The following is a 54,891-nucleotide window of genomic DNA, read 5'->3' on the forward strand; positions in this document are numbered from 1 at the left end:
CTCGCTGGTCGCGCAGGCCGCCACCTCGCGCCTGCTGTTCGCGATGGCCAGGGACCGGCAGCTACCGCGCTTCCTGGCGGCCGTGGACCCCAGGCACCGGGTGCCGGTCAACGCCACCTTCGCGGTCGCCGCCGTCTCGCTGGTCCTCGGCATCTACATGAGCACCAGGGACAACGGCATCGGCGAGCTGGCCTCGCTGGTCAACTTCGGCGCCATGAGCGCCTTCCTGCTGCTGCACATCGCCGTGGTCGTGCACTACCTGATCAGGCAGCGCAGCCGTAACTACTGGGCGCACCTGATCGCGCCCGTGATCGGCTTCGCCGTCCTGGTGGCCGTCGTGATCAACCAGAACGTCGCTGCCCAGTGGGTGGGCGGCATCTGGCTGGCCGTCGGCCTGGTCGTCCTCGGCGGCTCGTACCTGCTGGGCCGCAGGCCCGAACTACCTTCGGAGGTCAAGTGAACGTCATCTCCTACCGTCCCGAGCCGGAGGAGCTGAGCTACACCTTCGGCGGCCGGCCGGCCGTCGGCAAGGTACGCCCCGGCACGATCCTGGAGCTCTACACCGAGGACTGCTTCGGCGGGCGCGTCCAGACCGTGGACGACCTGCCGTCGCGGGTGTGCGAGTTCCCGTACCTGAACCCGGTGACCGGCCCCTTCCACGTCGAGGGGGCCGAGCCGGGCGACACGCTGGCCCTGCACTTCGTCAAGATCACCCCGGCCAGGGACTGGGCGGTCTCCACGACGTTCCCCCACTTCGGCGCGCTGACCGGCACGCACACCACGGCCACGCTGCAGCCGCCGCTGGAGGAGCGGGTCTGGCGCTACGACATCGACCTCGCCAGGAACGTCGCCGTCTACCACGCCCGCAACAGCGACTTCAGCGTCGCCCTGCCCCTCGACCCCATGCACGGCACGGTCGGCGTGGCCCCCGGCGCGAACGAGGCCCGCATGACGATCACGCCCGACGCGCACGGCGGCAACATGGACACCCCCGAGCTGCGCGCCGGCGTCACCGTCTACCTGGGCGTCAACGTCGAGGGCGGGATGTTCTCCATCGGCGACGGCCACGGGCTGCAGGGCCACGGCGAGGTGTGCGGGACGGCGGTGGAGTCGGCCATGAACACCGTGGTCGCGGTCGAGCTGATCAAGGGGGTGGCCACGCCGTGGCCGCGCCTGGAGGACGACCTGCACCTGATGTCCACCGGGTCGGCCAGGCCGCTGGAGGACGCGTACCGGATCAGCCAGCACGACCTGGTCACCTGGACCTCCGAGCTGACCGGGCTGGACACGCTGGACGCCTACCAGCTCGTCAGCCAGGCCGGCCAGGCGCCCGTCGGGAACGTGTGCGACACCAACTACACGATGGTCGCCAAGCTGCCCAAGGCGTACCTCGGCGAGGCGGCGGGTGTCTACGAGTCGGCGCACGCCCGGCTACGGGCGCTCGGTTCCCAGTACACATCTTAGTAAACCCTCATGTCGCAGGTCAGAGGGCTGATCATCTTCGGCCTACAGTGGCAGGGTGCTCAGGTTGGCTCTGTCTCTCGTCCTGCTCGATCCAGCCGCCGTCGCCGAGGTGTCCCAACGTAACGTCCCCGTTCCCCGCGTGCTCACCCCTGACGGCGACCGCCTGGGCTACGCGCCGGTCCCGCGCCCCTACACGGGGGCGCGGCGGCTGACCGGGGTGCTGCTCGGCCGCGATCCGGTCGCGAAGACGGACGTGCTCTGCGGCGGCACGGTGATCGGCTCGCGCAGCCGCAGCCTGGTGCTGACGGCGGCGCACTGCCTGTATCACAACGGGCGGCTGCTCAAGCACCTGGCCTTCCTGCCCGGGTTCGACCGGGGCCGGCCGCCGCTGGGCGTCTGGCCGGTCGTGCGGGCGTGGGTGCCGGCCAGGTGGCGCAGCAGGCCGTACTCGCCGGAGCTGCTGCCGTACGACGTGGGGCTGGTCGGCGTGGCCGGCGGCAAGCAACCGCTGGAGTCGGTCACCGGGCGGGGGTTGTCGCCGATGCGCACGTCCAGGGGCACGCAGCTGCGCGGCCTCGAACTGCTCGGCTATCCGGCGGGCCGGGGGTATCCGGGCACGAAGATGTACCGCTGCGTGGGCGACGCGGTCGAGGGGGGCTCCGAGGGGCCGGGGCTGATGGTCACGCGCAACTGCCACGCCGCGGCGGGCGGCAGCGGCGGCCCGGCCCTGTACGGCGGGGCGGTGGCGGGCGTCGTGTCGTCGTCCAGCCCGCTGAACGACGCGAAGGGTTACACCGTGCTGACCCGGCTGGGGGGAAGGCCTTTCGAGCGGATGTTCGCCAGGGCCGACCGGGAGATGCGGCTCAGGCCGGCCGGGTGACGGTGCCGGGCCTCGGCCGCCCGGCTGACGCCATCCGGTCTCAGCCCGGCTGCCCGGCCCCGGTCGCGTGGCGGACGATCTCCTCGCAGAGGGCGTGGGTGGCCAGCGCGTCGGCGGCGTCGAGGCGGCGCCCGTCGCGCACCGCCGCCAGGAACTCCAGGCAGATCTGCTCGATCCCGCGCTGACTCGCGACCGGCACCCAGTCGGGCCGCCGGGCGAGGGTCTCGCCGCCCTGGTAGTCGATGACGTCGCCGAGGTTGACCACCCGGCGCTTGACGCCGTCGCCCATGACCGCGCAGCTCTCCTCGGCGGCGCCGCTCATCCGGTTCATGATGCCGATGGCGGTGAAACCGTCGCCCGACAGCTCCAGGACGATGTGCTCCACGAGGCCGTCCCTGACGCGGGTCCTGATCGTGGTGCCGGTGACCGGGCCGGGCGCGAGGAACCTGAGCGTGTCGGCCACGTGGATGAAGTCGTCGAAGATCGCCCGGCGCGGGAAGTCGGGCAGGTTGTGCCGGTGCTTCTCCATGAGGACGAGGTGCCGGGGCAGGGCGGCCAGCTCGGCGTACCCGGGGGCGTGGCGGCGGTTGAAGCCGACCATCAGGGACCTGCCCTCCGTCTCCGCGAGGCGGACGAGCTGCTCGGACTCGGCCAGGGTGTAGGCGATCGGCTTGTCGACGTAGACGTGGATCCCGGCGCTGAGCAGCGGCTCGACGATCTCGGGGTGGGCGTCGGTCGCCGCGTGCACGAACGCCGCGTCCACCCCTGCCTTGATCACCTCGTCCACGCTCGTGGACCGGGTGGCGATGCGGTAGGTGTCGCCGAGCCGGTGCAGCCGGGCCTCGTTGCGGGTGCAGAGGTGCAGGTCGAGAGCGGGCTGGGCGGCCAGCACGGGAAGGTAGGCCTTCTCCGCGATGTCGCCCAGACCGATCATGGCTATCTTCATCCGTCGAGCGTAGCCTTGAGCGCGACGTCGACCGGGGTAGGCGCGGCGCCGAACGTACGCTGGAAGGCCGAGGAGTCGAGCACGTACGGCGCGGTGAACTGGTGGCGGACGTGCCGCAGCTCGCCGAGCATGGGCGAGAACAGCCCGGCCACCCGCACCAGCGGCCACGGCATCGACCGCAGCCGGGGCGCGGGGGCGCCCACGACGGCCGCCATGCGCCGCGCCATCTGGCGGAAGGTCAGCGGCTCCGCGGTGGGCACGTGCCACGGCCTGCCCCAGGCCCGCTCGTCCGCGCCCGCCGTGATCATCGTGTCGGCCACGTCCGGCAGGTACGTCCAGCTGTGCGGCATGTCGATCGGCCAGGGCGACATGATCGGCTTGCCCGCCTTGAGCGGCACGGTGAAGCGGTCGCCCAGGTAGGACTGGTCGCTGGCGCCGGGGCCGTAGTAGTCGGAGCCGCGGATCTCGGTGACCCTGATCCGGCCGGCCTCGTGCGCGGCCAGCGCGTCGGCCCACATCCGGGCGCGGACCCGGAACTTGGGGTTCGGGGAGGAGAGCGGCAGGTCCTCGGTCATGGGGGCCGTGACGGGCCCGTACGGGTAGAGGTTGCCGAGCATCACGTACACGGCGCCGCTCGCCTCGGCGGCGGCCAGGAACGACGCGGCCATCGGCGGCCAGTCGGTGAGCCAGCGGTGGTACTGCGGGTTGACGCAGTTGTAGAGGACGTCGGCGCCCCGGGCGACCTCGATCAGCCGGGCCTGGTCGGCGACGTCGGCGGCCACCTTGACCGCGCCTGCCGGGCCGCCGCCCGACCGGGTCACGACGACGACCTCGTGCCCCTGGGTGAGGAGCTTGCCGGCCAGATGCGCGCCGACCTGACCCGAACCCACCACGACGTGCTTACCCATGATCAGACCTCGTTCCAGACGATACGGAGAACCGCGTTGACGATGAAGAGCGCGGAGAAGACGACGGCGGAGGTGATCAGCCCGGAGGCGTGGAGCGCCAGGGCGCCGCCGCCGAACCAGAGGATCTCCAGCGCGGCGCGGGCCAGGCCGGTGAGCGGGTACGTGGCGTTCGCGCCGCCGCCCGCTCCGAACAGGGCCCACGCCGTGATGAACAGCGCCGGGCCGCCGAGCCCCGCCAGCAGCTTGACGCCCCAGTTGGGGCTGACGGTGAAGCCCCAGTAGGCGACGGAGGCCAGCACGCCGAGCTCCAGGAGGAACATCAGCAGCGCGTTGGCGTTCTTGGCGAGGGCGAGCATCGGGGCCTCCGGGTTGGGGTGTTCCGCTTACGAGAGCAATGCTCTCTCAAGAGAGCACCAGTCGTCAAGAGCAGTGCTCTCGTTTGTTGGCACCGCTCTGATAATCTGCTGCCCATGACAGCCAGCCGCACTGCCAGAGAACGCGTCAGGGCCGAGCTCACCAAAGAGATCACCGACATCGCGCGACGCCAGCTCGCCACCGAGGGGGCCGGCGGCCTGTCGCTGCGGGCGGTGGCACGGGAGATGGGCATGGTCTCCTCGGCCATCTACCGCTACTTCCCGAGCCGCGACGACCTGCTCACCGCACTGATCATCGACGGCTACAACGCGCTCGGCGAGGCCGTCGAACGCACCGAGACGGAGGTCCCCCGCGAGGACCACCTCGGGCGATGGCTGGCCGTCTGCCACGCCGTGCGCGAGTGGGGGGTGGCCCACCCCCACGAGTACGCGCTGATCTACGGCTCCCCGGTCCCCGGCTACCAGGCGCCGCAGGACACGGTCGAGGCCCGCATCCGCGACGTGGCCGTGCTGGGCCGCCTCATGTCCGACGCCTGGCAGGCGGGCGCGGTGCGCGCCCCGGAGGAGGAGGCGCCGCGGGAGCTCGGTCCGGACGTGACCGGGTTCCACGACCTCATGCCCGGGGTGCCCGACAACGTGATCTGGCGCGCGCTCACGGCGTGGACAACCCTGTACGGATGGGTCAGCTTCGAGGTGTTCGGCCAGTTCGACAACACCATCGAGGACCGGCGCGGCGCCTTCGAGCACAGCATGCGGGTGACGGCGGGCACGATCGGACTTGCTCAGTGAGACTTACTAAGTTTTACTGAATACATGGCTCGCAAGTATCAGGAGCTCGGCCGCTTCACGGACGTGGCGCTGCTGGTGCTCATCAGCCTCGCAGAGGGGCAAAAACACGGATATCGAATGATCAGCGACATCGAGGAGTTCTCGGGCACGTCGCTGGAGCCGGGCACGCTCTACGGGGCGCTGATGCGGCTGGAACAGCGCGGCTGGATCGAACCGGTCGAGTCGTCGGAGCGGCGCAAGCCGTACCGGATCACCGGGAGCGGGCGTGACGCGCTGCGCGAGCAGCTCGCCACGCTGCGCCGGGTGGAGCAGGCGGGGGTTCGGCGAGTGGCGTGGGGGCAGGCATGATGCGAGCCGTGGCGGGGGCCGTGCTGAGCCTCTACCCGAAGGCGTGGCGGGACCGGTACGGCGAGGAGGTCGCCGACCTGATCGCCTCACGTCCGGTACGGCTGCGCACGGTGACCGACCTGGCCGCCGGGGCGGCCGACGCGTGGCTGCACCACCGCCGCATCCCCGGCGCCCGGCCACTGCGCCTGCCGCTCGCGGCGGTCCTGGTCGCCGGCGTCTACGCCCTGTGGCTGCTGTGGGGCCCGGCCGTGCGTGACGCGTCCGGCCTCCGGTTCACGTGGGAGCAGGCCGCGGAGGCCGGCTGGTTGTTCAGGACGGCCACGTCGTGCTTCGTCGCGGCGGGCGCGATGACGCTGCTGTCACCGTGGCAGCTCGGCATCGCCGCACGCGCCGCCGGCAAGCAGGCGCCCTACGGGGTGGCGGCGCGGGCGACAGGGCGGCGGGTGCTGCTGACGGCGCTCGCCGTGGCCTTCCCGATCGGCCTCGTCCTGCTGACGTACGCCGGCCTCGCGCTGGGCTGGGGGCATCCCGTTGCCGCGCTCGGCGGCGCCATGACCGGCGGCTTCTTCGTACCGGCCCTCATGGCGCTGGTCCTGCCGCTGCCGCTGGCCGCGATGGCGTCCCCGCTGATGGCGGGCGCGGCACGGGCCGCCGGCAGGTCGCTGGCGGTAGCGGCCGTGCTCAACGCGATCGCCTGGCTGGCCGTGGCGGGGCTGCTGGCGCTGGGAATGCGGGACGGGTCGCCGTGGTACGTGGCGGCGGTGGCCGCCGGCGCGCTGACCAGCATCGGCGTGGCGGCGCTGGTCGCGCGGACCGCGCTCGGGCGCTCCCCGCACGCCCCGGCGGTCCTGCCCGAGCACCCGCCGCTCGGCCCGACCCGCATCTGAGCACCCCGCGAAGGCGCGGCGCGGTCAGCCGGTGGCGTGCGGTTTGAGCAGGGGCACGAGTACCTCGTCCACGATCTCGACCACCAGCCGCTCCGGGATCGGCGGCCCCTCGAAGAGGAAGTGGTGGCGCAGCAGCGCGTGCCCCGAGTCGAGGCGCCGCGGGGTGACGTCCGCCGGATCCACCTCGCCGCGCTCGACCGCCCGGCGCACGACCTCCTCCATCAGCTTCCTGGCCGTGCCCTGGGAGTTGCGCCGCATGGTGCTCAGCGGCGACTCCCCCCGCAGCGCCTCGCCCAGCAGCCCGCGCATCGCCTCACCGGCCGGGCCGGACAGGGCCTGCGCCGTGCGGGTGAGCATGGCGAGCAGGTCACCACGCAGGCTGCCGGTGTCGGGCGAGCTCTCCGGGTTGGGCAGCGACTGGTAGACCGCCTCCATCACCAGCTCGATGCGGGTGGGCCAGCGCCGGTAGAGCGAGGCCTTGCTGGCCTTGGCACGCTCGGCGACGCGTTCCATGGTCAGCCCGGCGTAGCCGACCTCGGCCAGCTCGTCGAGGGTGGCCTGGTAGATCGCGGCGCTGAGCGCCTCGCCCCGGCGTCGTGGCAGCTTGCGGTGGTCGGTGACCATGGCATGCATTCTAGGAAGCGCCGGCGCCTGTGCCTGTGCCTGTGCCTGTGCCTGTGACAGCCCCGGAGCCGGTGACAGCGCCCGTGGCAGCGCCTGTGCCAGCGTCGTGGACGGTGCCGGTGTCGCCGTTGACCGTGACGAGCTGCCCGTCCGCCAGCACCGAGGTGCCCGTGCCGGTGCCCATGACAGCAGGGATGCCGTACTCCCTGGCCACGATCGCCGCGTGCGAGGCCGCGCCGCCGGTGTCCACCACCACGGCCGCCGCGTGCTGGAACAGCGGCGTCCACGACGGGTTCGTGTACGGGCAGACGAGCACGTCACCGGCGGCGAGCCGACCGAAGTCGGCAGGCTTCACGATCACCTTCACCGGCCCGGTCGCGGTGCCGCCGCCGGCCGGGGCGCCGGTGAGCAGCGCGCCGCCGGTGCCGGCGGGCGGGAAGACCGCGGCCGGGTCGATGAGCCGCACGCCCGAGAGCTCCTCCCGCTTGAGCGCCCGCCGGCCGACGATCTCGCGCAGCCGCTCGGCGTCCGCCCCGCGCAGGGTGGCCACGTCCTCGATCTCCTCCAGCTCCGCCATCCGAAGGTGGAAGACGTCCTCCGGCGCGGCCAGCACGCCCGCGTCGCGCAGGCGGCGGCCCAGCTCCAGCAGCGACCTGCGCAGGACGGGCTGCGGCAGCGTGAAGTAGAAGTGGCTGTCCTCCCTGAACGCGACCCCCGCCCGCGCCGCCTGCACCCAGCGCGTGATCAGGGCGCGACGGCGCTTCGAGCGTCGCAGCAGGGGGTGGGCGAGCAGGCGCTCAAGCGCGCCCTCCGGCTCCTTCCGCGCAGGCGACCCCGCGGCCAGCACCTTTACCAAGTCAAGCACCACCTCGGGGGCGTCCGCCCAGGTGGGCGGGGTGACGAGGATGGGGCTGGCGGTCTCGCGGTGGCCGTACTCGTCCAGGAACGCCGCCAGCGCGTCCGCGAACTCGGCGGGCGGCGGGCCCGGCTCCAGCGCTCCCGTGCGCCGGGCCACCTCGGCCAGGCGTTCCAGAGCGCGGTTGGTGTCCGTGGTCCGGGTACGCGCCCCGTGCAACAGGTCGGCGAACAGCTCCCGGCGCCCCAGCAGCCGGACCGCCACCAGCAACCGCAGCAACGCCAGCCCGGTGCCCGGCAGGTAGTCGACGCGCAGGTCGGCCACGGGCGAGACCAGGGCGAGCGCCTGCCGGGGCACGCGCAGCAGCTCCGCCCACGGCATCGCCCGCAGGTCGCGGGCACGCAGCGCCTCGATCGCCGCCAGGTAGTCGCGGAAGCGCCGGTCCTGCGTCCACCGCGCGGGGTCGTACCGCATGGCCTTGGCCAGCACCAGGAACGGAGCCGCGAGCACCTTCGGGGCCGGCCTCGGCGCCGGGGGCAGCAACCGGTGGACGACCTCGTCCTCCTCCTGCAGGAAGCCGTCGAACGCGCGCCGCACGCCGAAGCTGCCCAGGACGTTGCGCATCAGCCCAGCCGGCCCGTACGGGACCCAGGTGGACATGTCGATCGGGTACGGCCGTACGGGCAGGTACTCCAGCAGGACCGTGGCCAGGCGGCGCTGCACCGGGTTGAGCCGGCCCACCGGGGGCGGCGGCAGCGCGGTCATCGGGCGCGCCTGCAGCAGGTGGAGCCGCCCGCCCGCGTACGCCCACTCGATGTCCTGCGGCCGCCCGAAATGCGCGGCCACGTCGCGGCCCAGCCGCCCCAGCTCCGCCACCACCGCATCCGGCAACCGCCCGGCCCACTCTCCCGCCCCGCCATCCGCAAGCCGCCCGGTCCGCTCCCCCGCCCCGCTGTCCGCCTGCCGCTTCCCCGCGTCGTGGTCGGCCTGCCGCCGGGCTCGTGACTGCTCCCCGCTCTCGCGGATGACCCCGCCGCCGGCCGCGCTGCGGATGACCACCTCCCGGCGTCCGGGTGTGAAGTCGATGCGCCCGCGCGCGTCCAGCACGTAGTGGTCCGGCGTGACGAGCCCGGAGACGACGGCCTCGCCGAGCCCGCTGCTGGCGTCGATGACGAGCTGCGCGCGGTCGCCGGTGACCGGGTCCGCGGTGAACATGACGCCCGCCACCTCGGCCTCCACCATGCTCTGCACGACCACCGCGATCCGCACGCCGGCGTCGTCGATGCCCAGCCTGGCGCGGTAGGCGACGGCGCGCTCGGTCCAGAGCGAGCCCCAGCAGCGGCGTACGGCGTCGAGCAGGGCCTGTTCGCCGACGACGTTGAGGTAGGTGTCCTGCTGGCCGGCGAACGCGGCGCCCGGCAGGTCCTCGGCCGTGGCGCTCGACCGCACGGCCACCGGCCCGCCGCCGAGCCGGGCGTACGCGCCGGTGATCGCCTGCCGCACGTCCTCGGGCAGCTCGACCTGCTCGGAGCTGACCCGCGGGTCCCCGCCCCGGGTGGCCAGCTCGTACGCGTGCGTGGTGACGACGAACCCGTCGGGCACCGGAAAGGCGTTCCTGACCAGCTCGCCCAGGTTGGCGCCCTTCCCACCGGCGATGGCCAGGTCGGCGCGGCCGAAGGCGTTCAGGGGTGCGACGAGTTTCACGGATTCTCCTCGACATGAGCGGTGGTACGGAGCGGGCGCGCGGGCAGCGCCAGGGCCAGCAAGAAGGCCACGACCAGCAGCGGCGCCATGGCCGCGAAGACCGGGGGCGCGGCGGCGGCGAACGCCTCACGCACCCCTTCCGGCAGGCTCGACGGCGAGGTGCTGGACAGTCCCGATCGCAGCGTGATCAGCGCCCCCACCAGCGCGACCCCGGCCGACGCCCCGACCTGGCGCAGGAACGTCACCGACGAGGTGGCGGCGCCGAGGTCGGCGTGGTCCACGGCGTTCTGCGCGGCCAGCACCATGACCTGCATGACCAGCCCGACCCCGAGCCCGGTCAGCAGCAGGGCGAGGACGAGCACGACCGGCCCGGCCCCGGCCAGGCCCATCAGCCCGAGCCCGGCCGCCGCCAGGGCCGTGCCCGCGACGGGGTACGGCTTGTACGTGCCTGTCCTGGTGATGAGCCGGCCGGAGACGACGGTGGTGAGCAGCACGCCGCCCATGAGCGCGGTCACCAGCAGCCCGGCCTGCGTGGCGCCGGTGTGCAGGGCGATCTGCGCGTACGCCGGCAGGTACGTGATCGTCCCGAACAGCGCGAACCCGATGAGCAGGCTGATCGCCACGGGCACGGCGAACGCCCGGTCGCGGAACAGCCGCAGCGGCAGGATCGGATCCCGCGCGAACCGCGCGCTGACCAGCCACGCCACCACGCCCGCGGCGGCCAGGGCCAGGTAGGCGGGGTTCCCGCTCTCCCCCACCATGACCACCCCGACCACGGCGACGGCCAGCGTGGCGGCCCCGGCCACGTCGAGCGGCGCCCTCGTACGGGGCCGCGGCAGCTTCAGCGCCACGCTCAGCAGCACCAGCGCCAGCAGCCCCAGCGGCGGGTGGACGGCGAAGATCCACCGCCACCCCGGCCCGTCGACGAAGAACCCGCCGACCAGCGGCCCGCCCACGGCGGCCACGATGTACGCGGCGCCGAACAGGCCGAGGTAACGCCCCCGCTCCCGCGGGCTCACGATCTCGCCGATGATCGCCTGAGCCCCGATCATGAGGCCGCCGCCGCCCAGCCCCTGGATCGCGCGGAAGGCGATGAACTGCGGCATCGACGTGGCCAGCCCGCACAGCACGGCTCCGGTCACGAAGATCACGATCGCGGCCTGCATGGTGGGCTTGCGGCCGTACCGGTCGCCGAGCTTGCCGTAGACGGGCATGACGACGGTGGCCGCGACGAGGTAGGCGGTGACGACGGCGGGCATCCGGTCGAGCCCGCCCAGCGCGCCGGCGACGGCGGGCAGCGCGGGCGCCATGATCGTCTGATCCAGCGCGCCGAGCAACATCGCCAGCATCAACCCGGCCAGCACGAGCCCCACGGCACCGCCTCCTTAGTAAACGGAGCGTTCTCTAAGCAGCATAGGATTCAACTCATAGAAACGCAACGTTCACTATGCGGCGGCGGCGCGGCGGGAATTGACATCGCCCCCCTCCATCCAACACCCTTTCACTACTTAAATAGTGAAAGGGTGCTTCGGTTGATCGAATTCAGCCTGGACCGCGGCTCGGGGGTCTCGACGTACCTCCAGCTCGTTCACCAGGTCAAACAGGCTCTCCGACTCGGCACGCTCCGGCCCGGTGACCAGTTGCCGACCGCCCGCGAGGTGGTGGAAAGCCTGGCCATCAACCCCAACACCGTGCTCAAGGCGTATCGGGAGCTGGAGCGCGAAGGGCTGGTCGAGGGCCGGCCGGGGATGGGGACGTTCGTCCGCCAGGGCATCGCAGGTGCGACGCTCGCCGAGCACACGCGGCTGCGGCGCGGCCTGGAGGCGTGGATGCGCGACGCGCTCGCGGCCGGGCTCGATCAGGAGGACGTGCGGACGCTGTTCGCCGTGGTCCTGGCCGACGCCGCGAAGAAGGGGGTGGCATGAGTCCCGCGCTGGAGGCGACCGGGCTGGGAGTCCGCTATCGCCGTACCTGGGCCCTGCGCGACTGCTCGCTGTCCGTGCCCGCCGGACGCGTGGCGGCGCTCGTCGGCCCCAACGGCGCAGGCAAGACCACGCTCATGCACGCGGCCGTCGGCCTGCTGCGGCCTGCGCTGGGAAACATCCGGGTGGACGGCGCGGCGGCGTTCGTGGCGCAGGACAAGCCACTGTACGAGAGCTTCACCGTCGCCGAGATGCTGGCCTTCGGCCGCCGCATGAACACCCGCTGGGACGGCACCGCCGCCGCCGGCCGGCTCGCCGGGCTGGACATCCCGCCGAACCGGAAGGTGAGCGGGCTGTCGGGCGGGCAGCAGGCGCAGGTGGCGGTCACGCTGGCGCTGGCCTCCAGGCCCGACCTGCTCGTGCTGGACGAGCCGCTGGCCAACCTCGACCCCCTGGCCCGCCACGACGTGATGCGCACGATCATGGCGGAGGTCGCCGAGCGGGAGCTGACCGTTCTGCTGTCCTCGCACGTCGTCTCCGATCTGGCGGAGACCTGCGACTGGCTGATCGTGCTGAACGGAGGGCGGCTGCAGGTCAGCGGCGACATCGAGGAGTTGCTCGACGGGCATCACCTGCTCACCGGGCCGGAGGGAGCCTCGGCGGCGGGAACGCGGGTGGTGGGCGCGAGCCGTACCGGCAGGCAGGTCAGCATGCTGGTCAGGGGAGCGCTCCCGGCCGACCCGCGCTGGCAGGCGCGGCGTCCGGGGCTGGAGGAGCTGGTCATGGGTTACCTGCGCAGCCCCGAGTCGTCCGCGCTGCCGGGGCTGACAGGGGTGGACGCGTGATCTGGGTGACGTGGCGCCAGCACCGGGCACAGATCCTGGTGACGGCGGGTTTCCTGGCGGTGCTGGGGGCCCTGCTGCTGGGCTCGGCGGTGGAGGCGAGCCGGTACGTGGCCGAGCACGCCCCGCCGGGCTGCCCGGGACCCGCCGTGGCGTGCGGCGACCTGGCGGTGGCACTCGGGCAGCGCTACGACGCGGTCTACTCGTTGTTCGGCTGGATGCCGCTGGTGGCGCCGGCGCTGATCGGGGCGTTCTGGGGGGCGCCGCTGCTCGGGCGCGAGTACGAGCGCGGCACCCACCGGCTGGCCTGGACCCAGGCGGTGCCCGTGTGGCGGTGGCTGGCGGTCAAGCTGTCGGTCCTGGGCGCGGCCGTGGTGGCGGGCGGGCTGCTGCTCTCGCTCATGGTGAGCCTGTGGCGGCCGGTGTTCAGGACGGGGCTGGACTCCACGTTCGGCAACATCGGCGTGTTCAACATGGTCGGGCTGGCGCCGGCCGCGTGGTGGCTGTACGCCTTCGCGCTGGGCACGGCGGCCGGCACCCTGTTCCGGCGCACGCTGCCCGCGATGGCGCTGGCCGTGGCGGGGGTGGCGGTGACGATGTTCACGCTGTTCCAGGTGAGCGACCACTATGCCGAGCCCGCGCGCGTCGAGCTGTCCGGCACCGTGCTGCTGGACGATCCCGACGCCCGGCTGGTGAGCGCCACCTGGGTGGAACCGTCCGGGAAGGAGGTCGCCGAGCCGTCGGACAGCGGCTGCCCGCGCCGCGTGGACACGGGGCAGAGCAGCAGGCACGCCGAGGCGTGGCAGGCCTGCCTGTTCGGCAAGGGCTACCGTTACGCGGTGTACTTCCACCCGCCGTCGAGGTTCTGGCGCTTCCAGTGGACCGAGGCGGCAATCCTGGCGTTCGCGTCCGCGGCCCTGGGCGGCCTGGCCGTACGCCGGACCCTGCGCCGCCCCGGGTGACACGTTCCCTCGCCTCCGGCACGTCAGGGGTACGGGACGCTCGCCGTACCCCTGACAGAGCAGGAGGCCTCAGCGGGCAGCGCGGTTGACCGCGGAGATGATGGCCTTCAGCGAGGCGGTCGTGGTGTTGGCGTCGATGCCCACACCCCACAGCACCTTCCCGTTGACCTCGCACTCCAGGTAGGAGGCGGCCTTGGCGTCGGTGCCCGCGCTCATCGCGTGCTCCACGTAGTCGAGGACCCGCACCTGCATGCCGACCCGCGCGATCGCGTCGATGAACGCCGAGATCGGGCCGTTGCCCTTGCCCTCGATCTCGCGGATCTCCCCGTCGAGGCGCACGTCGGCGCTGATGAGGTCCTTGTCGTCGACCGTGGACTCGTGACGGTGCGCCATGAGGCTCAGGCGGCCCCAGCGGTTGGCCGGGTTGGGCAGGTACTCGTCGCGGAAGATCTCGAACATCGCGGCCGGGCTGATCTCGCCGCCCTCGCTGTCGGTGCGCGCCTGCACCACCTTGGAGAACTCGATCTGCAGCCGGCGCGGCAGGTCGAGCTGGTGGTCGGCCTTCATGATGTACGCGACGCCGCCCTTGCCCGACTGGCTGTTGACCCGGATGACGGCCTCGTAGCTGCGCCCGATGTCCTTCGGGTCGATCGGCAGGTACGGCACCGCCCAGGCGAACTCGTCCACCGGCACCCCGGCCGCGGCCGCGTCGCGCTCCAGGTGCTCGAAGCCCTTCTTGATGGCGTCCTGGTGGGAGCCGGAGAAGGCGGTGTAGACCAGCTCGCCGCCCCACGGGTGGCGCGGGTGCACGGGCAGCTGGTTGCAGTACTCGGTGACCCGGCGGATCTCGTCGATGTCACTGAAGTCGATCTCGGGGTCGACGCCCTGGGAGAACAGGTTCATGCCCAGGGTGACCAGGCAGACGTTGCCGGTGCGCTCGCCGTTGCCGAACAGGCAGCCCTCGATGCGGTCGGCGCCCGCCATGTAGCCCAGCTCGGCGGCGGCCACGGCGCTGCCGCGGTCGTTGTGCGGGTGCAGCGACAGGACGATCGAGTCGCGGCGCTTGAGGTTGCGGTGCATCCACTCGATCTGGTCGGCGTAGACGTTGGGGGTGGCCATCTCGACCGTGGCGGGCAGGTTGATGATCACCTTGCGGTCGGGCGTGGGCTGCCACACCTCGTTGACCGCGTCGCACACCTCGACGGCGTACTCCAGCTCGGTGCCGGTGAACGACTCCGGGGAGTACTGGAAGAAGACGTCCACGTCGGTGGCGTCGGCGAGCTTCTTGACCAGCTTGGCGCCCTCGACCGCGATGGCGGTGATGCCGTCCCTGTCCTGGCCGAAGACGACGCGGCGCTGCAGGGTGGAGGTCGAGTTGTACAGGTGCACGATGGCCTGCTTGGCGCCCTCGATGGACTCGAAGGTCCGCTCGATCAGCTCGGGACGGGCCTGCGTCAGCACCTGGATGACCACGTCGTCGGGGATGCGGCCCTCTTCGATGATCTGCCGGATGAAGTCGAAGTCGGTCTGCGAGGCGGCGGGGAAGCCTACCTCGATCTCCTTGTACCCCATGCGTACCAGCAGCTCGAACATCTGGAGCTTGCGGTGCGAGTCCATCGGGTCGATCAGGGCCTGGTTGCCGTCGCGCAGGTCCACGGCGCACCATCGCGGCGCCTTGGTGATCACCTTGTCGGGCCAGGTGCGGTCGGTCAGCCGGATGGGCTCGAACGGCTGGTAACGATGGACGGGCATGCGGCTGGGCTGCTGAGCGGTCATGATCGGATGCTCCTCGTCGGTCTCAGGAAGAAAGCGGCCGACGCGCATGACTCGCTCCGCGGCGAGGGAGCCGGCCTTACAGGCCCCCGCCGCGGCAGCTAAGAAGGAGCCCGCGCAGCATGCCATGCACGCTACCAGACGTCTCGGGATGCACCGCCCAGCATCTCAGGATCTGAGAACAGTCAGTCGCCCACGAGCACGCTCAAGCAGGTGACACAACCTTCAAGCTTCTCGTATTCCGAGATATCTACCATCGTCACGAAATATCCGCGTTTTTCGAGCATGACGGCGGTCTTCGGGGCCGACGCGGCCAGCAGCACCCGGTCCTCGCCCAGCACCACCACGTGCGCGCCCGCCTCCTCCTCCGGCGCGAGCACCCCGGGCAGGTCCACACAGGCCGGATCCCCGATGAGCGTCCCGTCGGGCAGCGCGGTCACCGCCGACTTCAGGTGCAGCACGCCGCGCAGCTCCACGGGCACGACCCGGCGCTCGGGCAGCAGGGCCGCCAGCTGGGCGATGCCCTCGTCGTTGGACCTGGCCGACCTGCCCACGTACACGGTGGGGCCCACCTGCAGCACGTCGCCGCCGTCGAGCGTGCCGGGCGGCACGATCCTGACCGACTTCATGCCCAGCTCGTGCACGGCGCGCGCCACCGACTCCACCTCCGGCCGCCGCTGCGGCGCCCCCGGCCTGGTCAGCACGGCCAGCCGGCCCGACACCACCATGGTGTCCTCCACGAAGGGCGCGTCGGGCAGGTCGTCGGCCGGCGGTACGTACACCGGCCGCCAGCCCGCCTGGGCCAGCGCCTCGACGTAGGCACCGTGCTGGGCGGCGGCCCGCTCGTGATCCACCGGCTCGCGCTCGATGTGCGTGACGATGCCCTCGGAGATCCGCGGGCCGGGCTTCCTTACCAGCGCCATACCAGCCATAGGGCGTGTTCTATCACGCGGTCGTTAGAGTCTTGGGCATGCGGGACGACGAGATTCTCACCACGATCAGCGCGCTGGTCACCGAGGAGCACGAGCTGCGCGGCAGGATGTCCGCCGGCGAGGTGACCTCCGACCAGGAGCACGCGCGCATCAAGGAGCTGGAGACGGCCCTCGACCAGTGCTGGGACCTGCTCAGGCAGCGCCGGGCCAGGCGCACCGCGGGCGAGGACCCGGACGGCGCCAGCGCCCGCCCGGCCGGCGAGGTGGAGAACTACCGCCAGTAGAAAACCGTTCGCCCCGGCCGGTGGGTGTGCGCTTGGCTGATGACATGCGGATCCAGCCCATCGACATACCCGACCAGCCGGGCGCCCCCTCCGACGACGACCTCGTCGCGGGCCTGCACGCCGCGTACGTGGCCGGCTATCACGAGGACGCCGGCCCGGTGATCCCGCTTGCCCGCTTCCGCCGCGACATGTGCGCGCACTCGCCGGCCGCGCGGGCGGAGGCGTGGGCCCTGATCGAGGACGACCGGGTCATCGGCGGCTACTCGCTGGCGTTCCCCCAGCTCGACAACCGCCACATGGGCTGGATCTTCCCGCTCGTGGTGCACCCCGCGCACCGCGGCCACGGCCTCGGCTCGGCCCTCTGGCGGCACGCCCTCGACCGCATGCGGGCGCACGGCCGTACCCTGCTGCTCACCGAGACCCTCGCCGACGGCAGCGGCGCCCGCTTCGCCCGGGCGCACGGCATGAACGTGACGCTGTCGGAGGCGCGCCGCACCCTCGACCTGCGCAAGGCCGACTGGCCCGCGCTGGAGCGCATGGTCCCCGAGGTCGAGGGCTACAGCCTCGAACGCTGGATCGGCCCCACCGCCCCCGAGCTGCTGCCCGACCTCGCCACCCTCCAGGCCGGCATGAACGACGCCCCGCGCGACAGCGACCTGGAGGACCAGACCTTCAGCCTCGAACGCCTGCGCGTGCGCGAGGAGAGCATGCCGGAGTCAGGCCAGACCTGCTACACCATGATCGCCCGCCGCGACTCCGACGGCGCCCCCGCCGGCTTCACGCGCGTCTTCCTCAACACCGACCGCTCCGACGGCTGGGGCCATCAGGACGACACGGCGGTGCTGCGCGCCCACCGCGGCCACCGGCTCGGCCTGCTGCTCAAGCTCGCCAACCTGTTCTGGCTGCGCGAGCGCGAGCCGCACCTCGAACGGATCATCACCTGGAACGCCACCAGCAACAGCCACATGCTCGCCATCAACGAGGCCATGGGTTTCGAGCTCTTCGACGAGTGGAGCGAGTGGCGCCTGACCCTGTAGAGCGGATGGATCATCCGGGCTAACCTGAGCGTCTATGACCTTGGAGGTGCTGCGCGACGGGGACCCCGGACAGGTGGGCCCGTACACCCTCCTCGGCCGGCTGGGCGAGGGCGGCATGGGCGTCGTCTACCTCGCCCGCGACCCCGTCGGCACGCGGGTGGCCGTCAAGCTCCTGCACGCCAGGATGGACGCGCACCCCGACTTCAGGCGCCGCTTCGCCCGGGAGGTGGCCGCCGCCCAGCGCGTCGCCCGCTTCTGCACCGCGCCCGTCCTCGACGCCGACGTGGAGGGGCGGCTCGCGTACCTGGTCACGGAGTACGTCGAGGGCCCCAGCCTCAAGCAGGCCGTCGACACCTCGGGACCGTTGCGCGGCTCCGCCCTCGACGGCCTGGCGGCCTCGATGGCGATGGCCCTGCGGGCCATCCACGGGGCCGGGGTGGTGCATCGCGACCTGAAGCCCTCCAACGTGCTGCTCTCCCAGGTAGGCCCCAAGGTCATCGACTTCGGCATCGCCTGGCTCGCCGACTCCGACGCGAGCAGCACGGTCCTGGGGACGCCCGCGTACATGTCGCCCGAGCAGGTGTCGGGCGGTGCCGCCGGCCCGGCCTCCGACATCTTCTCCTGGGGCTGCACGGTCGCCTTCGCCGCCGGCGGCGCCCCGCCGTTCGGCTCCGGCTCCATCCCGTCCCTCCTCCTGCGCATCGTCCACGACCCCCCGACCCTGAACGGCCTCACGGGCCCACTCCGCGACCTGGTCCTGGCCTCCCTCTCCAAGGACCCGTCGGCCCGCCCCACGGCCCAGGCCCTCATGGACCGCCTCAGCACCGGCACCCCAAGCGGCACGGGCAGCCACGGCGGGCCGGGCACAGGCACAGGCACAGGCACAGGCACAGGCACAGGCACAGGCACAGGCACAGGCACAGGCACAGGCACAGGCACAGGCACAGGCACAGGCACAGGCGGCAAGGATCGTATGGCGGCGGTGGCCGGACAGCGCAAGGTCCTGGCCGCCGCAGCCGCCGTGGTGGTCGCGGTGGGCGGGGTCTCGGCTGCCCTGGCCATGCGCGAGGAGCCCACCACCGCCACCAGCACACCCGCGACCTCACCGGCCACCACCACCCCCGGCACAGCACCGGCCGACGGCAAACCCTCAGCCACCGGCAACCCGCCGGCCGCCTCCCGGAACCCGCTCAGATCGACAGAACCGATCACCTTCTACGCCCCGGAGGAGCCGGGCGCCGGCCGCCAGGCGGCCCTGTGGAAGGACGACCGCCCAGCGGACGCCGAGCTCATGCGCAAGCTGGCCCAGGTCCCCCACGCCATCCGCCTCAACCAGCCAGAGGTCAGGTCGAAGGTGGACGCGACGGTCACCGCGGCGGAGCAGGCAGGCGGCGTCCCCGTGTTCCTGATCAGCTACATGCCGGGCAACGAGTGCCTCCCCGCGAGCGCCTCGGCCATGCCCGCCTACCAGGAGTGGCTCGCCGGCGTCGCCCGCCAGATAGGAGCCGCCAAGGCGGTGGTCATCCTGGAGCCGGGCAGTCTGGTCAGGGTCCCGGGCACGGAGCAGTGCCCCACGCGGCAGGGCTCGCCGGAGCAGCGTTACCAGGACCTGCGCCAGGCCGTACAGACCCTCAAGGCGAACCCCGGCACGGCCGTCTACCTGGACGGCAGCCAGGACCACTGGCCGGGCACCGAGATCATGGCCGAGCGCCTGATCGGCGCCGGCATCGACAAGGCGGACGGGTTCTTCGTCAACACGGCCGGCTACCAGAGCACGGCCAAGAGCGTCGAGTACGGCAAGGCGCTGTCCGCCTGCATCAGCGTACGGCTGAAGTCGGGCGGGAAGACCTGCCCGCAGGACGCCGGCCTGGACCCGGCGGCCATGCCGCACTTCGTGGTGGACACCAGCCGGAACGGCCAGGGCGCCTGGACTCCCAAGAAGCGCTACGAGGACCCGCAGACCTGGTGCAACCCGCCGGGCAGGGGCGCCGGCGACCGGCCCACCACCGAGACGGGCGAGGAGCTGGTGGACGCGTACCTGTGGATCGCCCGCGCGGGCACCTCCAGCGGCCGGTGCAGGCGCGGCACGGACGGCGAGCAGGATCCCGAGCGCGGCGTGGTCTCCCCGCCGAGCGGCGAGTGGTGGGCGGACCTGGCGCTGGAACGGGCGAAGAACGCCAACCCGCCCTTGAGCTGACCCCACCGCCACCTGCTACCGCCACCGCGCTACCTCCGCGCCGCCGCCCCTGCCACCCCGCTGTTGCGACGGCGTTAATGCCGCGTAAGAAGTCATGTTAAGCGGACGTTAGATATCACCCCTCCTCCCTTGTCCGAACAACCTTCTGCCATAAGGCTCTGACCAGCAGGTACTCCCCCCAGGAGGTTGTTCGTGAGCAAGGCACGCGTGCCGTGGAAGGCCGTCATCGGCGGCTCCATCGGCAATATGGTCGAGTGGTACGACTGGTTCGTCTACAGCAGTTTCGCCATCTATTTCGCCGCCTCCTTCTTCCCTGAGGGCAATGACACGGCGAAGCTGCTCAACACCGCGGCCATCTTCGCCGTCGGTTTCTTCATGCGCCCGCTCGGCGGCTGGCTGCTCGGCCGCTATGCCGACAGGAAGGGCCGCAAGGCGGCGCTCACGCTCACGGTCACGCTCATGTCGGCCAGCGCCCTGCTGATCGCCATCGCCCCGACGTACGAGGCGGTCGGCTACTTCGGCGCCCTGGTCCTGGTGGTGGCGCGTCTGCTGCAGGGCCTGTCGGTGGGCGGCGAGTACGCGGCCAGCGCCACGTACCTGACCGAGGCCACCCCGCGCGGCCGCCGCGGCTTCGCCTCCAGCTTCCAGTACGTCTCCATGACCGCCGGCCAGCTCATCGGCCTCGGCCTGCAGATCATCCTGCAGAACACGATGTCCCAGGAGGCCCTGAGCTCGTACGGCTGGCGCATCCCGTTCGTCGTCGGCGCGGCCGCCGCCGCGGTCGTGTTCTACCTGCGCCGCAACCTCCTGGAGACGGAGGCGTACGACGAGGAGGAGCGCGAGAGCGGGAAGAGCGAGGGCCGCGGCACGATCAGGGCGCTGCTGAACCACAAGAAGGAGGCGCTGCTGGTCATCGCGCTGACGATGGGCGGCACGGTCGCGTACTACACCTACACGACGTACCTCACCAAGTACCTGTCGAACACCGCGGGCCTGGCCAAGGAGACGGCCACGCTGGTGAGCTTCTGCGCGCTGTTCATCTTCATGTGCCTGCAGCCGCTGGCGGGCGGCCTGTCGGACCGGATCGGGCGCAGGCCGTTGCTGATCACGTTCGGGATCGGGTCGATGCTGGGCACGGTGCCGCTGATGACGGCGCTCGGCGGCGTGCAGGGCTTCGGCGGCGGGCTGGTGCTGTCGCTGATCGGCCTGGTGATCGTGACGGGTTACACCTCGATCAACGCGGTGGTGAAGGCCGAGCTGTTCCCGACGAACGTGCGCGCCCTCGGCGTGGCGCTCCCGTACGCCATCGCGAACGCCCTGTTCGGCGGCACCGCCGAGTACGTGGCGCTGTGGTTCAAGGACAGCGGCATCGAGTCCGGCTTCTTCTGGTACGTCTCGGGTTGCGCGGCCGTGTCCCTCGTCGTGTATCTCACCATGCGTGAGACCAGGGACGTCGCGCTGTCCCGTACCGAGCAGGTCACGCAGGAATCGGTCCCCTCGCGCGTCTAACCTGGCGTTATGCGAGTTCTGCTGGTCGAGGACGACGATCGGCTCGCCGCCGCCCTCACCAAGGCCCTGGCCCGGCACGGCCATCAGGTCATCCGGGCGGGCCTGGCCGTGGACGCCCTCCGCCTCGCGGGGGGCGTCGACTTCGTCCTGCTCGACCTGGGGCTGCCCGACATGGACGGGCTGGACGCGCTGCGCCGCCTGCGCCGGGTGTCGGTGGTGCCGCTGATCGTGGTCACCGCCCGCACCGAGGAACGGGAGGTGCTGCGCGGCCTGCGTTCGGGCGCGGACGACTACCTGGTCAAGCCGTTCCGCACGGTGGAGCTGATGGCCCGCATGGAGGCGGTGGTGCGGCGCGGCACGCGCCCGCGCCCGCAGCGCGACGACGTGGTGAACGTCGGCGACGTGCGCATCGACCTCGAGTCGCGGCAGGTCACGGTGGCCGGGGAGCCGGTGACGCTGACGCGGCGGGAGTTCGACCTGCTGGCGATGCTGGCGCGCGAGCCCGGCGTGGTGCGCGGCAGGGAGGAGATCCTGGACGAGGTCTGGGGTGACCCGCTGCTGTCGGCCTCGCGCTCGCTGGACGTGCACGTGGCGAACCTGCGCTCGAAGACCGGCCGCCCGGGGCTGGTGGAGACGCTGCGCGGGACCGGTTACCGGCTGGGCTCGACGGCGTGAACTCGCGGCTCGTGGTCACGTTCACGACGCTGATCGTGTTCCTGGTCGCGGCGCTGGCGGTGCCGCTGGGCCTGTCCTACGCCTCCCACCGCACCAACCGGCTGCTGCTCGACCGCCGCGCCGACGCGACCCGCTTCGCGGAGCTGGCCGACCAGGCGACCCGCGACGACGACCACACGGGGCTGATCGCCGAGATCAACCGCTACGCCGACCTGTACGGCGCCGCCGTCCGCGTACGAGACCGCGACGGCTCCCTGCGCCTGTCCGCCGGCCGGTTCGAGGCCGACGACCGGGACGCGCTGCGCCTGGCCCTGTCGGGCCGGACGACCGAGGACCTGCCGCTGATCACCCCGTTCGGCCCGGCCACGGTGCTGCTGGCGGAGCCGGCGGGACGGGACGCGGCGATCTCGGGCGTGGTGCTGCTGCAGGCGCCCACCGACCAGGCCCGGCTGGACGTGTCGCTGGTGTGGGGCGCGCTGGCGCTGGGCGCGCTGGTCGCGCTGGGGTACTCGGCGCTGGTGGCCAGGCGGCTGGCCCGCTGGATCCTGCGCCCTGTCACGGAGCTCGACCGCACCACGCGGGCCATCGCGCAGGGGCGGCTGGACGCGCGGGCGCATCCCGGTGTCGGCCCGTCGGAGCTGCGGCGGCTGGAGGAGCGGTTCAACGCGATGGCGGACGCGGTCGCGGGGGCGATGGAGCGGCAGCGGGCGTTCGTGGCCGACGCCTCGCACGAGCTGCGTACCCCGCTCACGGTGCTCGGGCTGCGGCTGGAGAACCTGGAGCCGCACCTGCGCGGCGAGGGGACGGCCGAGTTCGAGGAGGCGATGGCGGAGCTGGACCGGCTGGCGCTGCTGGTGGAGGACCTGCTGGCGCTGGCGAAGGTGGAGGCGGGCGCGGGCGTCGAGGGCAAGGAGGTCGAGCTGGCGGCGCGGCTGGCGGTCTGGCGGGAGGTGTACGCGGCGAAGGACGTGCGCCTGCTGACCGGCATCTCCGGGAAGGCCGGGGTTCCGGAGGCCGCGGCCAGGATCGCGGACATCGCCCTCGACAACGCCCAGAAGTTCGTCCCCGCTGGCGGCACGGTCACCGTCACCCTGGAGGACGGCGTGCTGCGCGTGGCCGACGACGGCCCAGGGCTCAGCGAGGAGGAGCGGACGGAGGCGATGGGCCGCTTCTGGCGCTCCGGCGCGCACGCGAACGTGCCGGGCAGCGGCCTGGGCCTGGCCATCGCCGCCGAGCTGGCCAGGGCGTGCGGGGCCACGCTGCGGCTGCTGCCCGCCGAGCCGCACGGGCTGGTGGTGGAGCTCCGGCTGCCGCGTCAGCCGTAGGCACTGCTCGGGCCGTAGGTACTGCTCGGCCGTAAGCGCAGGTCAAGCGTAGACGGAGCGGTAGTAGCGGGCGGCGCCGGGATGCAGCGGCACGACGCCGGTCCCGATCGCGTACCGCTCGTCCAGCCGCCCCCCGGGAGCCGACGGCGCCTGGAGGCGGTCGCGGGAGCTGAACAGCGTCTCGGTGATCGTGTACGCCAGGTCGGCGGACAGCGAGCTGCGGCACATCAGGTAGCTGGGCGTGCCCACCGTCCGGACGGACCTGGTGCCGCCGTAGGTGCCCGCGGGCACGGACGCGTCCTCGTACACGGGCCCGTACCGCCGCCGCAACACCGGCACCAGCGCCTCCAGCGACACCAGCCGCACGTCGTCCCGCGAGGCCAGCGCGGGCGTGGGCACCCCGCCGGACCAGAAGAACGCCTCGATCTTCCCGCCGAGCAGCGCCTCGATGGAGGCGTCCAGATCGAGCCTGGCCATCTCGGGCGGCTCTCCCAGCCCGGCGGCGGCCAGCACGCGGGTGGCGGTCACCGCGGTCCCCGACCCCTCGACGCCGATGGACACGGCCTTGCCCGCGAGCTGCCGCACCGTGGTGACCGCCGAGTTCTTCAGGACGACCAGATGCGCGTAGTTCATGTACATCCTGGCCAGGGCGGCGACCGGCTGGTGACGCACGCGTACCGCGTCGTCGGCGCTGTCGGCCAGCGCGAACCCCGCGTCGGCCCGCCCGTCGGCCATCATCGTGAGGTTCTGCACGCTCGCGGCGGTCGGCATCACCTTCACCCGCATCCCGCCGCTCCGCAGCTCCTCCGCGAGCCGGTCCCCGAGCGGCCGGTACGGCCCGCCCGCCAGCCCTGTCGCCAGCCGCAGCTCGAACGACCCGCCCTCCGGCCCCGAGCACCCGGCCGCCGCGAGCACGGCGAGCCCCAGGAAGGTGCGGCGGGATATGGACATGAATTCACGTTAGCCGGTGGAACAGAATGGACGGTGTGACGACCGCACGCCTGCGCATCTCCCCGGACCTGAGGATGTTCCTGCCCGCGAGCCGCCGCCACGAGTGGCAGGAGGTGACCCCCGACACCGCCTCCACGCTCGGCCACCACGTCGAGTCGATCGGCGTCCCGCTGACCGAGGTGGGCCCCATGCTGCTCGACGGCCGGGGCGTGCCGCCCTCGTACCAGCTCGCGGCGGGCGACGTGGTGGACGTGCACCCGGTCCCCCGCCCCCAGCAGCTCCCCGAGGAGCCCCGCTTCCTGCTGGACGTGCACCTGGGCACGCTGGCGCGGCGGCTGCGGCTGCTCGGCATCGACGCCGCCTACCACAACGACATGGACGACCCCGCCCTGGTGGTGCAGGCCAACGAGGAGCGGCGGGTGCTGCTCACCCAGGACCGCGGCCTGCTGCGCCGCCGCGCGCTGTGGCTCGGCGCGTACGTCCGCGGCTCCGCCCCCGCCGACCAGCTCCGCGACCTGCTCGAACGCTTCGCCCCGCCGCTGCGCCCGTGGACGCGCTGCACGGCGTGCAACGGCGTGCTGGTGGCCGTGACGAAGGACGAGGTCGAGCCCGTGCTGGAGGCAGGCACGCGGCGCAGCTACGACGCCTACGGCCGCTGCGCGTCCTGCGGCCAGGTCTACTGGCACGGCGCGCACAGCGGCCACCTGGAGGAGATCGTCAGGACCGCCCGGGCCTGGGCGGGTTAGCCGGCCGGCAACCGCTGCACGTCCTCCCGCCTGGGCGGGTCAGACGGCCAGCAGCCGCTGCACGTCCTCCCGGTGCAGCTCCTCGGCGGCCCCGGTCCGTACGACGTGCCCGCCGTCCAGGATGACGAACGTGTCGGCCAGCCGCAGCGCGATGTCCAGGTACTGCTCGACCAGCAGCACGGCCAGCCCCGCCGCGTGCAGCCGCTCGATGGCCGCCTCGATCTCCAGGATGATCGACGGCTGGATGCCCTCGGTCGGCTCGTCGAGGATGAGCATCCGGGGCCGGGTCACCAGGGCGCGTGCCATGGCGAGCTGCTGCTGCTGGCCGCCCGACAGGTGCCCGGCGCTCCGCTTGAGCAGCGGCTTGAGCGCCGGGAAGAGGTCGAGCGCCTCGTCGATGGCCTGCCTGGGCTGCTTGGCGGCCTCCACGGTCACCAGCAGGTTGCCCAGGACGGACAGCTGCGGGAAGCACTGGTGGCCCTGGGGGACGTACCCCATGCCGAGCCGCACCCGTTCGTGCGGTTTCAGCCGGGTGACGTCCCGGCCGTCGAACGTCACGGTGCCCGCCGTGGCGGGCAGCACCCCCATGACGGTGTTGAGCAGCGTGGTCTTGCCGACCCCGTTGCGTCCCATGACGCACACGAGCTGCCCGGGCCCGACCTCCAGCGAGACCCCGAACAGCACCCGCGCCCGCCCGTACCCTGACTCAAGGCCGGTTACCGACAGCATCCTCGGCCTTCCTCCTCCCCAGGTAGACCTCTTGCACGCGGGGGTCGGCGCTGACCTGGTCGACCGATCCCTCCACGAGCACCTTGCCCTCGTGCAGCACGGTCACCGTCGAGGCGTGCCGCCGCAGGAACTCCATGTCGTGCTCCACCACGATCACCGTGTGGTCGTCGGCGATCTGGGTGAGCAGCTCGCCCGTGCGCTCGCGTTCGTCCTTGGACATGCCCGCCACCGGCTCGTCCAGGAGCAGCAGCCGGGGCCGCTGCGCCAGCAGCATGCCGATCTCGAGCCACTGGCGCTGGCCGTGCGAGAGAACGCCCGCTGAACGCTCGGCGAGCTCTTCGAGCCCGGTCCTGGCCAGCGCCTCCTCCACGGCCTCCGAGACGCCCCTGCGCCGCCTGGCCAGCGACCACAGGGGCTTGCGGAAGCTGGCGGCCAGGTCGAGGTTCTCGATCACGGTGAGCTCCTCGAACACCACCGACGTCTGGAACGTGCGTCCGACGCCCAGCCGGACGATCTGGTGCTCCTTCCTGCCGGCCAGGTCGAGGCCGCCGAAGCGCACGCTGCCCGCCGCCGGCTTGGTCAACCCGGTGATCACGTCGATGAGGGTGGTCTTGCCCGCGCCGTTCGGCCCGATGAGGAAGCGCAGCTCGCCCTCGGGCACGGTCAGGTCCACGCCGTCGAGGGCGCGGAAGCCGTCGAACACCACCTGTACGTCACGCAGTTCGAGCACGGCGCAACCTCCCCACGATCCCCACGATCCCCTTCGGGGCCAGCGTCATGACCAGGATGAACAGGGCTCCTTGCAGGTAGAGCCAGCCGTCGGCGAACTGCTCGCTGAACGCCGTCTTGGCGTACCCCATGACGACCGCGCCGAGCACGGCCCCCGCCAGCGCGTGCCGCCCGCCGACGGCCACCGCGACGACGAGCTCCAGCGAGGGCACGACGCCGAGCAGCGCGGGCGAGATGATGCCGACGACCGGCACGAACAGCGCCCCCGCCAGCCCGGCCATGCCCGCCGAGGCGGCGAAGGTGACGGTCTTGACCAGGGCCGGGTCGTAGCCGAGGAAGCGCACCCGGTCCTCGCCGTCCCGGACGGCGACGAGCAGGCGGCCGTACCGGCTGTTGACGAGCTGGCGGGTGGCCAGGTACAGGATCCCGAGCACGGACGCCACGACGAGGTAGAGCCCGCGCTGCGTGGAGTCGTCGGCGAGGTCCTGGCCGAACAGCTCGAAGAAGTTCGTCATGCCGTTGGTGCCGCCGGTCAGCCCCTGCTGCCCGACCAGCAGGATGACCATCGCGGCGGCCAGCGCCTGGGTGAGGATCGCGAAGTACGCCCCGCGCACGCGCTGCCGGAACACCAGCGTGCCGAGGACCACCGCGAGCAGCACCGGCCCGAGCACCGCCATGCTGACCGCGAAGACGGGATTGGCGAACGGCACCCACAGGGCGGGCAGATCCTCCACCCCGCTCCACACCATGAAGTCGGGCAGCCCGCCCGCCCCGGCCTCGTTGAGCTTGAGGTACATGGCCATGGAGTAGCCGCCGAGCCCGAAGAAGACGCCCTGGCCGAGGGTGAGCATGCCGCCCTTCCCCCAGACCAGCCCGATCCCGAGCGCGACGATCGCGTAGCAGAGGTACTTGGCGAGCAGTCCCAGCCGGAACGGCTCCAGCAGCAGCGGCGCCGCGACCAGCGCGATCACCGCCACGGTCGCGAAGGGCAGATTCCGTTTGATCACGTCAGCACCCTCGACCTCAGCACGAACATCCCCTGCGGCCTGACTTGCAGGAACGCGATGACGACGGCGAAGACGATCACCTTGGCCAGCGAGGCGTCCGACCAGAACTCGGCGTAGGAGTTGAGCAGCCCGAGCCCGATGGCGGCGAGCACCGCGCCACGCAGCTGCCCGAGCCCGCCGGCCACGACGACGAGGAAGGCGTCCACGATGTAGTACGTGCCGAGCGCCGGCCCGACGGGCCCGATGAGCGTCAGCGCCACCCCGGCCACGCCCGCCAGCCCCGAGCCGATGAAGAACGTCAGCATGTCCACCCGCCCGGTGTCGATCCCGCTGGTGGCCGCGAGCTGCCGGTTCTGCACCACCGCCTGCGTCCTGCGCCCCAGCCCGGTCCGCGCGAGGTACGTCCAGACCGCCACCACGCCCGCCACCGCGAGCCCCATGATGAACAGCCGGTTGTAGGGCAGGATGCCCACGCCGCCCGACAGCCAGGACGGCGCGGGCACCTGCACGTTGGGCGCGCCGAACAGGTCGCGGGCGAGCTGCTGCAGCACCAGGCTGACGCCCCAGGTGAGCAGCAGCGTGTCCAGCGGCCGGCCGTAGAAGTGCCGGATCGCGGCGCGCTCCAGGATCAAGCCCATCACCCCGGCGACCAGGAACGCCACCGGCAACGCCAGCACCAGGTCCTGCAGCAGGAACGCGGTGTACGCGCCGGCCATGATGAACTCGCCGTGCGCCATGTTGATCACGCCCATCTGCCCGAACGTGAACGTCAGCCCGAGCGCGATCAGCAGCAGCACCGCCCCGATCGACAGGCCGATGGGGAGCTGGTTGACGAAGGCCGACATCACTGGCCCGCCGCCAGGCCGGCCGCCCACGGGTACCCCTTGAGGTACGGGTCCGGCTTGATCGGCTGCCCCGAGTCCCACACCTGCTTGATCAGGCCGTCCGGCTGGATGATGCCGATGCGGGCGGTCTTGTACATGTGCTGGTTCTCGCCGTCGATGGTGACCAGGCCCTCGGGGCGTTCGAGCGCGATGCCGGGCGCGGCCTTCCTGACCGCCTCGACCTCGGTCGTGCCGGCCTTCCTGACGGCCTCGGCCCACAGGTAGACGGCGTTGTAGCCGGCCTCCATGGGGTCGGAGGTGACCTTGGCCGCGCCGTACCTGGCCTTGTACGCCTTGACGAACGCCTCGTTGGCCGGGGTCTCGGTGGTCTGGTAGTAGTTCCAGGCGACCGGGTGGCCGGCGATGTTGTCCACGCCGATGCCGGTGACCTCCTCCTCGGCGACGCTCACCGACAGCACCGGCATGGCCTCGGCCGTGGCTCCGGCGCTCTTGAGCTGCTTGAAGAAGGCCACGTTGCTGTCGCCGTTGAGGGTGTTGAAGACCGCGTCCGGCTTGGCCTGCACGACCTTGTTGACCAGCGTGGAGTACTCGGTGTGGCCCAGCGGGGTGTACTCCTCGCCGAGGATCTCCATGCCGTTCGCCGCCGCGTACGCCTTGATGATCTTGTTCGCGGTACGCGGGAAGACGTAGTCGCTGCCCACCAGGAACAGCCGCTTCTTGCCCTGCTCCTTGAGGTAGTCGAGCCCGGGGATGATCTGCTGGTTGGTGGTGGCGCCGGTGTAGAAGATGTACGGCGAGCTCTCCAGCCCCTCGTACTGCACCGGATACCACAACAGCGACTTGTACCGTTCGAAGACCGGCAGCATCGCCTTCCTGCTGGCCGAGGTCCAGCCGCCGAAGACGGTGGCGACCTTGTCCTGCCTGATCAGCTTCGTGGCCTTCTCGGCGAACGTGGGCCAGTCGGAGGCCCCGTCCTCCACGACCGGCACGAGCTTCTTGCCGAGCACACCCCCGGCCTTGTTGATCTCGTCGATGGCGAGCAACTCCGCGTCGCGCACGGTGACCTCGCTGATCGCCATCGTGCCGCTGAGTGAGTGCAGGAGGCCGACCTTGATCTCGTTCGAGGAGGCGGCGGGTTCGGCATCGGATCCGCAGGCCGCCAGGGCCAGGACGAGCATCGCGGAAACGAGCGGGCGGGAGATGCGCACAGGAGTTCCTTCCTGCCGACCGGTTCTGCGAGAAAGGTGACTCCGGGACATTTCACTTGAAGATCCCGTTTGTTAATTGGCGATTGCCGAACGTTCACCGGAACACGGGGAATTCATCCGCGCGGCGCGAAACCAACACGACATCCGCCCGCAACAGCGTGGAAACGGCCGGTTCCTATGGTCCGGCCATGCGGCTTACCTCACACGAGCAGGAGCGGCTGCTCATCCACGTCGCCGCCGGTGTGGCGCGCGAGCGGCAGGCCAGAGGCCTGCGGCTCAACCACCCCGAGGCTACCGCCATCATCGCCTCGTTCCTCATGGAGGGGGCCAGGGACGGGCGCAGCGTCTCCGACCTGATGGAGGCGGGACGCTCGGTGCTCGGCAGGGCCGACGTCATGGAGGGCGTGCCGGAGATGCTGGAGAGCGTGCAGATCGAGGCCACGTTCCCCGACGGCACGAAACTGGTCACCGTCCACAGGCCCATCCCGTGATCCCCGGCGAGTACGCGCACCCCGAGGGCACGATCGCGCTCAACCCCGGGCGCGAGCGGGTCACGGTGCGCGTGGTCAACACGGCCGACCGGCCGGTGCAGGTGGGCTCGCACTACCACTTCGCCGCGGCCAATCCGGGGCTGGAGTTCGACAGGAAGGCGGCCTGGGGGATGCGGCTGGACGTGCCCGCGGGGACCGCGATCAGGTTCGAGCCCGGGGTCGAGCGCGACGTGACGCTGGTGCCGCTGGCCGGCCTCCGCGTGGTGCCCGGCCTGCGGCCGGAGTGGGCGGGGCCGCTGGATGGCTGACATCACGCGCGCCCGATACGCGGCCCTGTACGGGCCCACGACCGGCGACCGGATCCGCCTGGCCGACACCGACCTGTTCGTGGAGGTCACCGAGGACCTGTCGACGGGCCCGGCGGGCCCCGGCGACGAGGCCGTCTTCGGCGGCGGCAAGGTCATCCGCGAGTCCATGGGGCAGGCCAGGACCACCCGCGCGGAAGGGGCCGCCGACCTGGTCATCACCGGCGCCGTGATCCTCGACCACTGGGGCGTGGTCAAGGCCGACGTCGGCATCCGCGACGGCCGCATCTCGGCCATCGGGAAGGCGGGCAACCCCGACACGATGGACGGCGTGGACATCGTCATCGGCCCGTCCACCGAGGTGCTCGCCGGCAACGGCAAGATCCTGACCGCCGGGGCCGTCGACTCGCACGTCCACCTGATCTGCCCGCAACTCCTCGACGAGGCCATCGGGTCCGGTGTCACCACGGTGGTCGGGGGCGGCACCGGGCCCGTCGAGGGCACCAAGGCCACCACCGTCACCGGCACCTGGTACCTCGGCCGGATGCTGGAGTCGCTCGACGCGTACCCGCTCAACTTCGCCCTGCTCGGCAAGGGCAACACGGTCAGCACCGACGGGCTCCTGGAGCAGCTGCGCGCCGGGGCCTCCGGCTTCAAGCTGCACGAGGACTGGGGCACCACCCCGGCCGCCATCGACGCCTGCCTCAGCGTGGCCGACGCCTCCGGCGTGCAGGTCACGATCCACACCGACACCCTGAACGAGGCCGGCTTCGTCGAGTCGACGCTCAAGGCCATCGGCGACCGGATGATCCACGCGTACCACACGGAGGGGGCGGGCGGCGGGCACGCGCCCGACATCATCCGCGTGGCCGCCTACCCCAACGTCCTGCCCTCCTCCACCAACCCGACCAGGCCGCACACCGTCAACACCCTCGACGAGCACCTCGACATGCTGATGGTCTGCCACCACCTCAACCCGTCGATCCCCGAGGACCTGGCCTTCGCCGAGTCGCGCATCCGGCCGACCACCATGGCGGCCGAGGACGTGCTGCACGACATGGGCGCGATCTCGATGATCGGCTCCGACTCGCAGGCCATGGGGAGGATCGGGGAGACGATCATCCGTACGTGGCAGACGGCGCACGTCATGAAGGCGCGCCGCGGCGAGCTGGGCTCCGGCCCCGCGGACAACCTCCGCGCCCGCCGCTACGTCGCGAAATATACGATATGTCCTGCTATCGCCCACGGTCTGGACGCCGAGGTCGGCTCCGTCGAACGCGGCAAGCTCGCCGACCTCGTCCTGTGGGACCCGGCCTTCTTCGGGGTCAAACCCGACCTGGTGCTCAAGGGCGGCGTGGTCGCCTGGGCGCAGATGGGCGACGCCAACGCCTCCATCCCGACCCCGCAGCCGGTGCTGCCCCGCCCCATGTTCGGCGCCTCCCCGGTCACGGCGGCGGCCACCTCGCTGCACTTCGTCTCGCCGCTCGCCCTGGAGTCGGGGCTCGCCGACCGGCTGTCCGTACGCCGCCGGCTCGCGCCCGTGGCCGACGTGCGGCGTCGCGGGAAGTCGTCGATGCCGCTCAACGACGCGCTGCCGCGGATCGAGGTGGCGCCGGACACCTTCGAGGTCCGCATCGACGGCGACCTCGTCGAGCCCGCCCCCGCCACCACCCTCCCCCTCGCCCAGCGCTACTTCCTCTTCTGATGCACCCGTCCCTGCTCCTCCTCACGGACTCCCGCCTCCCGGCCGGCGGCCACGCCCACTCGGGCGGCATCGAGCGCGCCGTCGCGTCGGGCGCGGTGCACGACGTGCCCTCCCTGGCCTCCTTCCTGCGCGGCCGACTCCACACGACCGGCACCCTGACAGCGGCCCTCACGGCGGCGGCCTGCACGCAGGCGACCGTCTTCGCCTCCCGGACCGCCGCCGCCGAGGCGGCGGACACACCCGCGTGCGCCCCAGCGGCGGCGCACACCTCCACACCCCTCAGCGCACCCCTCAGCGCGCCGCGTCGGCGAGACCTCCGGCGGGAGAACCCGGCGCACCTGGACGGCGCCCAACCGGCCGACACGCCGCCCGGCACTCCGGCGGTGCCACATCCGTGGGTAGTACTGGACGCCGAGGTGGACGCCAGGACCGCCTCGCCCGCCCAGCGCCACGCCTCCAGGACGCAGGGGCGGCTGCTCCTCCGGGTCACCCGCCGCGTGTGGCCGTCCCCCGTGCTGGACGACCTCGCCGGCATCACCCCGAACCCCCACCACCCCATCGCCCTCGGCGCGGCGGCACACGCGGCCGGCGCCACGCCCGAGCAGGCGGCGCTGGCGGCGGCGTACCACGCGATCACCGGCCCGGCCACGGCGGCGGTCAGGCTCCTCGGCCTCGACCCGGTGGCCGTGCACGCCCTGCTCGCCGGCCTCACCCCCGACCTCACCGCCGTGGCCGCGCAAGCCTGCCTCGCCACTACCGCCCCCGGCTGGGAGGGGCTGCCCGCGCACTCGTCACCGGCCCTCGACCTCCTGGCCGAGCAGCACGCACAAGCCGAGGTCCGGCTGTTCATCTCGTAGAAGGAAGGACCCCTGACATGGGAGCCAATCACGACGACCACCACCACGCCCCCGACGGCCGCGGCCGGGCGCTGCGCCTGGGCGTGGGCGGCCCGGTGGGCAGCGGCAAGACGGCCCTGGTGGCCGCCCTGTGCCGCACGCTGGGCCCGTCGTTGTCCCTGGGCGTGGTGACGAACGACATCTACACCACCGAGGACGCCGACTTCCTGCGCCGCGCGGGCGTGCTCGACCAGGAGCGCATCCTGGCCGTCGAGACCGGCTGCTGCCCCCACACCGCCATCCGCGACGACATCGCCGCGAACCTCGACGCCGTGGAGACCCTGGAGCACCGGTTCGGCCCGCTGGACCTGGTGATCGTGGAGAGCGGCGGCGACAACCTGACGGCGACGTTCAGCCGGGGGCTGGCGGACCGGCAGATCTTCGTGCTCGACGTGTCGGGCGGTGACAAGGTGCCGCGCAAGGGCGGCCCCGGCGTCACCACGGCCGACCTGCTGGTGATCAACAAGACCGATCTGGCCCCGATGGTGGGCGCCGACCTCGACGTGATGGCGCGCGACGCGGCGGCCGTACGCGGCGAGCGCCCGGTCCTGTTCACCTCGATCCGCCAGGACCCCACGGCCGCCACGGTCGCGACCTGGGTCTCCGAGCAGGTGCACGCCTGGTCCCACTCCCACGCGGCCCCCGTCTCGTAATGCCCGCCCGAGCGACCGGCCCCGGCACCGGAGCGCCGGACGGCGCCGGCGGCGCGATGCCCGCGGATCGCCACGCCAGGCCGCCCGCGAACGGCCGCCGGGCCATGCGGGCCCGCGCCGCCGTGGCGACCGTCCTCGCCGCCGGCGGCCGTACCGTGGTCAGCCGCCTGGCCTCGGCGCCCCCGCTGACGCTGCGGCAGACGGGCCCGGGCACTGTCCACCTCGTCTCCACCGCGGCCAGCCCGCTCGGCGGCGACCGCCTGGCCCTCGACCTGGACATCGCCCCGCGTACCACGCTGGAGCTGGGCTCGGTGGCCGCCACGCTGGTCCTGCCCGGCGAGGGCGTGTCGGAGCTGCTGGTCACCGCCCGCGTCGGCGCGGGCGCCACGCTGCGCTTCGCGCCGGAGCCCACGGTGCTGGCCACCGGCTGCGACCACCGCCTCCTGGTACGCCTCGCGCTGGAGGCGGACGCGAACGTGTTCTGGCGCGAGGAGATCGTCTTCGGCCGCCACGGCGAGGCCCCGGGCCGCTGCCACGCCCGCTTCGACGCCACCCGCGACGGCCTGCCGCTGCTCAGGCAGGAGTTCACGGTGGGCGACCCGGAGCTCGACGCCTCCCCCGCCGTGTACGGCCCTGCTCGCTGCGTCGGCACCACGTTCCTGACGGCGGCGGCGAAGGAGGCGGCGGTGGCCGAGGGGGTCGCGGTGCTCCCGCTGGCCGCCCCCGGCACGCTGGTGTCGGCGCTGGCCGCCGACGCCGTCCAGCTCCGCGCCCGCCTGGAGTGGGGTGAGCGTACCGCCATGGCCGCACTCCGCCTTGGTGACGACTCCGTTGCGTACGGTGGTGAGTCGCCCGTCCCCGGCATACAGTGATCGTGTGGCCGACGACCTCATGCCCACGCCCGCCCGCCCGAGAGTCCGCCGCGGTTACCCGCTGGCCGTCGCCGCCGCCGGCGCCCTGCTCGTGTTCTGCGCCGTCCTGCCGTGGAGCGGCTGGCAGGCCACGAGCAGCCTCATCGACGCCGGGGTGGCCAGCGACCTGCGCGGCATCGACCACACCTCCGGCATCTACACGCTGCTGGCGGGGCTGGTGGCGCTGGGGTGCGGCCTTGCCGGGTTGCTGTCGTCCCATCCCAGGCTCGCCGCCCTGGGCGTCCTGCCCGGCGGGTCGGCGGTGGTGCTGGTGCTGAGATACCCGCCGGGCGGCGGTGGCCTGCGCGACCTGTTCGCGTTCGAGCTCGGCGACGTGCTCTCGATCGCGCCGGTGTTCAGGTTCGGCTGGTTCGCCGCGCTGGGCTGCGCGCTGGCGCTGGTCGTGCTGTCGGTCCTGGCGCTGTTGCGCAGGTCGTGACGGCGATCAGCCGAGCTTGGCCGCCTGCATGGCGCTCAGCCGCCGTACGTACCAGGCCGTGACGATCGCCACCGGCACGGCCAGGACGTGCACGGCCAGGATGGCCCAGACCTCCGGCATGTACTCGTACCCCCGGTAGGTCTCCTCGCCGATCTCCTGGCTCTCCGTGATGAGGTACTCCGTCCAGTCGAGCCAGAACAGCGGCCAGGTCAGGAGGGTGACCAGCCACAGGGCCCACCACGTGTGCAGCAGACCGGCCGGGGCCATCGCGCCGGCGCGTCCGGGCGGGCTGGAGGCGTGCCAGACGTCGTCGGCGATCTGTTTCGGCAGCCAGAAGTTGGCGATCGGGATGAACCAGCCGAGCACGGCCATGGCGGGGCGGTAACGCAGCCGCCCGGGTGCGAGCCGTTCGGCGACGGCTCGCACCCGGTGGAACCAGAGCAGCCAGCACACCACCAGCCCCACGCCGGAGACGATCTGGGCCACCAGCATGATGAGGCTGAGCTCCTCATGGAAGTTGTCGACGTCCGAGAAGGTGTCCTCCGGTCGCATCCGCCCCACATCGTCGAAGGCCGCGAGCTGGTGGGCCACGATGCTCGCGGAGATCAGGCCGAAGAGGGCGAGCATCACGTGGACGGCGATCTGGTAGGCGGCGGCCGGGTGCAGCGGGCCGGCGCCGCGCATGCGGCGGCGTTCGTCGGCCAGCAAGGGCTGCGGCGCCCGGAGTCGTGACGGCGCCGTCGTTCGCGGGCCGCCGCCGTCCGTGCCTGCCGCCGGCGGTTCGAGGGCGGTCAGCGCCAGGGTGCGGCGCTGGGCGATGACGTGGGTGAGCGCCTCGGGCAGCCACGGCCCCTGGCCGAGTCCGCCGCCGGGCGAGGCGAGCGCGGTGAGATGGCCCAGCACCTGCTCCAGGCCGGGCCGCGCGGCGGGGTCCTTGGCCAGGCAGGCCGCCACCAGGCCGGCCAGCGGGGCCGGCAGGCCGCTCAGGTCGGGCTCGGCGTGCACGACGCGGAAGACGACCGCGTGGACGGGCCCCTCGCCGAAGGGGCTGCGGCCGGTCGCGGCGAAGGCCAGCACGCAGCCGAGCGAGAACACGTCCGAGGCCGGGCCGACCCGCTGCCCCGCGGCCTGTTCCGGCGACATGTAGGCGGCGGTGCCGAGCACGGCGGAGGTCTGGGTGTGGCTGGTGGCGTCCAGGGCGCGGGCGATGCCGAAGTCGATCAGGCGGGGGCCGTCCTCGGCGAGGACGACGTTGGCGGGCTTGAGGTCGCGGTGCACGACCTCGCAGGCGTGCACGGCGGCGAGCCCTTCGGCCAGCCCGGCCCCCAGCACCGCGACCGAGTCCGGCGGAAGCGGCCCGTGGTCGTGGACGGCCTGGTGCAGGGAGGGGCCGGGAATGTAGGCACTGGCCAGCCACGGCGGGGTGGCGTCGGTGTCGGCGTCCACGACCTGCGCGGTGTAGAAGCCGCCGACCTTGCGAGCGGCGTCCACCTCGGCGGCGAAGCGGCGCCGGAAGTGCGCGTCGTCGGCGAGCTGGGGGCGCACCACCTTCACCGCGACCAGGCGCCCGCCCGGGGAGCGGCCCAGGAACACCTGTCCCATGCCGCCCTCGCCCAGCCGGGCGTGCAGCCGGTAGGGGCCGAGCTGGGTGGGGTCGCCGTCGCGTAGGGGGTTGGTCATGGCACCGCTTCCGCCTGGGGGGTCTTCGCCGGTCGGTGTCGATGATCTCAAAAAGGAGCGCGCGTCAGTCGTAGAACCCGAGCCGCCGCAGCTGCTTGGGGTCGCGCTGCCAGTCCTTGGCCACGCTGATCCGCAGGTCGAGGTAGACCCGCGTGCCCATCAGCGCCTCGATCTGCTTGCGGGCCTTGGTGCCCACCTCGCGCAGCCGCTCCCCCTTGTGCCCGATGACGATCGCCTTCTGCGACGGCCGCTCCACGAACATGTGCGCGTAGATGTCGAGCAGGTCGTCGCGGCCCTCGCGGGGCAGCATCTCGTCGACGACCACGGCGATGGAGTGCGGCAGCTCGTCGCGTACGCCCTCCAGCGCCGCCTCCCTGATCAGCTCGCCCACCAGCACCTGCTCGGGCTCGTCGGTGAGCTGCCCGCCCTCGTAGAGCGGCGGCGACTCGGGCAGGTGCTCGATCAGCACGTCGGCCAGCACGTCGAGCTGCTCGCCCGCCTGCGCCGACACCGGCACGATCGCGGCGAACTCCGCCACCTGCGACACCGCCAGCAACTGCTCGGCGACCTGCTCCTTGCTCGCCAGGTCGCACTTGGTCACCACGGCGATGACGGGCGTCTTCTTCACCGCCGCCAGCTTGTCGGCGATGAACCGGTCGCCCTTGCCGATGGGCTCGTTGGCCGGCACGCAGAAGCCGATCACGTCGACCTCGGTCAGCGTGGACAGCACGAGGCTGTCGAGCCGCTCGCCCAGCAGCGTGCGCGGGCGGTGCAGGCCGGGCGTGTCGACGATGATGAGCTGGGCGTCGGGGCGGTGCACGATGCCTCTGATGACGCGCCTGGTCGTCTGCGGTTTGGACGAGGTGATCGCCACCTTCGTGCCGACCAGGGCGTTCATCAGCGTGGACTTGCCGACGTTCGGCCTCCCCACGAAGCAGGCGAATCCGGCGCGATGGTTGTCTGGCGAAGTCACATGTGCATTGTGTCCCATCATCGAGCGTGTTCCCGCCACCACGCGAAGGCCTGGGGCGCCACGCCGGGCGTCCAGGGGGTCGTGTCCAGCTCGGCCAGCTCCGCCTCGGACACCCAGCGGAAGTCGTTGATCTCCACCCCGTCGGGCCGGGGCAGGCCCGAGCCGGGCGCGAGGGCGCAGCAGTAGGCGGCGATGACGTAACCGACCTCGTGCCCGTTGGGGTAGCGGGTGCGGAACTCGGGCCCGCCGTAGACGCCGAGCAGGCCGCGCACCTCGATGTCGACGCCGAGCTCCTCCTGCAGCTCCCTGACCACGGCGTCCTCGGGCCGCTCGTCAGGGTCCACGCCGCCGCCGGGGGCCGCCCAGAGCCCCACGTCACCGTGCCGGGCCAGCAGCAGCCGGCCCTCGTCGTCGAACACGAACGCCGACACGGAAGGCAGCATGATCAGGTCGCCGCCGATCTTCTCCCGCAACCTCGCCAGAAACGGCGACATCGGCATGGTCAGCCTCGCAGGGTGCCGTCGGGGCCGGCCACGAGCAGCTTGCCGGCGCCCAGCTCGGCCGCCACGGCCTCGTCGGCGGGGCTCGGGTCGCCCTCGCTCACCAGCGCCACGGCCTCCAGGGACTGCGCGCCGCTGGAGATCGCCATGGCCACGGCCACCTGCACGGCCGACAGGGTCAGCGCGGACAGGCTCACGTTCGTCGCGGAGTAGGTGCGGCCGGTCTCGTCGCGCACGGCAGCCCCCTCGGCGGAGCCGTTGCGCGCCCTGGCGGCGCGGGCCAGGGTAATGATCTTGCTGTCTTCAGGATTCACCCAACCAGGTTAGGCGCTGACCATGGAGATCGCCGCCTCGACCACCTTCCTGGTACGGGCGGGGTCCACGTCGTTCATGCCGGTGTGCACCACGGACACCAGCGTGTCCCCGACGCGGGACAGCACGACGTCCATCGCGTAGGGGTAGCCGTTGAGCCGCCCGCGCAGCGTCGCGCCCACGGACTCGTCCCCGGCGTCCCGTACGGGCAGCTCCTGCAGCCGCAGGTCGGTGCCGCTGGAGGTGCGTACGGAGCGGCACGCCCCCATCGCCTCCGCCAGGGCGTCGAGGTGCCCCTCGGCCTCCTCGTTGGCGTACCGGGCCAGGCCCACCCCGGCCTGCTCCCCGAGCCCGTCGCCGTGGTAGCTGACGGCGGCCTGCGCGGTCAGCGCCTGCCCGGGCGCCCGCCCGCCGGCCGGCTCCAGCACGGCCCTGCAGTTCCTGTCCGCCTGCCCGAACGGCATCCGCCACGCCTGCTCCGGCCTGACCGTGAAGCCGTCGGGCAGGGGCGGCTCCTTGCTGAGCGCTTCGCGCAACTGCGCCATGGCCTGCGCGTCGATGAAGCTCTCGGCTCCCTCTCCGCCGCATCCCGCCAGGAGGCCCGTCGCGAGTACGGAAGCGATGATCCATGGTTTTCGTTTCATGATCCCCCCTTGGATCGCAGCCTCCCCAACCGACGAATGCGGCAATCCACCGGAGTGACCACCAACACGCAAAAAGGGTGTTCCCATCCGGTTTTCCGGACGAGAACACCCTTTACGCCGACCAGCGTCACGACCGGCTAACAGGCCGAGACGCTGTCGTCCCCCCAGGAACGCCATCCTCAGGCCGCGAACCCCACCCGGCCTTCGGACGCCTCCCCTTGTGACACCCACCGCACTGGATGTCGTGGTTAGACAGTGCCGGACGGGGCTTGCAGAAGACTTGTAGAACGCTTGCGACTTCCGACCGGATTCGTCCCCGAGGTGGAATCAGTCGCGTTCCGCGGCGGCCGGGACCACCTCGTCCTCGGGAGGCGTGACCCGCCGCACCACCACCGTGCTGATGCGGTTGCGCCGCCCCGCCAGCGTCTCCGCCGTCAGCGACAGCCCGGCCACCTCCGCCTGCGATCCGGCGATCGGCACCCGCCCGAGCGCGTGGGCCAGCAACCCGCCCACGGTCTCGACGTCGTCCACCTCGATCTCGGTGTCGAACAGCTCGCCCAGCTCGTCCACCGGCATGCGGGCCGTCACCCGCAGCCCGCCGTCGGGCACCGGCTCCACGCGGGGCGCCTCCTGGTCGTACTCGTCGGTGATCTCGCCGACGATCTCCTCCAGCACGTCCTCGATCGTGACCAGGCCGGCGGTGCCGCCGTACTCGTCGATGACGATGGCCATGTGGATCTGGCGGGCCTGCATCTCCCGCATGAGCTGGTCGATGGGCTTGCTCTCCGGCACGTACGCGGCCGTCCGCATGATCGACTCGACCGTCTCCTTGCCCCCGCCCTCGCCCGACTCGTGGATCTTGCGGGCGATGTCCTTGAGGTAGGCGATGCCGATGACGTCGTCCTCGTTCTCCCCCACGACCGGGATGCGGGAGAAACCGCTGCGCAGCGCGAGCGACAGCGCCTGGCTGATCGTCTTGCCACGCTCGATGTGGACCATGTCGGTACGCGGCACCATGACCTCGCGCACCAGCGTGTCACCCAGCTCGAACACCGAGTGGATCATCTCGCGCTCGTCCGGCTCGATCACCCGGCGCTCCTCGGCCAGGTCCACCAGGTCACGCAGCTCGGCCTCGGAGGTGAACGGGCCGTCGCGGAAGCCCTTGCCCGGCGTGAGCGCGTTGCCGAGCAGGATGAGCAGCTTGGGCAGGGGGCCGAAGATGCGCGTCAGGCCGTAGACGATGGGGGCGCTGGCCAGGGCCACCGGCTCGGCGTGCTGGCGGCCCAGCGTACGCGGCATGACCCCGACCACCACGTAACTGATCACGATCATCACGACCGCCGCCCACACGTAGGCCCAGCCCTGGTCGTGCATGAGATCGATGAACAGCAGCGTGGCGATCACCGTGGCGACCAGCTCGCAGCTCAGCCGCAGCAGCAGGAGCAGGTTCAGGTAGCGCGGCGGATCGGTCACGATCGCCTGCAGCCGCGCCGACCCGCGCCGCCCCTCGCGCGCGTACTCCTCCGCACGCACCCGGGAGATGCGCGTCAGTGCCGTTTCCGCACTGGCGATCAGGCCACCGATGACGACAAGGACGATGGCCGACAGCAACCAGGCGTTCACCGCGGGTTGCGCACCTCCTGCCACGACTCGAGGAGCCGGGACTGCAAGCCGAACATCTCCTTGTGCTCCTCCGGCTCGGCATGATCGTAACCGAGCAGGTGGAGGATGCCGTGCGTGCACAGCAGCTCGAGCTCGTCGGCCGTGCTGTGGCCGGCCTCCTCCGCCTGCCTGGCCGCGACCTGCGGGCAGAGCACGACGTCACCGAGCAGCGCCGGATCGGCGGGCCCCTCGGACTCGCCGCGCGCGCCGCCGCCGGGACGCAGCTCGTCCATCGGGAACGCCAGCACGTCGGTCGGGCCCGGCTCGCCCATCCACTTCTCGTGCAACTCCGCCATGGCGTCCTCGTCGACCACCACGATGGACAGCTCGGCGAGCGGGTTGATGCCCATCTCGCCGAGCACGTGAGCGGCCAGGGCGACGATGCTCTCCTCGTCGACCCCCACGCCGGACTCGTTGTTGATCTCGATGCTCATGGCCGCCGCTTCCCCCGCTGCTGAATGGCCTTCGGCTCCTGACCGGCCTGACGCGTGGCGTCGTAGCGGCCGTAGGCGTCGACGATCTCGCTGACCAGCTTGTGACGCACGACGTCGGAGCTGGTCAGCCGGGAGAAGTGGATGTCGGGGATGCCGTCGAGGATCTCCTGCACCACCCTCAGCCCGCTCACCGTGCCGGACGGCAGGTCGACCTGCGTGACGTCACCGGTCACCACGATCTTGGAGTTGAAGCCGAGCCTGGTCAGGAACATCTTCATCTGCTCGGCCGAGGAGTTCTGGGCCTCGTCGAGGATGATGAAGGCGTCGTTCAGCGTGCGTCCGCGCATGTACGCGAGCGGCGCGACCTCGATCGTGCCCGCCGCCATGAGCTTGGGGATGGAGTCGGGGTCGACCATGTCGTGCAGCGCGTCGTAGAGCGGCCGCAGGTAGGGGTCGATCTTCTCGTAGAGCGTGCCGGGCAGGAAGCCGAGGCGCTCGCCCGCCTCGACCGCCGGGCGGGTCAGGATGATCCGGTTGACCCGCTTCTCCTGCAGCGCGCGCACGGCCTTGGCCATCGCGAGGTACGTCTTGCCGGTGCCCGCCGGGCCGATGCCGAACACGACCGTGTGCTTGTCGATCGCGTCGACGTAACGCTTCTGGTTGACGGTCTTCGGCCGGATCGTCCGGCCCCGCGAGGAGAGGATGTCGAGCGACAGCACCTCGGCGGGGCGGTCGGAGGTCATGCGGAGCATGGCGATGCTGCGCTCGACCGCGTCGGGGGTGAGCTCGCCGCCGCTGCGCAGGACCTCGACGAGCTCTTCGAAGAGCCGCACGACGGTGCCGCTCTCGTCGGGGCTGCCGGTGACGGTGATCTCGTTGCCGCGCACGTGGATGTCGGCCCTGAAGGCGCTCTCGATGACACGCAACAGCTCGTCGCGAGAGCCCAGGAGGCTGACCATCGGGTACTCGTCCGGTATCAGCACCTTCGCTTGAGTCCGCGAGGGAGGTGCCGTGCGTCGGGATTCGTGTAGTTCGGACATGGGCAGGCCAGCGGCCTGATGCCTCCCGGTCTCTTTCGGAGTTCTTCTCCGCCCATCGTATCCGGGAGCAGGCCGATTGCTCTCGCCAATATCACTCGCGTCCCTCGTCCCCCTGTTCTAGCCCGGCGGCCAGTTCAGGTCGCGCCCGCCGAGGACGTGGGCGTGCACGTGAAAGACGGTCTGCCCGGCGCCGGCCCCGGTGTTGAACACGATCCGGTAACCGCCTTCGGCCACGCCTTCCATGATGGCCACCTCGTGGGCGGACTTGAGCACCTCGTCGGCGAGGCCGTCGTCGGCCCGGGCGAGGGCCGCGGCGTCGGCGTGGTGCCCCTTGGGAATGACGAGCACGTGGGTGGGCGCCTGCGGGTTGATGTCGCGGAACGCCAGGGTCCGGCCGGTTTCATAAACGATCTCGGCGGGAATCTCCTTGGCGACGATTTGGCAGAAGAGACAATCGCTCACCCGATCACCCTACCGAGCCCCTGCCGTCAGCAAGTCCGTTGCGAATCGGTAATCAGCTGTGTCGTGCGTAGGAAGATCCACCCGGTTAGGGTGAGTGTGCGACACTTCAGCAGAAAAGACGATTCAGGGTCGGGCGAGCGCCACCTGGCGAGGACACGACTGGGTAATGCACCCTAACGAACCGGGGAAACCTCAAGAACCGGAAGAGCGTAAACCCTCTGGGAAGGCCGCGCGTCCCACTGATGTGACCACCGAAACCCTTCTGGCCGACAGGTCGATGGGCGGGGTGCCGGTCGGGTGGGATGCCGACATGGCCGTGACCGCGCTGTACAGCGCGCACTTTCGGTCATTGGTGCGTCTGGCTGTGTTGCTGGTGCGCGACATTGCGACAGCCGAGGAAGTCGTGCAGGATGCGTTCGTCGCCATCCATGGTGCCTGGCGCAGGCTGCGCGACCCCGACAAGGCACTTGCCTACCTGCGTCAATCTGTCGTCAACAGGTCCCGGTCCGTGCTGCGTCACCGCGCGGTCGTCGAGAAGTACGCCCCCAAGGGCTTGCCTGACGCCCCGAGCGCCGAGAACGGCGCGATCGGCGAGCTGGAACGCTCCGCCGTGATCGAGGCGTTACGTGCCCTGCCGACCCGACAGAGAGAAGCACTGGTTCTACGCTACTACGGTGACTTGTCCGAAGCTGAGATCGCCCACGCCATGGGGATCAGCAAGGGCGCGGTCAAGAGCCACACAGCACGTGGCATGGCCGCCCTGCGATCGGTCCTGGAGAAGATGTCATGACCCAGCCCCCCGACGAGTACGGCGACCTCCTGCGCCGTGCGCTCCGCGCGGAGGCGGACGCGGTCGTGCCCTCGCCGGAAGGACTGGAGATCATCCGTGCCCGCATCTCGCGGCGCGGTGTACGTAACCTGTTCTGGTGGCGAGTGGGCGCGGCGGCAGGCAGCGCCGTCCTGGTGGCGGGCGCGATCGTGATGGCCGTGCCCGGGCTGCGCTCCCAGGTCATCCGCGAGGAGCCCATCGAGGTCATCAGGGAGGTCAGGACCGAGGTCCCGTCCAACTCCTCCACCACCCGCTCCCAGCAGCCCCCGCCGCCGTCGAAGGAGCCGGCGCCCGAGCAGTCGCAGCCGCTGGGCGTGGTGCCCGAGACGCCGGCGCCGCCGTCACCGAGGACCACGCCGAAGTCCGGCTCGACCAGCAGGCCGTCACCCTCCCCCAGCCCGACGCCGACCGACTGCCCCTCGCCGCTCGCCGAGCAGGCCGAGCCGCCCGCCGACTGCCCCGAGGTCTCGCCCTCGCCCACGCCGACAGCGGAGGAGCCGCCGACGGGGCAGCCCTCGGCGTGCCCGCCTGAGGAGTGCCCGCCGCCCGACGAGGTGACCGAGACGCCCACCGAGCTGGCCAGCCCCCTGCTGGACAGCTCCCAGACCACGCCCTAGCCGGGCTCCTACCAGCGTCCCGTACGGCTGAGCAGCACGGCCGCCGCGGCGACCCCGGCCGTGGACGTCCGCAGGATCGTCGGCCCCAGCAGCACCGACGTCGCCTTGGCGGCGCGGAACCCGGCCAGTTCCTCCTCGGAGACACCGCCCTCCGGCCCTACGACCACCACGATGTCGCCGCCCGCGGGCAGCGGCACGCCGGACAGCGGCTCGGCCGCCTCCTCGTGCAGCACCAGCCCCAGCGCGGCCTCCGACAGGAGCCGTTCGACCTGCTTGGTGGAGGCCAGGTCGGCCACCTCGGGCAGGTGGAAGCGGCGGGCCTGCTTGCCCGCCTCGCGGGCGGTGGAGCGCCAGCGGCCCAGCGCCTTGGCGACCTTGTCGCCCTTCCACTGCGTGATGCTGCGCGCGGCGGCCCACGGGACGATGACGTCCACCCCGGCCTCGGTCATCATCTCGACCGCCAGCTCGCCCCTGTCGCCCTTGGGCAGTCCCTGGACGACGACGAGCCTGGGGCTGGGCGCCTCGACGTCGTAGCGGCGCAGCACGTCGAGGCGGAGCGCGTCCTTCAGCGTCTCGCGCACGACGCACTCGGCCACCGCGCCGGCGCCGTCGGTCAGGTCGACCCGCTCGCCGGGCCGCAGGCGGCGCACGGAGGCCGCGTGCCGCCCCTCGGGCCCGCCGAGGGTCAGCTCAGGGCCGTCGAGACCCTGAGCGAGGAAGACCGGGACCGTCACCGGCCGTTGAAGGCGTCGCGCAGCCGGGAGAAGAAGCCCTGCTGCCCCGGCGCGAACTTGCCCGGCGGCCGCTCCTCGCCCCGCTGCTTGGCCAGCTCGCGCAGCAGCTCCTCCTGCGCGGTGTCGAGGCGGGACGGGGTCTCGACGTTGACGTGGATCAGCAGGTCGCCCCTGCCGGACTCGTTGAGCCGCTGCACGCCGCGGCCGTACATGGTGATGACCTGCCCGGACTGCGTGCCGGGACGGACGTCCACCTCTTCGGCGCCGTCGAGCGTCTCGACCGTGAGGATGGTGCCGAGCGCGGCGGCCGTCATCGGGATCTGGACGGTGCAGTGGAGGTCGTCACCGCGCCGCTCGAAGATCTCGTGGTTGCGCTCGACGATCTCCAGGAACAGGTCTCCGGGCGGGCCGCCGCCGGGGCCGACCTCGCCCTCGCCGGCGAGCTGGATGTGGGTGCCGTCCTCGACGCCCGCCGGGATGCGGACCTTGATCGTGCGGCGGGTGCGTACGCGGCCGTCGCCGGAGCACTCCTGGCAGGGGTGGCGGATGATCGTGCCGAAGCCCCCGCACTGCGGGCACGGGCGCGAGGTCATGACCTGGCCCAGGAACGAGCGGGTGACCTGGGAGATCTCGCCGCGCCCGTTGCACATGTCGCAGGTGTCGGGGTGGGTGCCCGGTGCGGCGCCGGCCCCGTGGCACACCTCGCACAGCACGGCTGTGTCGACGACCAGCTCGCGGGTGGTGCCGAACGCGGTCTCGCGCAGGTCGAGCTCCACCCGGATGGTGGCGTTGCGGCCCCTGCGGGCACGCGAACGCGGCCCCCTGGCGCCGGTCGCGGTGCCGAAGAAGGCGTCCATGATGTCGCTGAACGGGAAGCCCGCGCCGAAGCCGCCGGCGCCCGCCGCCGCTCCCGCGCCACCGAACGGGTCGCCACCCAGGTCGTACATCTGGCGCTTGTTCGGGTCGGACAGCACCTCGTAGGCCTGCGTGATCTCCTTGAACCGCTCCTGGGTCTCAGGATCGGGGTTCACGTCGGGGTGCAGCTCGCGGGCGAGTCGGCGGTAGGCCTTCTTGATCTCATCCTGACTTGCGTCACGGCGCACCCCGAGGGTGGCGTAGTAGTCGCTGTTTGCCACTTATCGACCTCTTATGATGCAGCCAGGATCTGGCTGACGTAGCGTGCCACCGCGCGTACGGCGCCCATCGTCACGGGATAGTCCATCCTGGTGGGCCCCAGCACACCGAGCCGGGCCAGTTGGTTGTCGCCAGAACCGTATCCGGTCGCGACGATGGATGTCCCCCGCAGGTACGGGTTTTCCGAGCCGATGCGCACGGTGAGCGCGGACGGGGTGTCGTTGGTCGTCTCGCCGAGCAGCCGCATGAGCACGACCTGCTCCTCCAGCGCCTCCAGCACGTCACGCAGGCCGGTGGCGAAGTCGGCGCCGGCGAGGTTGGCCGCGCCGGCGAACACGATCTTCTCGTCGTGCCGCTCGACCAGCGTCTCCAGCAGCACCGACAGGATCGTCGCCGCGGCGGGCCGGTCTTCCGGAGCCAGCCGCTCGGGCAGGTCGGCGACCAGCTCGGGCACGCTGCTCAGGCCGCAGCCGTCGAGGCAGGCGTTGAGCACGGCGCGCAGGTGCGCGATCCGCGTGTCGTCGATCGCCTCGGGCAGCTCGACCACGCGCTGCTCGACGCGACCGGTGTTGGTGATCAGCACGAACATGACCCGCCGGTCGTTCAGCGGGACCAGCTCGACGTGCCGGACGGTCGAACGGTTCAGCGTCGGATACTGCACGACCGCCACCTGCCTGGTCAGCTGCGCGAGCAGCCGGACCGTGCGGGTCACCACGTCGTCGAGGTCGACCGCGCCGGCCAGGAAGGTCTCGATCGCCCTGCGCTCGGCTCCCGAGAGCGGCTTGACCTGGGAGAGCCGGTCGACGAACAGGCGGTAGCCCTTGTCCGTCGGCACGCGGCCCGCGCTGGTGTGCGGCTGGGTGATGTAGCCCTCCTCCTCCAGCGCGGCCATGTCGTTCCTGACCGTCGCCGGGGAGACCTTCAGGTTGTGGCGCTCGGCAAGCGCCTTGGAGCCCACCGGTTCGTTGGTGGACACGTAGTCTTCGACAATGGCGCGGAGCACCGCCAGTTTCCGATCGTCGAGCACGTGCTCACCTCCTGCCTCTGTCCATATCAGGAACGCGAGGTCTAGCACTCTGTGTTCCCGAGTGCCAAGTGTACGGCTCTCGCCCACAAGGTGCGATAACACCGCGTCCCACATCCTGCTTCTAGCTTCTTGGAAGCGACAGGCCTCACACTTGCCCCTATGACCGACGATTCCCGGCCCCCGTCGTACGGCCCCCCGCCCGGGCAGGGTCCTTACCACGGTCAGCCACAGCGTCCTGACCAGTACGGCCCGCAGCCGGGGTCGCAGCCGGGGTCACAGCCGGGTTCCGGCCAGGCGCCGCCACCTCCGTACTGGCAGCCGCCGTCCGGACAGCCGCAGCCCGGGCCGGTCCCGCCGCAGTACGGTGAGGCCACCCAGTTCGGCCCGCCACCTCAGTACGGACAATACGGCCAACAAGCCCAATTTCCGCCACGAATCGACTCCAAAGCCATAAAGCCCAGCTTGTGGTGGCTCGCGGTGGTCTGGGGCGTGTTCCTGGCGTGCGGGGTGGCCGGGGCGCTCATGTTCACCGGCGGCGTCGTCAGCAGCGTGTCGGATCTCGCCCCGACCAGGACGTTCGCGTCCGGGGAGAGCGTCACGGTGCCGATCGACCCGGCCCGCAAGCCCGGCGTGTACATCGCCAGCGACACCCCGGTCAGCTACGACTGCTCCATCACCGGCGGCCCCGGGCAGGCCAGGCTCGCCAGGACCCCGGGCTCCCAGAAGGTCACGGCGGGGGGCGCCGTGTGGGAGCAGTTCCTCGTGATCAACGCGCCGGCCAAGGGCGACTACCAGCTCACCTGCACCAACCAGGAGCAGGCCGCCGTCCGGTACGGCGTGGGCCGCGACACCTTCTCCGCCGTGGGCGGCATCACCGGCGGGCTCGCCGCCCTGTTCCTGATCCCGGGAGCCGGGCTGCTCGTCGCGATCGGCGGCACCATCACCGTCCTGGTCCGGCGCAGCGGTGCCCGCAAGCGCCTTGCGGTCAGCGGGTGATTTGCTACGGTCCCCGTGTGTACGAGGGCGATGTGCTGGCGGGAAATTGGCGGCGGCCGGGCAAGGGGAAGATCCCGAAAGTGCCCGCCGAGCTGGACCTCGTCGTCGAGGACGCCGACAGCGGCTTCTGCGGCGCCGTGGTGGCCTGCGACAAGGAGGCCGTCACGCTGGAGGACCGGTTCGGCAGGCGACGCCTGTTCCCGCTCGCGCCGGCCGCCTTCCTGCTGGAGGGCAAGCCCGTGACCCTGGTCCGGCCGGCGGCGGCCCCCGCGGCCGGGGCCAGGCGCAGCGCGTCGGGCTCGATCGCGGTGGAGGGGCTGCGCGCCAGGGTCGCCAGGCAGAGCCGGATCTACGTGGAGGGCGTGCACGACGCCGCCCTCGTGGAGAAGATCTGGGGTCATGACCTGCGGGTCGAGGGGGTCGTGGTCGAGTACCTGGAGGGCGTGGACGACCTGCCGGCCATCGTGGCGGAGTTCGGCCCCGAGCCGGGGCGCCGGCTGGGCGTGCTGGTCGACCACCTGGTGCCCGGCTCCAAGGAGAGCAGGATCGCCGCCGAGATCACCTCGCCGGACGTGCTCGTGGTGGGGCATCCGTACATCGACATCTGGCAGGCGGTCAAGCCGTCCGTGCTGCGCATCCCCGCCTGGCCCGAGGTGCCGCGTGGAGTGCCGTGGAAGGAAGGCGTCATCGCCGCGCTCGGCTGGCGGATGGAGCCGGCGCAGGCGTGGCGGCGGATTCTCGGCGCCGTCTCGACGTACACGGACCTGGAGCCGGAGCTGCTCGGCCGGGTCGAGGAACTGATCGACTTCGTTACGGAGGCACCATGAGCCAGGACCCGACCCAGCCGCCGCCCGACGACGACGCCACGCGCAAGGTCACCCCCGCGGACCTTCCGCCGGCCCAGGGCTCCGGCCCCCGGTACCCGGCTGCCGGCGGGCAGCCCGCCTCACAGCCGGGCCACGGCGGGCAGCCCGCTCCCCGACAGCCGGGTTACGAACAGCAGCCCGCCTCGCAGCCGGGTTACGGGCCGCAGGGTCCCTCCTCCGGTCCGCAGGGCCCTTCCTCAGGGGCTCAGGGCCCCTTCTCCGGGCCGCAGGCTCCCTACGGGCAGCAGCCCGGCTCGGCGCCGGACTTCGGCCGGCAGGCCCCGTACGGGCAGCAGCCCGGCTCCGCCCCGGACTCCGGGCCGCCCGGTGGCTACCCGCCGCCCGGTGGCTACCCGCCGCCCGGTGGCCATCCCCCTCCTGGCGGCTATCCCCCTCCTGGTGGTTACGCCGCTCCTGGGGGGCACGCCCCGCCTGGTGGTTACGCCCCTCCTGGGGGGCACGCGCCGCCTGGTGGTTACGCGCCGCCCGGGGGTTATGCCCCGCCGCCGAACCAACCACCCGGCTACGGCTACGCCCCTGGCCGGGGCGAGCCGTACATTCCGGGCAGGTTCGGCCCCCGCCCCGGGACCGACGACACCCAGATGGCCATGCTGTCCCATCTCCTGGGCCTGCTGGTCTCGTGGATCGGCCCGCTGATCATCTACCTGATGAAGAAGGACGAGTCCCCGTACGTCAGGGACCAGGCGGCGGAAGCGCTCAACTTCCAGATCACGATGTTCATCGGCTACCTCGTCTCGGGCATCCTGACGATCGTGTTCATCGGCATCGCGCTGCTGCCGGTCATCTGGATCCTGTCACTGATCTTCCACATCCAGGCGGCGATGGCCACCAACAAGGGCGAGCGCTACCGCTACCCGTTCTCCATCCGGATGATCACCTAGACCAGGAGATCCCGGACGAGTGCGTCCGCCAGCAGCCGCCCCCGCAGGGTCAGCACCAGCCGCCCCCGCTTGAACGCCTCCGGCTCCAGCAGCCCGCGGGCCAGCGCGCCGGCCACGGTGGTGCGCGCGGCCGGCGCCACGTCGGCCAGCGGGTAGCCGGAGTCCAGCCGGAGCTCCAGCATCAGCCGCTCGGCGTCGCGGTCGTCCTGGGCGAGCACCTCGCGGGCGTGGGCGGGCGAGGCGCCGGCGGCCAGCCGCTGGGCGTAGGCGGCGGGATGCTTGACGTTCCACCAGCGGGTGCCGCCGACGTGGCTGTGGGCGCCGGGGCCGGCCGCCCACCAGTCGCCGCCGGTCCAGTAGAGCAGATTGTGCCGGCAGCGGGCCTCGTCGGAGAGGGCCCAGTTGGACACCTCGTACCAGCGGAACCCGGCCTCCGCCAGCAGCTCGTCGGCGATCAGGTAGCGGTCGGCGGCCACGTCGTCGTCGGGCATGGGCAGCTCGCCGCGCCGGATGCGGGCCGCCAGCCTGGTGCCCTCCTCGACGATCAGCGAGTACGCCGACACGTGGTCCGGCCCCGCCTCGATCGCCGCGGACAGGGAGGCCCGCCAGTCGTCGTCGGTCTCGCCCGGCGTGCTGTAGATCAGGTCGAGGTTGACGTGGTCGAACCCGGCCTGCCTGGCCTCGCGTACGGCCGCCGCGGCCCGGCCGGGCGTGTGCCGGCGGTCGAGCACCCGCAGCACGTGCTCGCGCGCGCTCTGCATGCCGAAGCTGACCCTGTTGAAGCCGCCGTGACGCAGTTTCTCCAGGTAGGAGGGGTCGACGGACTCGGGGTTGGCCTCCGTGGTGACCTCGGCCCCCGGCCGCAGCCCGAACTCGGAGCCGATCGCGGCCAGGATCCTGGCCAGGTCTTCCGGCGGCAGCAGCGTGGGCGTCCCACCCCCGAAGAACACCGTCTCCACCGGCAGGTCGGCCTCGCCCAGGACGCGGCGCGCGAGGCGGATCTCCTCCACCACCGTGTCGGCGTAGTCGCGGTGGGAGGCGCCGGGCCCCAGCTCGGCGGCGGTGTAGGTGTTGAAGTCGCAGTAGCCGCAGCGCGTCACGCAGAACGGCACGTGCACGTAGAAGCCGAACGGGCGCTCGCCGAGGCCGCGCAGGGCGCTGTCGGGCAGCTCGCCCGAGGTGGGCGCGGGATCGCCGTCAGGCAGGGTGGATGGCACGCCTCCAGTTTGCCCGGCTCCCGGGAGTGCTCCGATCCGGCTACAGGCCCGGCGCGTTGCGCTGAAGCTCTACCAGTCACGAGAGGGGACCATCATGGCAGGCACGGGCACGGGCATCGGCATCGTCGGGGCGGGGATCTCGGGGCTCACCCTCGCTCTGCGGCTGCAGCAGCTCGGCGTCGGGACGACGCTCTACTGCGAGAGTGACGCCGACACCCTGCGCAAGGGGCGGTTACCGGCCACGGTGGTCCGCATGGGGCACACGCGGGCACGGGAGCGGGAGCTGGGCAGCGAGCACTACCGGGACCCCGCCTGCCTCATGAACAGGGCCATGCTGTCGATCAAGGGGGAGCCGCCGCTGGAGTTCACGGCCGGCACCGCCGAGCCGTTCCACGCGGTGGACCTGCGGCTGCTGCTGCCCGCGTTCATGGACGACTACGCCGGGCGCGGCGGCGAGCTCGTCGTGTCCGGCTCCGCTCCGGACGCGGCGCTGGTGGATCGCTGGTCGGAGCGGCACGAGCTGATGGTGGTGGCGGCGGGCAGGCGCTCGGTGACCGAGCTGTTCCCGCGCGACGCCGCGCTCTCCCCGTACGACAGGCCGCAGCGGCTGCTGGCCGCCGGGCTGTATCGGGGACTCGACCTCGAGGCCGTGTTCTCGTACAACATCTCCGGCGGCGCGGGCGAGATCCTGCGAGCTCCGATGCTGACCCGCGAGGGCGTCGTCTCGGCCGTCCTCGTCGAGGCGATCCCCGGAGGCCCGCTGGAGCCGATCACCCGCGTGCCCGGGGACGAGGTCGCCGCCACGCTGCTCGGGCTGCTGCGCGAGCACGCGCCGCGCCTGGCCGAGGGGGCGGATCCGGCGGCGTTCGAGCTGCTCGGTCCGGACGACCTGCTGCGGGGCGCGGTCACGCCCACGGTACGCCGGCCGGTGGCCGAGCTGCCGAGCGGCCGCATCGCGCTGGCCATCGGCGACGCCTGGATCGTCAACGACCCGATCACCGGCCAGGGCGCGAACCTGGGCTCCAGGTGCGCGTGGATCGCGGCCGAGGCCATCGCGGCGGGCGGCCCGTACGACGCCGCCTTCGCCAGGGCCACGGCGGAGCGCATGTGGGCGGCCGGCAAGCCGGTCACCGACTGGACGAACGCGTTCCTGCGGCCGCCGCCCGAGCACGTCGTGAAGCTGCTCGTGGCGGCCGCCGGCAGGCAGGACCTCGCCGATCTGGTGCTGTCGCTGTTCTCCGATCCCCCGTACGCGTGGGGGGTGCTGTCGAGCCCGGAGGAGGTCGCGCGGATCGTTGACGGGGGCGGGCAGCCGCTCTACGATCGCGACTAATTTATAGGAAAGTTTCCTATAAAAGCGCGCGACCCGGGAGCCGCTCGTGAAGAAGAAGATCCTGATCGCACTGTCGCTCTTACTCGGCCTCACGGCGTTCGCCGTGCCCGCCGAGGCCCGCACCGGCTTCAAGCGGGTCGCGTACTTCATCCAGTGGGGCGTCTACGGCCGCGACTACCACGTCAAGGACGTCGACGTCACGGGTGCCGCGGCCAAGCTCACCCACCTCAACTACGCGTTCGGCTTCGTCAACGCCGAAGGCGCCTGCTACTCGTCCGACCCGTGGGCCGACTGGCAGCGGCCGGTGCCGGCGGAGCAGAGCGTGGACGGGGTCGCGGACGCGCCGGGGCAGGCGCTCAACGGCAACCTCAACCAGCTCCGCAAGCTCAAGGCCAAGCACCCCGGCCTCAAGGTGATGATCTCGCTGGGCGGCTGGACCGGCTCCAAGCACTTCTCCGACGCCGTCCTCACCCCCGAGTCCCGCGCCGCGCTCGCCGGGTCGTGCATCGACCTGTGGCTGCGCGGCAACCTGCCCGGGCTCGAGCCGGGCGCGGGCGCGGGCGTGTTCGACGGGATCGACCTGGACTGGGAGTGGCCGGGCTCGGCCGGGGCCGAGGGCAACGTCATCCGGCCCGAGGACAGGCGGAACTTCACGCTGTTCGTGCGCGAGCTGCGCGCGCAGCTGCGCGCCTACTCCTCCTTGGCGCAGCTCACCGCCTTCCTCCCGGCCGCCGCCGCCAAGATCGACGCCGGGTTCGAGGTACGCGACGTCTTCAGGCAGCTCGACTTCGCCACCGTGCAGGGCTACGACCTGCACGGCACGTGGGAGCCGCAGACCGGGCACAACGGCAACCTCTTCACCGACCGCCGCGACCCGAACCCGATCCGCTACAGCGTGGACCAGACCGTGCGCGACTACCTCTCGCGCGGCGCGCCCGCCCGCAAGCTCGTGGTCGGCGTGCCCGCGTACGGCCAGGGCTGGACGGGCGTGACCGGCGGCGGGGACGGCCTCTACAAGCCGGCCACGGGGCCCGCGCCCGGCAAGTGGGCGCCGGGGACCGAGGACTACAAGGACCTGGTGTCCAAGCCCGGCAAGCGCCATCGCGACCTGCGCACCGGGGCCATGTGGCTGTACGACGGGAACGAGTTCTGGTCGTACGACGATCCGGCGGTGCTGGTGCAGAAGGCGGCCTACATCCGGCTCAAGGGGCTCGGCGGCTCGATGATGTGGTCCATCGACCAGGACGACGCCAAGGCCTCACTCACCTCGGCGCTGTACTCGGTCCTGCGCTGACGACCTGGCCGGGCGCGGCACGTCCCGTCCACCCGCCCGGCCAACCACCCCGCCCGGTGAACCCCGGACGCATCCCACCGGGGAACCCCGGCCACGCACCTCGCCCGGGGAGCCCGGGCACCGGCCCACCCAAGGACCCGCTCACCACTCTGGGCGGCCGCCCGCCCTCACCTCAGCCGAAGACTCGCTCGGCCATCGCATCCCATTTGGCGTCATGTCCGGGCACGTCCAGGATGCGGCGCAGCGCGTCCCGATCCCCGTTACGGGCCTGAAACCAGTCGGCCACGCTCACCCCCACCACGGGCCGCGAGACGATCTCCACCTCGTCCCCCGCCCCGAGCTCACCGAGCTCGACCACCCGCAGGTACGCCCCTGGCCGCCCCGCCTGCGTGAACCGCTTGACCCAGCCGGGCTCGTCCATCCAGTTGCGGAACACCACGCACGGCGTCCTCGGCCCGGTCACCTCCAGCAGGGCGCTGCCCACCCGCCACCGCTCGCCGACCAGAGCCCCGTTGACGTCGATCCCCGAGGTGGTCAGGTTCTCCCCGAACCGGCCGTCACGCAGTTCCCTCCCGAGCTCCCGCTCCCACCAGTCGTAGTCCTCCCTGGCGTAGGAGTAGACGGCGGAATCCGGTGAGCCGTGGTGCTTCTGGTCGGCTCGCTCGTCCCCGTCCAGCCCGTTGTCCCGCACGGCGACCCGGTGCCCGACCGCATGCTTGTCGATCGCCGTACGTCTCAGGCTCCCCGCCCACTCGGCGTCGCACGCTGTGCCCACGTTCACGGAGAGAATGCGCATAAATGGGAAGATAACTGAACATTCTTCACAGAAGCGAACCGATATTCGAAGAGGCCCTGCGCCGCCCTCCACCCCAGGGTGGACAATCGACCCTCAGGTGGAGAATCCACACGGAGGTTGACATTCCACCTCCTCAACCCGCAGGCCGATCCAGTCCGGCAGCCGTCTCCCTACGGTCAAGCCTCGTGGAAACTCTGCAAATCTCCCTGCTCGTCCTCCTCGCCGTCGCGTTCGTCCTCTACCGCCAGCTCCGCACCCGCCCGGCCGAAGGGACCTCGGCCCTCTACGCGGCCGCCGCCATGGTCGTCCTCGGCCTCGTCACGGGCGGGCTCTTCGACCCTGAACACCTCGCCCTCAGCGTGACCCTCCTCGCCGTGGAGGCCGTGGCCGCCTTGGCGCTCGGCTTCTGGCGCGCGAGGACCGTACGCGTCTGGGTCGACTCCGCCGGCGTCTCCTGGTCGAAGGCCACAGGCTGGACCCTGCTGGCGTGGCTGGCCTCGATGGCGACCCGCGCCGGGCTCTACTTCGCCGGCGCCGCCGCCGGCCTGACCGTCTCCGCCGGCAGCGTCCTGCTGTTCCTCGGTCT

General features: G+C 71.9%; 59 protein-coding genes (2 of these 59 cut by a window edge). 31 read left to right on the plus strand and 28 right to left on the minus strand.

Annotation, left to right across the window (positions count from 1 at the left end; all coding sequences use genetic code 11):
* The 3 genes in view from ACBJ32_RS24525 to ACBJ32_RS24535 are tightly spaced (at most 55 nt apart) and all read left to right on the plus strand, a layout consistent with a single transcriptional unit that may run on beyond the window.
* Positions 1-460 carry the end of an APC family permease gene (locus tag ACBJ32_RS24525; protein ID WP_375128679.1) on the plus strand. Its footprint begins 908 nt before the window's first position, so 460 of the gene's 1,368 nt are visible here — the last part of the coding sequence; its start codon lies off the left edge, out of view; its stop codon occupies positions 458-460.
* Entirely contained in the window at positions 457-1,464 is a 1,008-nt protein-coding gene (locus tag ACBJ32_RS24530; RefSeq protein WP_375128680.1) for an acetamidase/formamidase family protein, read from the plus strand. Before ACBJ32_RS24525 ends, ACBJ32_RS24530 begins: the two co-directional genes overlap by 4 nt.
* A gap of 55 nt (positions 1,465-1,519) precedes the next feature.
* Positions 1,520-2,344 carry a trypsin-like serine peptidase gene (locus ACBJ32_RS24535; RefSeq protein WP_375128681.1) on the plus strand — a complete coding sequence of 275 codons (825 nt, stop codon included), beginning with the start codon at positions 1,520-1,522 and terminating at the stop codon, positions 2,342-2,344.
* Between the two features lie 40 nt (positions 2,345-2,384).
* Here ACBJ32_RS24535 and ACBJ32_RS24540 read toward each other — a convergent pair whose 3' ends face one another.
* From ACBJ32_RS24540 to ACBJ32_RS24550, 3 genes are read right to left on the minus strand one after another with little or no spacing between them, the layout of a single operon-like run.
* Positions 2,385-3,290 carry a Gfo/Idh/MocA family protein gene (locus ACBJ32_RS24540; protein ID WP_375128682.1) on the minus strand — a complete coding sequence of 302 codons (906 nt, stop codon included), beginning with the start codon at positions 3,288-3,290 and terminating at the stop codon, positions 2,385-2,387.
* Positions 3,287-4,198 carry an NAD-dependent epimerase/dehydratase family protein gene (locus tag ACBJ32_RS24545; protein WP_375128683.1) on the minus strand — a complete coding sequence of 304 codons (912 nt, stop codon included), beginning with the start codon at positions 4,196-4,198 and terminating at the stop codon, positions 3,287-3,289. Before ACBJ32_RS24545 ends, ACBJ32_RS24540 begins: the two co-directional genes overlap by 4 nt.
* 2 nt (positions 4,199-4,200) lie before the next feature.
* Positions 4,201-4,554, minus strand: a complete 354-nt coding sequence (locus tag ACBJ32_RS24550) for a YrdB family protein (RefSeq protein ID WP_375128684.1) — start codon at positions 4,552-4,554, stop codon at positions 4,201-4,203.
* Positions 4,555-4,668: 114 nt separating this feature from the next.
* On the opposite strand from ACBJ32_RS24550, the gene ACBJ32_RS24555 reads away from it, so the two are divergent.
* The 3 genes from ACBJ32_RS24555 to ACBJ32_RS24565 are packed head-to-tail and all read left to right on the plus strand — an operon-like array spanning position 4,669 to position 6,596.
* The gene (locus tag ACBJ32_RS24555) at positions 4,669-5,361 is read left to right on the plus strand and encodes a TetR/AcrR family transcriptional regulator (protein ID WP_375128685.1); all 693 of its coding nucleotides are present in this window, start codon (positions 4,669-4,671) and stop codon (positions 5,359-5,361) included.
* Positions 5,362-5,385: 24 nt separating this feature from the next.
* Positions 5,386-5,709 (plus strand): PadR family transcriptional regulator, encoded by a 324-nt coding sequence (locus ACBJ32_RS24560; protein WP_375128686.1) that lies wholly within the window; start codon positions 5,386-5,388, stop codon positions 5,707-5,709.
* Entirely contained in the window at positions 5,706-6,596 is an 891-nt protein-coding gene (locus tag ACBJ32_RS24565; protein WP_375128687.1) for a hypothetical protein, read from the plus strand. Before ACBJ32_RS24560 ends, ACBJ32_RS24565 begins: the two co-directional genes overlap by 4 nt.
* Before the next feature lie 24 nt (positions 6,597-6,620).
* On the opposite strand, the gene ACBJ32_RS24570 is transcribed toward ACBJ32_RS24565, so the two are convergent.
* The 3 genes from ACBJ32_RS24570 to ACBJ32_RS24580 are packed head-to-tail and all read right to left on the minus strand — an operon-like array spanning position 6,621 to position 11,153.
* On the minus strand, positions 6,621-7,220 hold the full coding sequence (locus tag ACBJ32_RS24570; protein ID WP_357870671.1) for a TetR/AcrR family transcriptional regulator: 600 nt from the start codon (positions 7,218-7,220) through the stop codon (positions 6,621-6,623).
* Between the two features lie 10 nt (positions 7,221-7,230).
* Positions 7,231-9,780 (minus strand): PEP/pyruvate-binding domain-containing protein, encoded by a 2,550-nt coding sequence (locus ACBJ32_RS24575; protein WP_375128688.1) that lies wholly within the window; start codon positions 9,778-9,780, stop codon positions 7,231-7,233.
* Positions 9,777-11,153, minus strand: a complete 1,377-nt coding sequence (locus tag ACBJ32_RS24580; RefSeq protein ID WP_375128689.1) for an MFS transporter — start codon at positions 11,151-11,153, stop codon at positions 9,777-9,779. The genes ACBJ32_RS24575 and ACBJ32_RS24580 overlap by 4 nt, the downstream gene beginning before the upstream one ends.
* 150 nt (positions 11,154-11,303) lie before the next feature.
* Here ACBJ32_RS24580 and ACBJ32_RS24585 point away from each other — a divergent pair, with 150 nt between their 5' ends.
* The 3 genes from ACBJ32_RS24585 to ACBJ32_RS24595 are packed head-to-tail and all read left to right on the plus strand — an operon-like array spanning position 11,304 to position 13,506.
* The gene (locus ACBJ32_RS24585; protein WP_375128690.1) at positions 11,304-11,705 is read left to right on the plus strand and encodes a GntR family transcriptional regulator; all 402 of its coding nucleotides are present in this window, start codon (positions 11,304-11,306) and stop codon (positions 11,703-11,705) included.
* Positions 11,702-12,547 (plus strand): ABC transporter ATP-binding protein, encoded by an 846-nt coding sequence (locus tag ACBJ32_RS24590; RefSeq protein ID WP_375128691.1) that lies wholly within the window; start codon positions 11,702-11,704, stop codon positions 12,545-12,547. The genes ACBJ32_RS24585 and ACBJ32_RS24590 overlap by 4 nt, the downstream gene beginning before the upstream one ends.
* On the plus strand, positions 12,544-13,506 hold the full coding sequence (locus tag ACBJ32_RS24595) for an ABC transporter permease (protein WP_375128692.1): 963 nt from the start codon (positions 12,544-12,546) through the stop codon (positions 13,504-13,506). The genes ACBJ32_RS24590 and ACBJ32_RS24595 overlap by 4 nt, the downstream gene beginning before the upstream one ends.
* A 69-nt stretch (positions 13,507-13,575) precedes the next feature.
* Here the strand turns inward: ACBJ32_RS24595 and leuA are convergent, their stop codons facing one another.
* Together leuA and ddaH are read right to left on the minus strand one after the other, a co-directional pair.
* A complete protein-coding gene (gene leuA, locus ACBJ32_RS24600) occupies positions 13,576-15,282 on the minus strand; it encodes a 2-isopropylmalate synthase (RefSeq protein ID WP_375128693.1) in 1,707 nt (568 codons plus the stop codon).
* 182 nt (positions 15,283-15,464) lie between these two features.
* Positions 15,465-16,211 carry a dimethylargininase gene (ddaH, locus tag ACBJ32_RS24605; RefSeq protein ID WP_375128694.1) on the minus strand — a complete coding sequence of 249 codons (747 nt, stop codon included), beginning with the start codon at positions 16,209-16,211 and terminating at the stop codon, positions 15,465-15,467.
* A 38-nt stretch (positions 16,212-16,249) separates the two neighbouring features.
* Here ddaH and ACBJ32_RS24610 point away from each other — a divergent pair, with 38 nt between their 5' ends.
* The 6 genes from ACBJ32_RS24610 to ACBJ32_RS24635 all read left to right on the plus strand — a co-directional run bounded on the left by ACBJ32_RS24610 (position 16,250) and on the right by ACBJ32_RS24635 (position 23,238).
* Positions 16,250-16,495, plus strand: coding sequence for a DUF2630 family protein (locus tag ACBJ32_RS24610; RefSeq protein ID WP_357870652.1), 246 nt, complete (start codon positions 16,250-16,252; stop codon positions 16,493-16,495).
* 32 nt (positions 16,496-16,527) lie between these two features.
* Positions 16,528-17,532 carry a GNAT family N-acetyltransferase gene (locus ACBJ32_RS24615; RefSeq protein ID WP_375128695.1) on the plus strand — a complete coding sequence of 335 codons (1,005 nt, stop codon included), beginning with the start codon at positions 16,528-16,530 and terminating at the stop codon, positions 17,530-17,532.
* A gap of 34 nt (positions 17,533-17,566) precedes the next feature.
* On the plus strand, positions 17,567-19,729 hold the full coding sequence (locus ACBJ32_RS24620; RefSeq protein WP_375128696.1) for a glycoside hydrolase family 6 protein: 2,163 nt from the start codon (positions 17,567-17,569) through the stop codon (positions 19,727-19,729).
* Positions 19,730-19,921: 192 nt separating this feature from the next.
* Entirely contained in the window at positions 19,922-21,238 is a 1,317-nt protein-coding gene (locus ACBJ32_RS24625; RefSeq protein WP_375128697.1) for an MFS transporter, read from the plus strand.
* A 9-nt stretch (positions 21,239-21,247) separates the two neighbouring features.
* Positions 21,248-21,913, plus strand: coding sequence for a response regulator transcription factor (locus ACBJ32_RS24630; RefSeq protein ID WP_357870641.1), 666 nt, complete (start codon positions 21,248-21,250; stop codon positions 21,911-21,913).
* Positions 21,910-23,238: an ATP-binding protein gene (locus ACBJ32_RS24635; protein ID WP_375128698.1), complete on the plus strand. Its 1,329-nt coding sequence runs from the start codon at positions 21,910-21,912 to the stop codon at positions 23,236-23,238. The genes ACBJ32_RS24630 and ACBJ32_RS24635 overlap by 4 nt, the downstream gene beginning before the upstream one ends.
* 42 nt (positions 23,239-23,280) lie before the next feature.
* Here ACBJ32_RS24635 and ACBJ32_RS24640 read toward each other — a convergent pair whose 3' ends face one another.
* Positions 23,281-24,189 carry a TAXI family TRAP transporter solute-binding subunit gene (locus tag ACBJ32_RS24640; RefSeq protein ID WP_375128699.1) on the minus strand — a complete coding sequence of 303 codons (909 nt, stop codon included), beginning with the start codon at positions 24,187-24,189 and terminating at the stop codon, positions 23,281-23,283.
* A gap of 35 nt (positions 24,190-24,224) precedes the next feature.
* Here ACBJ32_RS24640 and ACBJ32_RS24645 point away from each other — a divergent pair, with 35 nt between their 5' ends.
* Positions 24,225-24,935 (plus strand): Mut7-C RNAse domain-containing protein, encoded by a 711-nt coding sequence (locus ACBJ32_RS24645; protein ID WP_375128700.1) that lies wholly within the window; start codon positions 24,225-24,227, stop codon positions 24,933-24,935.
* Positions 24,936-24,974: 39 nt separating this feature from the next.
* On the opposite strand, the gene urtE is transcribed toward ACBJ32_RS24645, so the two are convergent.
* From urtE to urtA, 5 genes are read right to left on the minus strand one after another with little or no spacing between them, the layout of a single operon-like run.
* On the minus strand, positions 24,975-25,664 hold the full coding sequence (gene urtE / locus ACBJ32_RS24650; protein WP_357870629.1) for an urea ABC transporter ATP-binding subunit UrtE: 690 nt from the start codon (positions 25,662-25,664) through the stop codon (positions 24,975-24,977).
* Complete coding sequence (gene urtD / locus ACBJ32_RS24655) at positions 25,642-26,394, minus strand: urea ABC transporter ATP-binding protein UrtD (protein WP_375128701.1); 753 nt, start codon at positions 26,392-26,394, stop codon at positions 25,642-25,644. Before urtD ends, urtE begins: the two co-directional genes overlap by 23 nt.
* Entirely contained in the window at positions 26,378-27,400 is a 1,023-nt protein-coding gene (gene urtC, locus ACBJ32_RS24660; RefSeq protein WP_375128703.1) for an urea ABC transporter permease subunit UrtC, read from the minus strand. Before urtC ends, urtD begins: the two co-directional genes overlap by 17 nt.
* The gene (gene urtB / locus ACBJ32_RS24665) at positions 27,397-28,245 is read right to left on the minus strand and encodes an urea ABC transporter permease subunit UrtB (protein ID WP_375128988.1); all 849 of its coding nucleotides are present in this window, start codon (positions 28,243-28,245) and stop codon (positions 27,397-27,399) included. Before urtB ends, urtC begins: the two co-directional genes overlap by 4 nt.
* Entirely contained in the window at positions 28,245-29,423 is a 1,179-nt protein-coding gene (gene urtA, locus ACBJ32_RS24670) for an urea ABC transporter substrate-binding protein (RefSeq protein WP_375128989.1), read from the minus strand. The genes urtB and urtA overlap by 1 nt, the downstream gene beginning before the upstream one ends.
* Positions 29,424-29,641: 218 nt before the next feature.
* On the opposite strand from urtA, the gene ACBJ32_RS24675 reads away from it, so the two are divergent.
* The 7 genes from ACBJ32_RS24675 to ACBJ32_RS24705 are packed head-to-tail and all read left to right on the plus strand — an operon-like array spanning position 29,642 to position 34,853.
* Positions 29,642-29,944 (plus strand): urease subunit gamma, encoded by a 303-nt coding sequence (locus tag ACBJ32_RS24675; protein ID WP_357870615.1) that lies wholly within the window; start codon positions 29,642-29,644, stop codon positions 29,942-29,944.
* The gene (locus tag ACBJ32_RS24680) at positions 29,941-30,252 is read left to right on the plus strand and encodes an urease subunit beta (RefSeq protein ID WP_357870612.1); all 312 of its coding nucleotides are present in this window, start codon (positions 29,941-29,943) and stop codon (positions 30,250-30,252) included. The genes ACBJ32_RS24675 and ACBJ32_RS24680 overlap by 4 nt, the downstream gene beginning before the upstream one ends.
* A complete protein-coding gene (locus ACBJ32_RS24685; protein WP_375128704.1) occupies positions 30,245-31,954 on the plus strand; it encodes an urease subunit alpha in 1,710 nt (569 codons plus the stop codon). Before ACBJ32_RS24680 ends, ACBJ32_RS24685 begins: the two co-directional genes overlap by 8 nt.
* Positions 31,954-32,811: an urease accessory protein UreF gene (locus ACBJ32_RS24690; RefSeq protein ID WP_375128705.1), complete on the plus strand. Its 858-nt coding sequence runs from the start codon at positions 31,954-31,956 to the stop codon at positions 32,809-32,811. The genes ACBJ32_RS24685 and ACBJ32_RS24690 overlap by 1 nt, the downstream gene beginning before the upstream one ends.
* 17 nt (positions 32,812-32,828) lie before the next feature.
* Positions 32,829-33,503 (plus strand): urease accessory protein UreG, encoded by a 675-nt coding sequence (gene ureG, locus ACBJ32_RS24695; RefSeq protein ID WP_375128706.1) that lies wholly within the window; start codon positions 32,829-32,831, stop codon positions 33,501-33,503.
* The gene (locus ACBJ32_RS24700; RefSeq protein ID WP_375128707.1) at positions 33,503-34,375 is read left to right on the plus strand and encodes an urease accessory protein UreD; all 873 of its coding nucleotides are present in this window, start codon (positions 33,503-33,505) and stop codon (positions 34,373-34,375) included. Before ureG ends, ACBJ32_RS24700 begins: the two co-directional genes overlap by 1 nt.
* A 4-nt stretch (positions 34,376-34,379) precedes the next feature.
* The gene (locus ACBJ32_RS24705) at positions 34,380-34,853 is read left to right on the plus strand and encodes a hypothetical protein (protein ID WP_375128708.1); all 474 of its coding nucleotides are present in this window, start codon (positions 34,380-34,382) and stop codon (positions 34,851-34,853) included.
* A gap of 6 nt (positions 34,854-34,859) precedes the next feature.
* On the opposite strand, the gene ACBJ32_RS24710 is transcribed toward ACBJ32_RS24705, so the two are convergent.
* The 9 genes from ACBJ32_RS24710 to ACBJ32_RS24750 all read right to left on the minus strand — a co-directional run bounded on the left by ACBJ32_RS24710 (position 34,860) and on the right by ACBJ32_RS24750 (position 42,560).
* The gene (locus ACBJ32_RS24710; RefSeq protein WP_375128709.1) at positions 34,860-36,533 is read right to left on the minus strand and encodes a DUF4328 domain-containing protein; all 1,674 of its coding nucleotides are present in this window, start codon (positions 36,531-36,533) and stop codon (positions 34,860-34,862) included.
* Between the two features lie 64 nt (positions 36,534-36,597).
* Entirely contained in the window at positions 36,598-37,506 is a 909-nt protein-coding gene (gene era, locus ACBJ32_RS24715) for a GTPase Era (protein ID WP_375128710.1), read from the minus strand.
* Between the two features lie 17 nt (positions 37,507-37,523).
* Entirely contained in the window at positions 37,524-38,000 is a 477-nt protein-coding gene (locus ACBJ32_RS24720) for an NUDIX domain-containing protein (protein WP_357870588.1), read from the minus strand.
* 8 nt (positions 38,001-38,008) lie between these two features.
* Complete coding sequence (locus ACBJ32_RS24725; protein WP_357870586.1) at positions 38,009-38,320, minus strand: cytidine deaminase; 312 nt, start codon at positions 38,318-38,320, stop codon at positions 38,009-38,011.
* 9 nt (positions 38,321-38,329) lie between these two features.
* Entirely contained in the window at positions 38,330-38,962 is a 633-nt protein-coding gene (locus tag ACBJ32_RS24730) for a hypothetical protein (RefSeq protein WP_375128711.1), read from the minus strand.
* Positions 38,963-39,289: 327 nt separating this feature from the next.
* A complete protein-coding gene (locus ACBJ32_RS24735; RefSeq protein WP_357870580.1) occupies positions 39,290-40,585 on the minus strand; it encodes a hemolysin family protein in 1,296 nt (431 codons plus the stop codon).
* Positions 40,582-41,058: an rRNA maturation RNase YbeY gene (ybeY, locus tag ACBJ32_RS24740; RefSeq protein ID WP_080041940.1), complete on the minus strand. Its 477-nt coding sequence runs from the start codon at positions 41,056-41,058 to the stop codon at positions 40,582-40,584. Before ybeY ends, ACBJ32_RS24735 begins: the two co-directional genes overlap by 4 nt.
* On the minus strand, positions 41,055-42,098 hold the full coding sequence (locus ACBJ32_RS24745) for a PhoH family protein (protein WP_375128712.1): 1,044 nt from the start codon (positions 42,096-42,098) through the stop codon (positions 41,055-41,057). Before ACBJ32_RS24745 ends, ybeY begins: the two co-directional genes overlap by 4 nt.
* 117 nt (positions 42,099-42,215) lie before the next feature.
* On the minus strand, positions 42,216-42,560 hold the full coding sequence (locus ACBJ32_RS24750; protein ID WP_375128713.1) for a histidine triad nucleotide-binding protein: 345 nt from the start codon (positions 42,558-42,560) through the stop codon (positions 42,216-42,218).
* Positions 42,561-42,837: 277 nt separating this feature from the next.
* Here ACBJ32_RS24750 and ACBJ32_RS24755 point away from each other — a divergent pair, with 277 nt between their 5' ends.
* Both ACBJ32_RS24755 and ACBJ32_RS24760 read left to right on the plus strand, forming a co-directional pair.
* Complete coding sequence (locus tag ACBJ32_RS24755; protein WP_185112522.1) at positions 42,838-43,350, plus strand: SigE family RNA polymerase sigma factor; 513 nt, start codon at positions 42,838-42,840, stop codon at positions 43,348-43,350.
* Complete coding sequence (locus tag ACBJ32_RS24760; RefSeq protein ID WP_375128714.1) at positions 43,347-44,006, plus strand: hypothetical protein; 660 nt, start codon at positions 43,347-43,349, stop codon at positions 44,004-44,006. Before ACBJ32_RS24755 ends, ACBJ32_RS24760 begins: the two co-directional genes overlap by 4 nt.
* 8 nt (positions 44,007-44,014) lie before the next feature.
* Here the strand turns inward: ACBJ32_RS24760 and ACBJ32_RS24765 are convergent, their stop codons facing one another.
* From ACBJ32_RS24765 to hrcA, 3 genes are read right to left on the minus strand one after another with little or no spacing between them, the layout of a single operon-like run.
* Entirely contained in the window at positions 44,015-44,740 is a 726-nt protein-coding gene (locus ACBJ32_RS24765; protein ID WP_375128715.1) for a 16S rRNA (uracil(1498)-N(3))-methyltransferase, read from the minus strand.
* Entirely contained in the window at positions 44,737-45,876 is a 1,140-nt protein-coding gene (dnaJ, locus tag ACBJ32_RS24770) for a molecular chaperone DnaJ (RefSeq protein ID WP_375128716.1), read from the minus strand. Before dnaJ ends, ACBJ32_RS24765 begins: the two co-directional genes overlap by 4 nt.
* Before the next feature lie 11 nt (positions 45,877-45,887).
* Positions 45,888-46,901: a heat-inducible transcriptional repressor HrcA gene (hrcA, locus tag ACBJ32_RS24775; protein WP_375128717.1), complete on the minus strand. Its 1,014-nt coding sequence runs from the start codon at positions 46,899-46,901 to the stop codon at positions 45,888-45,890.
* A 462-nt stretch (positions 46,902-47,363) separates the two neighbouring features.
* On the opposite strand from hrcA, the gene ACBJ32_RS24780 reads away from it, so the two are divergent.
* Genes ACBJ32_RS24780 through ACBJ32_RS24790 form a run of 3 tightly spaced genes read left to right on the plus strand, consistent with a single transcriptional unit; the run spans position 47,364 to position 49,665 of the window.
* Positions 47,364-47,897 carry a hypothetical protein gene (locus ACBJ32_RS24780; protein WP_375128718.1) on the plus strand — a complete coding sequence of 178 codons (534 nt, stop codon included), beginning with the start codon at positions 47,364-47,366 and terminating at the stop codon, positions 47,895-47,897.
* 17 nt (positions 47,898-47,914) lie between these two features.
* Positions 47,915-48,724, plus strand: coding sequence for a DUF3097 domain-containing protein (locus tag ACBJ32_RS24785; protein ID WP_375128719.1), 810 nt, complete (start codon positions 47,915-47,917; stop codon positions 48,722-48,724).
* Positions 48,721-49,665: a DUF4870 domain-containing protein gene (locus ACBJ32_RS24790; protein WP_375128720.1), complete on the plus strand. Its 945-nt coding sequence runs from the start codon at positions 48,721-48,723 to the stop codon at positions 49,663-49,665. Before ACBJ32_RS24785 ends, ACBJ32_RS24790 begins: the two co-directional genes overlap by 4 nt.
* Here ACBJ32_RS24790 and hemW read toward each other — a convergent pair.
* A complete protein-coding gene (hemW, locus tag ACBJ32_RS24795; protein WP_375128721.1) occupies positions 49,662-50,882 on the minus strand; it encodes a radical SAM family heme chaperone HemW in 1,221 nt (406 codons plus the stop codon). The two genes, ACBJ32_RS24790 and hemW, sit on opposite strands and share 4 nt — an antisense overlap.
* 94 nt (positions 50,883-50,976) lie before the next feature.
* On the opposite strand from hemW, the gene ACBJ32_RS24800 reads away from it, so the two are divergent.
* Positions 50,977-52,215 carry a styrene monooxygenase/indole monooxygenase family protein gene (locus tag ACBJ32_RS24800; RefSeq protein WP_375128722.1) on the plus strand — a complete coding sequence of 413 codons (1,239 nt, stop codon included), beginning with the start codon at positions 50,977-50,979 and terminating at the stop codon, positions 52,213-52,215.
* A 46-nt stretch (positions 52,216-52,261) separates the two neighbouring features.
* A complete protein-coding gene (locus ACBJ32_RS24805) occupies positions 52,262-53,509 on the plus strand; it encodes a glycoside hydrolase family 18 protein (RefSeq protein WP_375128723.1) in 1,248 nt (415 codons plus the stop codon).
* A gap of 172 nt (positions 53,510-53,681) precedes the next feature.
* On the opposite strand, the gene ACBJ32_RS24810 is transcribed toward ACBJ32_RS24805, so the two are convergent.
* Entirely contained in the window at positions 53,682-54,305 is a 624-nt protein-coding gene (locus ACBJ32_RS24810) for an MOSC domain-containing protein (RefSeq protein ID WP_375128724.1), read from the minus strand.
* 185 nt (positions 54,306-54,490) lie between these two features.
* On the opposite strand from ACBJ32_RS24810, the gene ACBJ32_RS24815 reads away from it, so the two are divergent.
* Positions 54,491-54,891, plus strand: the 5' portion of a protein-coding gene (locus ACBJ32_RS24815) for a hypothetical protein (protein WP_375128725.1). The gene runs 88 nt beyond the window's last position; 401 of the gene's 489 nt are visible here — the first part of the coding sequence; the start codon lies at positions 54,491-54,493; its stop codon lies beyond the right edge, outside the window.

This window comes from Nonomuraea sp. GTA35 (genome assembly GCF_041950525.1).
In the GTDB taxonomy this organism is placed as follows: Bacteria; Actinomycetota; Actinomycetes; order Streptosporangiales; family Streptosporangiaceae; genus Nonomuraea.

Excerpts from the sequence above, each read along its gene's own strand:
- ACBJ32_RS24565 (WP_375128687.1), top strand. The coding sequence starts at position 5,706 with ATGATGCGAGCCGTGGCGGGGGCCGTGCTGAGCCTCTACCCGAAGGCG.
- ACBJ32_RS24620 (WP_375128696.1), top strand. The coding sequence starts at position 17,567 with ATGACCTTGGAGGTGCTGCGCGACGGGGACCCCGGACAGGTGGGCCCG.
- urtE (WP_357870629.1), bottom strand. The coding sequence starts at position 25,664 with ATGCTGTCGGTAACCGGCCTTGAGTCAGGGTACGGGCGGGCGCGGGTG.
- ACBJ32_RS24810 (WP_375128724.1), bottom strand. The coding sequence starts at position 54,305 with ATGCGCATTCTCTCCGTGAACGTGGGCACAGCGTGCGACGCCGAGTGG.
- ybeY (WP_080041940.1), bottom strand. The coding sequence starts at position 41,058 with ATGAGCATCGAGATCAACAACGAGTCCGGCGTGGGGGTCGACGAGGAG.
- ureG (WP_375128706.1), top strand. The coding sequence starts at position 32,829 with ATGGGAGCCAATCACGACGACCACCACCACGCCCCCGACGGCCGCGGC.
- leuA (WP_375128693.1), bottom strand. The coding sequence starts at position 15,282 with ATGACCGCTCAGCAGCCCAGCCGCATGCCCGTCCATCGTTACCAGCCG.
- ACBJ32_RS24790 (WP_375128720.1), top strand. The coding sequence starts at position 48,721 with ATGAGCCAGGACCCGACCCAGCCGCCGCCCGACGACGACGCCACGCGC.
- ACBJ32_RS24710 (WP_375128709.1), bottom strand. The coding sequence starts at position 36,533 with ATGACCAACCCCCTACGCGACGGCGACCCCACCCAGCTCGGCCCCTAC.
- ACBJ32_RS24555 (WP_375128685.1), top strand. The coding sequence starts at position 4,669 with ATGACAGCCAGCCGCACTGCCAGAGAACGCGTCAGGGCCGAGCTCACC.
- ACBJ32_RS24745 (WP_375128712.1), bottom strand. The coding sequence starts at position 42,098 with ATGTCCGAACTACACGAATCCCGACGCACGGCACCTCCCTCGCGGACT.
- ACBJ32_RS24720 (WP_357870588.1), bottom strand. The coding sequence starts at position 38,000 with ATGTCGCCGTTTCTGGCGAGGTTGCGGGAGAAGATCGGCGGCGACCTG.
- urtB (WP_375128988.1), bottom strand. The coding sequence starts at position 28,245 with ATGTCGGCCTTCGTCAACCAGCTCCCCATCGGCCTGTCGATCGGGGCG.
- ACBJ32_RS24640 (WP_375128699.1), bottom strand. The coding sequence starts at position 24,189 with ATGTCCATATCCCGCCGCACCTTCCTGGGGCTCGCCGTGCTCGCGGCG.
- ddaH (WP_375128694.1), bottom strand. The coding sequence starts at position 16,211 with ATGGCTGGTATGGCGCTGGTAAGGAAGCCCGGCCCGCGGATCTCCGAG.
- ACBJ32_RS24800 (WP_375128722.1), top strand. The coding sequence starts at position 50,977 with ATGGCAGGCACGGGCACGGGCATCGGCATCGTCGGGGCGGGGATCTCG.
- ACBJ32_RS24690 (WP_375128705.1), top strand. The coding sequence starts at position 31,954 with ATGCACCCGTCCCTGCTCCTCCTCACGGACTCCCGCCTCCCGGCCGGC.
- ACBJ32_RS24540 (WP_375128682.1), bottom strand. The coding sequence starts at position 3,290 with ATGAAGATAGCCATGATCGGTCTGGGCGACATCGCGGAGAAGGCCTAC.
- ACBJ32_RS24560 (WP_375128686.1), top strand. The coding sequence starts at position 5,386 with ATGGCTCGCAAGTATCAGGAGCTCGGCCGCTTCACGGACGTGGCGCTG.
- ACBJ32_RS24610 (WP_357870652.1), top strand. The coding sequence starts at position 16,250 with ATGCGGGACGACGAGATTCTCACCACGATCAGCGCGCTGGTCACCGAG.
- ACBJ32_RS24675 (WP_357870615.1), top strand. The coding sequence starts at position 29,642 with ATGCGGCTTACCTCACACGAGCAGGAGCGGCTGCTCATCCACGTCGCC.
- ACBJ32_RS24730 (WP_375128711.1), bottom strand. The coding sequence starts at position 38,962 with ATGAAACGAAAACCATGGATCATCGCTTCCGTACTCGCGACGGGCCTC.
- ACBJ32_RS24760 (WP_375128714.1), top strand. The coding sequence starts at position 43,347 with ATGACCCAGCCCCCCGACGAGTACGGCGACCTCCTGCGCCGTGCGCTC.
- ACBJ32_RS24755 (WP_185112522.1), top strand. The coding sequence starts at position 42,838 with ATGGGCGGGGTGCCGGTCGGGTGGGATGCCGACATGGCCGTGACCGCG.
- ACBJ32_RS24550 (WP_375128684.1), bottom strand. The coding sequence starts at position 4,554 with ATGCTCGCCCTCGCCAAGAACGCCAACGCGCTGCTGATGTTCCTCCTG.
- ACBJ32_RS24700 (WP_375128707.1), top strand. The coding sequence starts at position 33,503 with ATGCCCGCCCGAGCGACCGGCCCCGGCACCGGAGCGCCGGACGGCGCC.
- ACBJ32_RS24590 (WP_375128691.1), top strand. The coding sequence starts at position 11,702 with ATGAGTCCCGCGCTGGAGGCGACCGGGCTGGGAGTCCGCTATCGCCGT.
- ACBJ32_RS24630 (WP_357870641.1), top strand. The coding sequence starts at position 21,248 with ATGCGAGTTCTGCTGGTCGAGGACGACGATCGGCTCGCCGCCGCCCTC.
- ACBJ32_RS24545 (WP_375128683.1), bottom strand. The coding sequence starts at position 4,198 with ATGGGTAAGCACGTCGTGGTGGGTTCGGGTCAGGTCGGCGCGCATCTG.
- urtA (WP_375128989.1), bottom strand. The coding sequence starts at position 29,423 with ATGCTCGTCCTGGCCCTGGCGGCCTGCGGATCCGATGCCGAACCCGCC.
- ACBJ32_RS24685 (WP_375128704.1), top strand. The coding sequence starts at position 30,245 with ATGGCTGACATCACGCGCGCCCGATACGCGGCCCTGTACGGGCCCACG.
- ACBJ32_RS24570 (WP_357870671.1), bottom strand. The coding sequence starts at position 7,220 with ATGGTCACCGACCACCGCAAGCTGCCACGACGCCGGGGCGAGGCGCTC.